We start from the raw sequence: 54,900 nt of genomic DNA, 5'->3' as shown, positions 1-54,900 counted from the left end.
TTGAGCGGATCTTTGAAAATGTATATCGTTGGCAGAAGAAATTATTTAGACCAATGATCAAAAACTTCATTGATGACTTTATTCTCGATAAAAATCATCTGCTACCACAGAGAATCTATAAATAATACTGCGTAAGTCCTATTGTATGTAATTTAACTTTTTAGTATGTTGGAGATATGACCACAACAGGGAAAATAACATGTTGGTTCTAGAAGAAATGTATAGGAGTAAAAAAATGAACATTCTACGCCTTTTAATTTACGTATCCAGCGCAGTTTAAGCTGGTTTAAAAAAGCCCTGATACTTCATGATGATCTTGACCTACAGTTTATTACGGTATGGGTGGCATTTAATGCATTGTATACACAGGAGCAAGCTGCCGATCAGGAACAGTACACCTTAAGACATTTCCTCAGCTCGATGTGCCATAAAGATGTTGATCAAAAAATATTTCACATTCTCTGGGAAAAAAAGCATTCAAGCATTCGATTACTCCTGAGTAATCCATATCTTTATCAAAGTTTTTGGGACTGGCGTAATCAGAAAATCAGTGAGGCAACATGGCGCTCAGCTTTTGCCACAGAACAGCAACAGCTCCAGCACATCTTGCAAAACCATGATTCAGTCAGCCTGTTGGTATCCCTGTTTAGTCGCTTGACGACTTTATATCAACAGTTAAGTCGAGGCGGAGCGACCTACAATAGTGCTATTAACCGGAAACAATTAGCCAATGCTTGGAGTGTTTTATCTGTATTGGTGCTGAGCTTTATCCAAATTTTATTGGAAAATGTCGAAAATATAGAGTTCAATCAGCCATTTTATCCCGTGGTGCAAGTATCCTGAGGTGAATGATTTGAAATAGACAGCAAGATCAAAAACTGTTTCATTTGCAATTTTATTTTGAAAGAGGCACGCTGCGAGCGTGATAACGCATATCCAGAAATGCAAAAAAAGCAGCGCAGAGTACCAGACTCACTCCTGCAATACAGGTCATCTTCCAGCCGCCATGATGCCATGCATAGACTCCGAGTGCAGAACCACAGGCTCCACCAATAAAGTAAGAAGTCATATAAATAGAATTAATCTGCGATTTGGCATCTGGATGTAGACGGAAAATAATATTTTGATTACTGGTGTGCACAATGGTGAGCCCCAGACTGATTACGCCGTAGCCAATCATATAACTCAGCAAAGACTGCCCACCGAAATAAAGAAAAAACCAGCTCACAATCAGCGTTAACAGGCCGATCCAGGTCAGTGACAGGGTATGGCCCTGATCGGCAATTTTGCCAATTTTCGTTGTAGACAATGCACCAAACACTCCCGCCAGCGTTACAACACCCACCAATACATCGGAAAGATGAAACGGGGATGAGGTCAGTAAAATGGCAATCGTCGAAAACAGGGTACTCATGGCCGCAAATACAAAACCACCAATCAATGAACGAAATCCTAAACGCTGTTCTTGTTTCAGTAAAATCGCCATGGATTTAAAAATTTGCGTATAGCTCATTTTTAGTATGGTGATGTGGGGCAGTTTGGTTTTGAGGAGAAAGGCTAACATCAGCATCAATATGGCACTGAGCATATAGATCAGTTTCCAGTTGAACAGGTTAGACATTAAACCCGCAAGACTGGTGGATAGCAGTAGTCCGACTAGAAGTCCACTCATCAGGAAGCCCACCACTTCACCGGTTTTTTCAGGTTTGACGGCCATGGTGGCTAGGGGAATCAGGACCTGTGCTGCGACTGAAAATAGCCCTGTAATTATGGTTCCCAGCCAAAGCATGGGTAAGTTAACGGCAAAAGCACATAGAAATAAACCGATGGCAGTCATGACCATCAGTAAAGGAATAAATTTGGTTTTATTGACAATGTCACCCATTGGAACAATAAACAACAGGCCCAGTGCATATGATACCTGGGCAAATGTCACGGTTAAGGCGACTTGTGATTCAGGAACATGAAAATATTGCTGGATGGAATGGATTAAAGGCTGGCAATAATAGTTGGCTCCCGCACACAGACCACAGGCTATGGCCATGAGCCAGAGTAAAGATTTATCCTGGCTGATGTCGAGAGAAGTTTTCATAACCATCCTTGTTTTGTTTCAGGTAGGCAAAGTTTGCCGGTATTGTATGTACATGTAGAGTATAGAAGCCCTATCAGTCTGGACTTACCAATATAGGGGAAAAGCAATCTCTATTCGGTGTTCTGTGACTATTTTAAAAGCCGTATTTTTTAGCTTGCGGCAGACTTTGATTAGACCAGACAAAAATTAATGTGAGAATTTCTTTTTAGCCAGAGTAATCATCATGACGCCAATTATATTGAGCATACAGCCTAGCCATTGAATGGCATTTAAATGTTCACCTAAAAAAATAGTGGCCAAGATAATGGTCAGAATCGGGCCAATTGAAGCAATCATGGCAGACTGTGCAGCACCTAAGCGGACAATACTCTGTGCCATCAGTACCGTCGGTAAAACTGTGACCAGCAGGCCTAAGGCAATACCGTACCCAATTACACTGACAGGTAGCTGGGTGAATAAATGCAAAGGCTGCGGCGTGGCAATCATGTAATGGGTTAGGGTGCCGATACAGGCAATACTCAGTGCCAAACCGGTAAAATTCCATGAACCAAAACGTTGAATCAGTCGTGGAGTAAGCAATAAGTACCCGGCAAAACATACCGCACTGGCAAAGACCAGACTGCTTCCAAGCCAGAAATGACCTTCATGTGCGACGTTGCTTTGTTCCTGCAACATCACAATGACCGTACCGCCGTAACTTAAGGCGATGGCCAGCATGCTTTTCAGGCTAAGTTTCTGCTTATAAATGGCACTGGAAGCCAGAACCGTCAGTGTGGGATAGAGAAATAAAATAATCCGTTCCAGTGAGGCACTGATATACATCAGACCAACAAAATCCAGCCAGCTTGAAAAGTAGTAACCCATGAGCCCTGCAACAATCAACAAACCCCAGTCTTTCGCTGCCAGTTCTTTATTATGATGACGGTTGAACCAGCACAGCAGCAAAAAAAACGGTAAGGCACTGGCCATACGCAAAGCCATCAGTACCGTGCCATCGACCAAAGGCGACAAGGCATAGGTTTGCTTGATAAAAATGGCTTTGGTACTAAACAGGAAAGCAGCACCAATCGCAAATAATGAACCTAATTGTGTTTGGCTTAGAGTCGGTTTCATTTTACCTGCTTGATTAGGGCTTCTGATCCGAAAAAGATCGAGACAAAGTTGAATTATAAAGTTTTTAAGCCCCGAGGTTAAATGCAAAAAGATGCGAATTATAATTCCAATTAGGAATGATTGATGCTTAGAGTTATTTTTTAGAGGTTAATGACAACTGGCTTGGCTTCTCTGGAAAGTGAGTTTTGTTTTTGTCTAAATTTTATTCAAACACGTTTGTTTAGAAACGTTATATCGCTATGCCTACTCTTTTAAAAGTAATAAAAACAAAAAGATGAGTATCAAAAATAAATTTATGCACTAAATTTGTGCATAAAATGTTGAATTGAGACAAATTTAGCGTAAAACATCATCAAGCGAAATGGCTGTAAAATTTTTTTTAATTAATTTTTTGAATTACCTTAGACTTAGGGTGAATAAGCATTAAATAACAAAAAAACATAAAAATAAGCAAAATCAGCATTTTTTCTGATATGCAGCTCCAGACTTGATTTAGGCAAAACCAGATAGACAATCACTTATTTTTTAAGGGAACAAGTCCATTCAAGATGTCATTCTGGCCAATAAAGGGGGAGAAAATTATTTAAATTTAATTAGTCGATAAGTAAATCAAGCAACTTTCTGGGTATTTATTTAAATTCTGATTAAAGGAAGAATGTCAGAAAGATCAATTTTGTGGGACAAGCCGGCTGGAAATGGTGAGCGGGAAGGTCAAGATAAAGATTCATGGCTTTTTCAGGCTGGCATTTAAAGTCATGAAGACGAGCTAAAATTAAAGTAAAACCGACGAATCCTATATGAAACTATTATTTTTATGAATCATCAGTTCAAAATATGGGTATTTATTAAATAAATATTGGGTAGTAATTTAAAAAAGTTCAATTAGAATCCAAAAATTCAACAAAAACGCATCCTGGGGGAAACATTGCTCACCGCGATGTTTACTGAAGAAAAATTAGCTTGAGGAACGCTCATGCAGATTGGAATCCCAACCGAAACTGTGGTCGGTGAAAATCGTGTGGCTGCAACGCCAGAAACAGTAAAGAAGTTGATCAGTGCTGGTCATACTGTAGTCATTGAACGTAGAGCAGGGGTAAAAGCTGCTTATATTGACAGTGCCTATGAACAGGTCGGCGCCAAAATTACCGATGATGCCTATACCGGCAGTCAGATTATTTTGAAAGTTCGTGCCCCTCAAGGTGATGAAATTCAAAAACTTGCAGCAAACACCGCAGTGATTGCAATGTTTGACCCGTATCGCAACACTGAACTTGATCAGTTTGCAGCAAAGCAGGTTTCTGCATTTGCACTGGAACTTTTACCACGTACGTTGTCCCGTGCACAAAACATGGACGTGCTGTCTTCTCAAGCCAACTTGGCCGGTTATAAATCGGTACTTTTGGCGGCAGCAGAATATCAACGCATGTTCCCAATGCTCATGACGGCTGCGGGTACGGTAAAACCGGCCCGTGTGGTCATCATGGGGGTTGGGGTTGCCGGTCTGCAGGCCATTGCGACTGCTAAACGTTTAGGTGCTGTGGTTGAAGCCACCGATTTACGTCCAACTGCACGTGATCAGGTCGAATCACTTGGCGGTAAATGGCTAGATGTACCAATGTCGGATGAAGAAAAGCAAAAAGCTGCGGACGCTGCTAAAAATGGTTATGGCTGGATGCCAGGTGAGCAATATATCAAAGACCAGGCGGCCATTGTCGATAAAGCTGTTTCTAATGCCGATATCGTGATTACCACTGCACTGTTACCCGGCCGTGATGCACCGCGTTTAATTCGTGCTGAAACGGTGGCCAAAATGAAACCGGGTTCAATCATTCTGGATATGGCGGTTGAATCAGGCGGTAACGTGGAAGGTTCCAAGTGCGGCGAAAATGTCGTGACGGATAATGGCGTGACCATTTTGGGTATTCCGAATATCCCATCTACAGTTGCGACCGAAGCCTCAGCACTGTATGCACGTAATGTCTTTAATTTCCTCGATACCCTTTTTGATGCAGAGAAAAAATTTGCCATCAATCCGGAAGAAGAAATTCAAAAAGCCCTGCTAGTAACTCATGGCGGTCAAGTGCTGCTGAAGCGTGGTTAAGGAGAGTCATCATGGTTGAAACGATTACAATTTTCGTCCTTGCCATTTTCGTAGGTTACTACGTGGTTTGGGGCGTTACACCTGCATTACATACGCCATTGATGGCGGTAACCAACGCCTTGTCATCGATTATTGTGGTGGGTGCGATGTTGCAGACGGTTGGCATTCCGGGTTTGGTTGAAGCCAATGTGCAATTCCAGAGCATCAACGTGGTCAGTATTTTGGGTGCAGTCGCAGTATTTCTGGCAAGTATCAACATTTTTGGTGGCTTCGCCGTAACTGCACGTATGCTTGAAATGTTCAAGCCAAAGCAAAAGAAAAAAGAGGGCTAAAACATGGAATTCATTCGAGACTATGCGGATTGGTTCTACCTGGTGGGTGCCGTTCTTTTTATCTTAACTTTACGTGGTTTGTCTGGTCCTAAAACAGCAATTGCCGGTAACCGTTACGGTATGATTGCAATGGCCATTGCCGTGATCACCACCTTCTTTGTTGCTGATCATCCTGTGGTCTGGATGATTGGCGGCGCAATGGTGTTAGGTGCAATCGTAGGTATTGCTCGTGCACGTACCGTTCCGATGACGCAAATGCCGGAAACCGTTGCATTGATGCACTCATTAGTCGGTTTGGCTGCAGTGCTGATTGCTATTGCTGCGATTCTGCATAACAACCAGTTAACGGCACTATTTGCACAAAATGAAGCGGCGTTAACAGCTGCGGGTGTTGAACATGCCCACATGAGCAAAGTTCATCTTTTTGAATTATTTGTAGGTTGTTTCGTTGGTGCGATTACCTTTACCGCTTCAGTATTTGCTTACGGTAAACTGGCTGCGAAAAAATGGGCGAAAACCATTTCGGGTGGCTGGGTTAAACCGCTACAGGCGATTATTTTCCTTGCGATGTTAACATGTGGCTTCATCTTCTTCTCAACAGGTAACATGCAGGCTTTCTGGGCGATGACAGCTCTGGCACTTGCCTTCGGTTGGGTATGGATTGCACCGGTCGGTGGCGGCGATATGCCAGTGGTGGTGTCGCTGTTGAACTCATTCTCTGGCTGGGCTGCGGCAGGTATTGGTTTCACTTTAGAAAACAATATGTTGATTGTTGCGGGTTCACTGGTGGGTTCTTCAGGTGCAATTCTGTCTTACATCATGTGTAAAGCCATGAACCGTTCAATCATCAACGTCTTGTTTGGTGGTGCGATGGGCGGTGCAGCAGTTGCATCAGCAGATAAAGGTGAGCAAGTTCAACGTAACCACCGTTCTGGTTCTGCTGATGATGCAGGCTTCCTGATGTCAAATGCGGATAGCGTGGTGATTGTACCGGGTTATGGTATGGCGCAAGGTCGTGCGCAAAATGCCGTGAAAGAATTGTGTGAGATTTTGAAAGAGCAGGGCGTAAAAGTTCGCTTCGCGATTCACCCAGTTGCTGGTCGTATGCCAGGTCACATGAACGTATTGCTTGCGGAAGCTGATGTAGCGTATGAAGACATTCTGGAAATGGATGAAATCAACTCGGACTTCCCGGCAACTGATGTAGTACTCGTGATTGGTGCAAACGACGTCGTCAACCCGGCAGCGAAAGATGATCCAAGTTCACCAATTTACGGCATGCCGATTCTGGAAGCGCATAAAGCACGTACTATTATGGTGATCAAGCGTTCGATGGCAACCGGTTATGCGGGTCTGGACAACGACTTGTTCTATAATGAAAAAACCATGATGATTTTCGGCGATGCCAAGAAAGTCGTAGAAGACATGACTAAAGCCATTAACGGTGGCGGTCACTAAATCCACGCTTCAAAAGTCCCTCTTTCATAAAGAGGGATTTAGGGAGATTAAACCACCTTTGGGTGGTTTTTTTAATTCTGGAATATATGACTTTTCAATAATTAAATTGAAGAATAGTGCAGAGCACACTTTTATCAGGCTATGGTTTCTTGTTTTATTTGGTGCTGCCTGATCAAGCGATATTGCAAAAATGCTTTATAAAATGGCAATTAACTGTTTATTTCTAAATAGGTATTGCCGATGAGGGATATTTTTAGAAATTAAGTTGTGTTAAGACCGGCATTTGCCGGCCTTTTTAAATAAAAAGATAAATCTCGATAATCTGGCATTTCTTTTGCATTTTTGTGATTCAGTTTTAGGGGGACTGTTCATGAAAATAATAAAGTATCTAGCATTGCTGTTATGTGTATGTTCACTACCTGCATTTGCAAGTGAAGCTGCGACAAACGCAGCGAATATTCAGGAAATACGTTTATCGCTCGACAGTGTCTGGGTGGTGATGGGCGGTATATTGGTGTTCTTTATGCAGGCCGGGTTTGCACTGGTGGAAAGTGGCTCTGTACGTAGTAAAAATACCGTCAATGTACTCATGAAAAATTATATGGATGCTTGTCTGGGGGGATTGGTCTTCTGGTTAGTCGGTTTTGGTTTAATGTTTGGGGTCAACGCTTCAGGTTGGATGGGCACCAGTCATTTTGCGCCCAATGACTTGGATGACTGGCATTGGAATCTGTTGTTCTTTCAAATGATGTTTGCCGCTACTGCAACCACAATTGCCAGTGGTGCCATGGCAGAGCGTATTCACTTTGTTGCTTATATTGTAGGGGCTGCTGTGGTCAGTGGCCTTATTTATCCTGTCTTTGGAAGTTGGGCGTGGGGCAGTATTTTTGAGGGTTCAGGCTGGTTAAAAGCAATGGGTTTTATTGACTTTGCCGGTTCAACCGTGGTGCATTCAATCGGTGGTTGGGTCGCTCTGGCCGGTATTATTGTATTAGGTCCGCGCTTGGGACGTTTCGGGCGTAATGGACAAACTCACCATCTGGCAGGGCATAACCTGCCTTTGGTGGCTTTGGGTGGTTTTATTCTCTGGCTGGCATGGTTTGGTTTTAATGCTGCATCAACCGTGAATGCCAGTGTCAGTATCGGTCGTATTGCTTTAAATACCCATCTGGCGGCCTGTGCTGCTGCAGTGGCTTATATGCTGTATGCCTTAATTCGTGGTAAGGCAATTCTAATGCAGACCACAATTAATGCTTCATTGGGCGGTTTAGTGGGGATTACGGCGGGTTGTGCCACCATGTCGCCTTTATTTGCCGTGATTACTGGACTCATTGCCGGGCTCATTGTCAGCGTCATGCCAAGCGTCATGGAAAAATTAAAACTGGATGATGTGGTGGATGCCGTTACTGTTCATGGTTTTTGTGGGGCGTGGGGAACCGTGGCTGCAGGCCTGTTTTTTGAAGCCGATATGTTTAACTCACAAATTGTGTCTATTCAGGTTTTAGGTGTGCTGGCAGCATTTGCTTGGGGATTCGGAATCGCGCTGATTACTTTTAAGCTGCTGGAGAAAATATTGGGTGGCTTGCGTGTCAGCACGCAACATGAACAACGCGGTTTGGATTATACCGAACATGCCGAGCTGTCTTATCCTGAATTTCAGCGTGATGTGACTTTTGAAACAGATGATATTACCAAACGCCACTAAACCAAGAAGGGGAGTTTCGCTATGCCAAATGAATTACTCACTGTGATGCAAAAGAAACAGGCGATTGAACGCGGTTTAAGTCATTATTTGCAAGGAACTGTACTGGAACGGGTATTGAGTTACTGGGAACAGGAGTATGGCGACAAACCTTCATTTGTACTCAATCGTTTTATGAATGACATTTGCAATACCGATGAATTGCGTATTCATCGCAAAGAAATGTTGAAACAGGTGTTATGTGAGATGTCGGCGGTTGAAAAACAGGTACTACTGGATACCCAGCCGAAAGTGCAAACGGAGGTGCCAATTTCAGCCGATTTTGCCGATGCTTTTTTTGATTTAATTAATGGCGTGCTACAGACAGTAGCCAGAGCTGATCTGAATGATTTTAATGCGGAAGTTAAAAATCATGTCCAAGCCTTGGGCATTGCGATTGAGAAATCTGCAAATCTGAATGACGCTGCTTTTGCAGAATGTTTACCGCTCACCAGTTATGCTCAGGTGATTACTGCATCATATGAATGCTATTGCGAATTTTATGGCCCAAGTAAAGCCGATCAGGTCTATGCGCGGGTGAAAATGGATATCAAGAACAAATATCCGTCCGTGGATTTACATCATTTATTATAGTTGGCAGCAATCTTGATTGAATGCATGTTCAGTCTTAAGTTTAGGCTGGGCATCCTAAAAACAGCAGCACTAAAAAAGCGACCTGAAGGTCGCTTTTTTAGTTTATTTAGGCTACTGATTCTGGAGTTGCGCGCCATAAGCTTTCCAGATCGTAAAATTTACGTGCTGTTGGAAGCATGACATGAACTACAACAAACCCAAGATCGATCAGGATCCATTCGGCATCACGTTCACCTTCAACGCCGAGAGGGCGGAAACCCGCTTTACGTGCTTCTTCAGCAACATTGTCTGCAAGGGCTTTAATATGACGGGTTGATGTGCCGCTGGCAATGACCATGGCATCTGCCACATTGCTGATTGAGCTGACATCAAGTTCTAGAATATCTTTTGCTTTTACATCTAATAGGGCTTCATGTACAACTTTTAAGCAAGCTTGTACATCGTTAGCATGAGCATTCATTGCGTGTTCGAGAGAATTAGAAGCGCTGGGCGATGGTTCTAAATTCATAAAAGGTTTAATTTCCGGACAATATCTCACTGTGTAATATAGCGGTTTTGGGGCTGAATTTCAAATCTGTTCATAATTTAACTTTGTGGATGTTTTGCAAAATATTTATCTTTCCAGGCAAAAGAATGGCTGGAATGCGCTTGTGGCTTGTATTCTGCTGCAGTGAAACCTGTATAGGTACTTTGGTTTAACCACTGAAAAATTTCTGCATAGGGAATTTGTGCAGTATCAGGCTGATGACGTCCCGGACAGTCTGCAAACTGGATGTGTCCAATATCCTGAATATTTTCCTTTAAGCCCTGTAGTACATCTTCACCCATCATCGCCATATGATAGCAGTCATATTGCATTTTTAGCGCCGGGTGTCGTACTGCTTCCAGCATTTCTTGGGCTTGGGCAATATTTTGTACCAGAAAGCGGGGCATGTCGGTGCCATTAATCATTTCAAACACCGGCTGAATGTTGTGTACAGCAAACATGGAACACGCCAGTTTTAAATTTTTTGCCAGCGTATTGAGGCAAGGCAACAAATCGGAATCAAGCGGTTGCTTACCGGCCAAAATATTCACACTGGATACATTCAGTGCTGTGGCGTATTGAATTGCCTTTTCCAGGGCACGATGGAATGCAATTTCTTGACCCGGTATGCCAGCCAGACCATTACCGCCTTGCATCAGGTCGCCTGCAGGGACATTAATCAGGCATAAGCTCAGGTCGTGCAGAGTGAGTTGGGTCTGAATCTGTTCGATGCTGAGTTCATAGGGAAACTGGATTTCTACATGCTGAAAACCATGAGCCTGCGCCAGAGCAAAGCGCTCAATCAGAGGCACTTCAGTAAAAATCATGGATAAATTGACCGCCAGCTTAATCATGCCTTTACTCCTTGCTCGTTAAAGAAAATGGTCTGCTCAAGATTCAACCAGTTGAATGACAGTCGCCAGATCTGTTTCAGCATAGCCTTTATCTTGATGGGTTTTCAATTGCGAAAGCGCCTGTTTTGCCACAGGAATATCTAAATTGAACTGCTTGGCCAGCTGCACGGCATTATTTAAGTCTTTGGACAGGGTTTGCACTTTCCATTGCACCGGCTCAAAAGTATGCGTTGCCATACGCGGAGCTAAAATCTGGAAAGGTTTCGAGTCAGCAAAACCACCGGCAAGAGCAGGAGCAAGCAAGGTGGTATCTACACCGGCTTGTCCAGCTAAGGCCACTGCTTCGGCAATCAAGGTGCTGTTGGCGGCCACAATAAGTTGGTTGCAAATTTTGGTCGCTTGTCCGGTACCTGTTTCGCCCATACGCGTCACGCGTTGTGAAAGCACATTATAAATCAGCGATAAATTTTGAATGGTGTTGATATCGCCACCGGCGAAAATCACTAAGGTGCCCTGTTCGGCACCTACCGTGCCACCCGAAACAGGCGAGTCAATCCATTGCACTTGACGGGTTTGTGCCTGCTGTGCCAGCGCTTTGGTTTTATCCACAGATAAACTGGAAAAATCCACAATCACTTGACCAGCAGTGAGTTGATTCTGGATTTGATCAAACACTGCCTGTACGGCAGCATCATCGGCCAGACAGGTCAGAATCACCGGATATTGCCCAATCTCTTGCAAGTCTAGGCCAGTAGCACCCATATCAATCAGCACGTCACAGGCGGATGCTGTTCTGTTCCATACAGCCACTTCAAAACCGGCTTGAATCAGCCGGGTCGCCATGCGGCTGCCCATCAGCCCCATGCCTAAGAATGCGATTTTTGTATTACGATCAAAACTCATGTGTTTTTCTCTAAACGATCCTGTTATTGCGCTATTTTACTTATATTGCCGTGGTAAAAACTGAACTTCCGGGTTTTTGTCTTTTTTACGCGCCAATTTACTGTTTTTACCCAACAGTAATTTCAGTTGCCAGATTTTCTCCAGGCGTAATGATTTTTTCGGTTCGTGTTCCATGGCATCAAGAACCCGTTTAGCGGCCGCCAATGCATCTGGAGAGCGTTGCAACATTTCTTCTGCAATCGCTTGTGCTTTGCTCATTGGGGATTCATCCAGATGTGTCACCAAACCAATCTGTTTGGCATAATTGGCATCAAAAATACGCCCGGTCAAGGTCAGTTCTTTGGCCAGATCAAGACCGATAATGCCTTTAAGGGAACGGGTGAGTCCCATGTCCGGCACCAATCCCCAGCGACTTTCCATAATCGACATTTTGGTGTCCGGATGGGCAATACGAATATCCGCAGCCAAAGCCAGTTGCATACCGGCACCCAGACAATAGCCTTCAATCGCAGCAATAACGGGAACAGGCAGTTCCTGCCAGATCAGAAATGCTTTCTGAAACAGGCTTTGTCCCGGTTTTAGCAGTTCCCAAGCGGCGTAAGCGGTATTTTTCGGCGCGTTTAAATCGGCCAGATCAATGCCGGCACTAAAGACATGTGCTTCGCCAGTTAAAATGACACAGCGGATGAAGCGGTCTTTTTTAATTTGTTTGGCAGCATTGACCAGTTCGCGTAATAAAGCAAAGCTCATGGCATTACGCTTTTCTGGACGGTTTAAGGAAACGGTTGCGATGCCATTATTTTTTTCTATGCGAAGTAACGCCATTGTAGAGACCTGTATTTTTCTATTGTTTTGAGCATAACATGGGTATTTCTCTGATACATGCCGCGATACATGACAGCACAGTCACATCTAAACATAGACGTGACTTTCAACATTCAGATAACTCCTGATCAGATCCCTGGTCTGTTTAAAATTTGTTGGGAGGCCTGTTCAACCTGCTGAATGACCGACTGTAATTCATCAAAGCGTTTCAAAGTTTCCTGAATAAAGGCTTCATCCGCCTTGCGGCGTTCTTTACGTAAAGCAGAAACAAACTGTTCGAATCCACCGGTGGCTTCCTGAAGGCGAGGAACACCCACATAACGGGTTGCCCCATATAAACGGTGCAACACATGTTCCAGTTGTGGAAAATCTTCCATCTCAATCAACTGCTGCATTTCATCCAATTCTGTCGGGAAACTGTCGATCAGCATTTTCAGTAAATCGATGGCCAGATCTTCTTTATTGGCTGCCAGTTGCAGGCTTTGTTGCCAATCCAGAATGTTGGGATCCAGCGCTTCAATCAGAATGGACTTCTCTATACTTTTAGCCTTTTTAAAGCTTTCCGAAGTCCAGTGGGTCAGAATCTGAATAATCTGTTCCATCTGAATCGGTTTGGTCACGTAATCATCCATACCGACCTGTAACAGTTTTTGTTTTTCATCGGCCAGTGCATGTGCAGTCAGGGCAATAATCGGCAGGCGTTTGTGATTTTCCAAGGTCGACTCTAGCGAGCGAATGGCACGGGTGGTATCAATCCCGGACATTACCGGCATTTGAATATCCATAAACACCACATCAAATGCAGGTAATTCCTGTTCAATGCGCTGCTGAATAATTTCAATGGCTTCTTGGCCGCTTAAGGCTTTAGTGGTGGTGACATTTAGCTCTGCGAGCAGTGCTTCCAGAACAATCAGGTTCGGTAAATGGTCATCCACAGCCAGTACATGCAGACCCTGTCCATTAAACTCTTCATGTACATCCTGTTCGAAAACAGGCTGATTGCTGAGCAGCTGAATCAAGGCACTACGACTGAGTGGTTGATATAGTGGACGGGCCCGGTATTCATTCAGCATGCTTGGATCGAGCACCATCTGGTAGCCATACACGGCAATATTGCCATGGTAGCGTTGACGGATTTCTTTCAGCAGGGCTTCGCCATCGCCGCTATGGTCGACAATCAGCCAGGTATTTTCATCGTTATTCGAGAATTTATTCAGCTGGCTGAACAGGTCCAGAATCGAGCCGGTTTCGACATGATGCACACCATAATTTTCCAGATAATGGCGCAAAATGTTGGCGGTTGCAGGATGGGATAAATAGGAAACCACCTGCATTTGTTCAAAGTGCGGATGTACAATTTCAATCTCTTCATCCACCACAAACATGGCGGTAAACCAGAAGGTTGAGCCTTTTTCAGTCGGCGCGCGTTCCTGGTTGTCTTCAAAGCCAATTTGCCCCTGCATCAAATGCACCAGCTGTTTGGAAATGGCCAGGCCAAGTCCGGTGCCGCCAAATTGACGGGTCACCGAAGCATCACCTTGCGAGAATGATTCAAACAGTTTTTTCCGGTCCGTACCACTGAGGCCAATGCCGCTGTCCTGCACGCTAAAGTGTAATAAACATTGCCCGATATCATCATGTTCCATGCGGGCACGGACAATAATTTCGCCATCGGGAGTGAACTTGATGGCATTGGAGATCAGGTTGGTCAGAATCTGCTTGAAGCGTAAGGCATCGCCAATCACTTGTGTCGGCACATTATCAGCATAATAAAAGGCCATATCGATATGCTTCTGTGCTGCTAATGGCGAGAGCATATCCATCACGTCAAAAATCGCTTCTTCCAGATCAAAGGGGGCTGTTTCCAGTTCCAGTTTGCCGGCATCAATCTTGGAGAAATCCAACACATCATTAATCAGCGCCAACAAATGGGCAGATGATTTACGAATGGTTTGCAAATACAGGTTTTGTTCATTGCTCAGGTTGCCTTGACGCAGCAATAAATGAATAAAGCCATCAATACTGTTCAAGGGAGTACGCAGTTCATGACTGATATTGGCCAGAAACACCGACTTGGACTGGTTGGCAGAAATCGCCTGGTCGCGTGCCTGACGATAGGTAATGTTTTGCACTTCCAGGGTGTCTAGGGTACGGCGCAAATCATCTTCAGTCTGTTCGGTATGTTCTTTGAGTTCCAGGAAGCTGAAGTGCAGGCGTTTCACCACGTTGGCAATATCACGCTGCAATAAACGCAATTCACCAGTACTGTTAATCACCATGTGCTGATCAAGGGTGTCAGCATTCAGGCGCTGTAACTGCATCCGGATTTCGTACATCGGCGCAATCCAGCGCCGTGAATAGAAATTCAGGCACAGTAACAGTAGCAATAAAGTCAGCAGGCCGGTGGCAATCAGTACAATCATGACCCGGTAATGGGCAATTTCCAGGGGCTGGTTATCCAGCTCAATCACCAGTCTGGCCGGGTTATCGGTATGTTCATTAATTTTTAAGGCATAGATATGATTGTGATTATGCAGGATAGGACCAACAAAATCGGCTTTAGCGTCAATCTTGGGCCAGGCTTCCTGGTCTTGAAAACCAATACTTAAACGGTTTCTGCCTTGGGGATCAATAATTGCGGCACGAATGAGATGTTTTTCATCCAGCATCACCTGCAGGGTATTACGGGCCTGATCATATTGCCAGGGATAGCGGTTGAGCAGATCGAATGCAGCTTCGGCGGTAAGCTGATAGCGGGTCACAATCGCAATGGCCATCTGACGTTGCTGTGCACGTGAGGCATTGGATGTTTCGGATAAAACCAGCAATGCCCCCACACATGCCAAAACCATAATGGGGACAAAAATCATGGCGATGAGTTGTCCATAAGCATGATTTAAGTGTAGACGCTTAAATAACTTTTTATTGATATTTGACATGGTTAAAGCAGTTGATTCCCTATGCTTTGCATATTAGCACGCTTTGTAAAAAATCGGCTGTGCTTTAATCACTTTCAATAAAAAGCCTGCTAAATGGGTGCAGGAGGAAGCATTTTTTCATACAATAGGCGCACCTCGATATAGGTGCAAATAATGAGTAATACCACCCCTGATTTTCAAGCAGACGAATTTTTGTTAGACCACTATGTAGGTAAAACGCCTCTGGTGCGTTTACAGCGTCTGGCAAATCACACTCAAGCAACAGTATTGGCGAAACTTGAAGGAAACAATCCTGCAGGTTCGGTAAAAGACCGCCCAGCATATAATATGATTATGCAAGCTGAAAAACGTGGTCAAATCAAGCCAGGCGATACGTTGATTGAAGCGACCAGCGGAAATACAGGGATTGCCTTAGCCATGGTTGCTGCCATGCGTGGCTATAAAATGAAACTCATTATGCCTGCAGGTTCAAGTCAGGAACGCAAAGATGCCATGCGCGCTTACGGTGCTGAGCTGATCGAGTCTGAAAACATGGAACAGGCGCGTGATATGGCGCTGCAAATGGAAAAAGAAGGGCAAGGACTGGTCTTGAACCAGTTTGGTAACCCGGACAATGTGGACGCCCATTACCGGACGACTGGCCCGGAAATCTGGCAGCAAACCGGCGGTAAAATTACCCATTTCGTCAGTTCCATGGGAACCACCGGTACCATTATGGGAATTTCCAAATTCTTAAAAGAACAAAATCCGGATATTCAGATTGTCGGCTTGCAACCTTCTGAAGGTTCAAATATTGCCGGTATCCGTCGCTGGCCGCAAGAATATCTGCCAACCATTTTTGATCCGACACGCGTTGACCGGATTATGGATATTCCGCAAATTGAAGCGGAAAAAACTGTACGTCAATTGGCACGCAAAGAAGGCATTAGTGCCGGAACCTCATCAGGCGGTGCGGTTTGGGCATCCATCAAACTGGCGGAAGAAAATCCGGGGGCGGTAATTGTCTGTATCGTCTGTGACCGTGGTGACCGCTATCTGTCTACTGGCTTGTTCTCTGTAGTCGATCCTGAATAATTAAAAACTGTGAGATGAAATGCGCTTACCTGTCTTGATTTTTGATATCGAAACGCTGACTGATTTAAAGTCAGGTGCGCATTTATATCATCTGGATTTGCCCGAAGCAGATCTTGAGCAGGCGTTAATGAAATTGCGCCGTCAGGAATCAGGGACGGATTTCCAGCGTCTGCCGCTGCATGAAATTGTTTGTATTTCCGGTCTCTGGATTGATGAAAATGGTGTCATGACGCTGTTTTCATTTAGCCGCGAGCAATATACTGAAGCGGAAATTTTAAAAAAATTCCTGTCTATTTTTGACAAGCGCCATCCGACTCTAGTCAGTTGGAATGGTTCACAGTTTGATCTGCCGGTGATTCTGTTCCGTGCCATGTATCATGGCCTGTCGGCACCAAGTTTGTTCGATCAGGGCGAAATTGATCAGCAAAAGCGCTATAATAATTACCAGAACCGTTACCATCAGCGTCATGTCGACTTAATGGATGTCATGGCGATGTTCAATGGCCGTCATTTCCAGAAGCTGGATGATGTTGCGCATCTGCTCGGTTTTCCGGGCAAGCGCGGAGATGGTGCTTACCATGTTCCGGAATATGTCCGTGCACAGCAGTGGTTAAAATTGACCAGCTACTGTGAAGGCGATGTGCTGAATACCTGGCTGATCTATTTGCGCTGGCTATTGCTGAAAGGCCAATTGCTGGCTGAAGATCACCGTTACTGGGTTCAAGCCACCATCCAGTATTTACAGCATCAACCGCAACACGCAGATTTTCTTCAGGTATGGCGTGAAACTTCACAACATACCGAATTTACCGCTACAGATTTTATCTCTCCCACACCCTAGGTATTCATGAAACATAGAACCAAGCCACGTCCAGCTCAGCATCCGATTTATACGTTTCAGGTTGAGTCTCTTTCACATGAAGGACGGGGAATCGCGCACTATGGATCGCATCCCGATCATCCGAGTGACAAGCACGGTAAAAAAGTTTTTATTGCATATGCCTTGCCGGGGGAGACGGTTAGAGCACAAATTACCCATGTGGTGAAACGTTTAGAAGAAGCCGATTGCGTAGAGATCCTGAGCGAGCCTTCACATTTGCGTGTTCAGCCGCAATGCCCGCATTTTGGTGTTTGTGGTGGTTGTAATATGCAGCATATTCAGCAAGATGAACAAATTCGACTGAAACAGGATGTCTTGAAGTCGCATCTGGAACATTTTGCCGGCATCCAGCCTGAACAATGGTTGGCACCTTTACGCTCACAACGTGAAGACTACCGCCGTAAAGCACGTATCGGTGTGCGTTATATTCCAGCCAAAGAGCAGCTGGTGGTGGGCTTTCGTGAACGCCAAAGCAATAAGCTGACGCCGATTGACCGCTGTATGGTGCTGGATCGTGAATTTGGCTCCATGACCGAACTGAAACAACTACTCCAAAGTCTAAAGGGCAAAGCAGCGATTGGTCATGTAGAATTGGCCATGGGGGATCAGGATATTGCACTGCTGGTGCGCCATACTGAAAAATTGTCATCCGATGATGTCAACCAATTAAAACAGTTTGCGTTAAACAGACAGTGGCAACTGTATTTGCAGCCTGCAGGGGGCGACAGTTTGCATCGTGTCGATGATCCGGCCGCGGCGATGCGTTTGCATTATGCTTTGGACGAATTTGATGTGAAATTTGGCTTTAATCCGCTTGATTTTACTCAGGTCAACTCCACCATTAACCCGCAGATGGTGAAGCTGGCATGTGATTTGCTTCAATTGCAGCAAGGTGAGCGTGTACTCGACCTGTTTTGTGGTTTAGGAAACTTTTCTTTACCCTTGGCGCGTTGTGTCGGTGAAACCGGACAAGTGGTTGCTGTTGAAGGAAGTGAGGAAATGGTTCAACGTGGTGCAGAAAATGCCGAGAAAAACGGTATAAGTCACGTAAAATTTTATTCACAAGATTTAACAAAAGATTTTGCGCATCATTCTTGGGCAAATCAGGGATTTGATGCATTATTGATTGATCCTCCACGCTCAGGGGCGGAGGAAATAATGTATTATGTGCCCAAATTTGGTGCAAAAAGAATCGTTTATGTGTCATGTAATCCTGCCACACTGGCGCGAGATGCGGGAGTGCTGGTAAAACATGGTTATCGATTAAAAAAGGCTGGGGTAATGGATATGTTTACCCATACGGGACATGTGGAATCTATTGCCTTATTCGAAAAATACAACGAAATAAACGATTTATAATATGAAGTGTAAAAAAGTAGGAGTAGGGTATGGTCACAGTACGTGAGCAGCTTCCTGGACGTCTCAATGAGTTGTCGGAGGAAGCGACTGTAGAACATGCCGAACAAGCCCAACAAGATTTGGCTGAATGGTTAAATCGGGTTCGTGGCATATTAGATGATACGGCGCTAAAACAACTCGAAGATGTAGCGCATTTAACTTTGCAGAAAGAACTGCAAAGTACGGTCAACCATCGTTCCAATACCTTTTATACCGGCATTGAAATGGCCGATATTCTGGCGCATCTGCATGTCGATGAGGCGACCTTGTCTGCCGCAATGCTATATCGTAGCGTTCGTGAAGGCGTGATGACGCTGGAAGAAGTACAGCAACATTTTGGTGAGCAAGTCTATAGTCTGGTGCAAGGGACACTGGCGATGGGTAAGCTGTCCGAGCTGATTGAAAAGAACAAGCGTCTAGAAGATCATTTTAATAACAACCAGCGCGAACATTTAAGCGGCATTTATAAAATGCTGATTGCCGTGACCGAAGATGTTCGTGTGGTGCTGATCAAGCTGGCCGAACGTACCTATGCCTTGCGTGAACTGACTCAAGCTTCTCGAGAACGTCAGGAGCGGGTGGCACGTGAAATTCTGACCATTTACTCGCCTTTAGCACACCGTCTGGGAATTGCCCAGCTTAAATGGGAGCTGGAAGATCTCGCTTTCCGTTATCTGGCCCCGGAGCGCTATAAAGAAATTGCCTCATTGCTGAATGAGAAGCGCCTGGAGCGTGAGCAGTACATTCAGTTTGTGATTGATAAGCTGAAAACTGAACTGGCCAGCCATGGAATTGAAGCCGAAATTAGCGGACGGGTGAAGCACATTTATTCGATTTATCGAAAAATGAAAAGCAAGAACTTAAGCTTTGACCAGCTGTACGATATCCGTGCGGTGCGGGTTCTGGTTAAAACCGTACCCGAGTGTTATCACTCCTTGGGCATTGTGCATCAAATCTGGCGCCATATTCCGCATCAGTTTGATGATTACATTACCAATCCCAAAGCCAATGGCTACCGTTCATTGCATACTGCCGTGATTGCAGAGAACAAGTCGCTTGAAGTGCAAATCCGTACCAAGGATATGCATGAGGAAGCCGAGCTTGGGGTGTGTTCGCACTTCAACTATAAAGAAGGTGCCAAAAATACCGATCATTCCTTCAATCATCGTTTACATTCATTGCGTGCCGTACTGGAACATTATCAGGAACGCAATGATGCCAGTGCGCATAAAGTAGAGGATGAGCCAGAAAATTTTGAACAGATTCAAGACTTTGAAGGCTTTGAAAAAATTTATGTGTTTAGCCGCGATGGCGATATTAAAGAGTTGCCGCGTGGTTCGACTGTTTTGGACTTCGCTTATCACGTGCATACCGAAGTGGGGAACAAGTGCTATGCCGCACGGGTGAACCAGCGCTATGTGCCGCTGACCTATACCCTGAAAACCGGTGAGCAGGTTGAAATCTTAACCAAGAAAGATCGCGAGCCGAACCGGGACTGGTTGGTCAATTCACTAGGCTACATTAAAACCGCCCGGGCACGGGATAAGTTACGTCACTGGTTCAGGCAGCAAGACCGCAGTAAAAATCTGGAAGTAGGCCGTGAAATTCTCAATAAAGAGCTTTCACGTCTGGCGATTCACCCGAAAAGTATTGATTTAAGTGACTATTGCAATCACTTCAATGTTAAGTTGGGTGAAGACATTCTGATTGGTCTGGTGAATGGCGATATCAGCCTGCATTCCTTGATCAATCAGGTTAACCGTCATATGCATATCGGTCAGGACGAGCCTGAACTGGTACTCAAACCGACCTTGAATCCGCGTGCCAGTCATACCTTGTCGGCACACGGCATTTTAATTGATGGTTTGGACAATGTGGAACTGCATATTGCCCAATGTTGTCAGCCGGTGCATGGCGAATCGATTGGCGGTTATATTACCCTGAATCGTGGCGTCAGTATTCACAAGGTGGCCTGTCCGGATTATGTACGCATGATTTCTCAGGAACCTGAACGTGCCGTCGAAGCGGATTGGGAAATGCAGCCGACCCGTGGCCAGAGTGTACAGATTGTGGTGGAAGCCTATGACCGTCGCGGTCTGCTCAAGGATCTGACTCAAGTGATTTTCTCGGATCAGATCAATATTCGTCAGGTAAATACCATTTCTGAAGCGGATGGTATTGCCAATATGAAACTGTTGATTGAGGTTAAAGGTTTGGCCCAGTTATCACGTCTTTTGGCACGTTTGGAACAACAGCCAGGCATTATCAGTGCGCGCCGTTTGGTACAAGGAAATTAATTCAACATTGCACTGATGCAATAAAAACCAGCAACACCTGTTGCTGGTTTTTTTATGTTTGATCAATTTTTTAAGGGTTTTCAAATAAAATAAACAATGAAATCAAAAATATAAATTTAAATAATTGATCTTATACAAGATACGTTTTGTGTAATTTTTATTACAAATGCTATAATCCCGCCAATTAAAATAGCCTCGAGCTAAAATATTTTTGGGTATGGAAAATTAGGGCAATGCTTCAAATCAATGTGTCACAACTGTGCATAAGTCGTGCCGATGAAACCGTTGCCGCCTTAGAACAAATTCCAGCCATGCAGCGCAGACGTTTGTCAGGGATTGCCAAACTCGCTTTAAGCAGTGCCATTCAATCGCTGAATGCTGAACGGGCAGATTATATTGTTTGGGCTTCGCAATATGGCGATGAACATAAAACTTTAAACATTCTGGCCGATGTGCTGCAAGATCAGACGCCATCACCCACCCAGTTTTCCACTTCGGTGCATAATGCGATTGCCGGGTTGTATTCGATTTTGTGTCAGGATGCGACCCCGTCGACCAGTCTGGCGGCTTCGTGGAGTGAAGCGCTGATTGAAGCCTATGCCTGGTTAAAAACCACAACGCAACCCAATCCACGCGTTCTGGTGGTGTATTATGACGAGGCATTACCGGCACTTTATCAGGAAGCTGAGCCTTTTACAGCCTTTGCCATGTCGGCAATTGTTGGCCTTGACGTACCCAACCTGCAACTGGATATGCAAGCACTAGGCAATCATTGCCATAAATATAAAGATGCACACAATTTTCATGATTTCTGGCAGCAATCTGCACAGAATCAAGTTCCCCTGCATATTCAGGCGTGGCAAACATGTTAAAACCAGATCAACTTAAACAAAAAGCCAACTACCTGTGGCGTGTGGGCGCAACCGGGTTTAGTTTTGCCAGTTTTGGTATTGGCGGTGTGGCCATTGGCGGACTGGTTGCCCCTTTGGTCAATTTATCGACCCGCAATCCGGACTTGCGTCAGCAGCGTGCGCAAAAGGTGATTAAGCATAGTTTCAAGGGCTTTACCGAAATGATGGTCAAGCTGGGAATTATGACCTATGACATCGAGGGGCTGGAAAAATTACAGCACAGTCAGCAGGAACTGGTGATTGCCAATCATCCGACACTGGTGGATGTGGTGGTGCTGATCGGGCTGATGGAGCAGGCCAACTGTGTGGTCAAGCAAGCACTGTGGTCGAATCCCTTTACCAAAGGTCCGGTACAGAGTGCCGGTTATATTTTAAATGCCGGTTCTGAGCAATTTATTCATGACTGCGTGGAAAAGCTCCGGCAGGACCAGGCGGCATCGCTGCTGATTTTTCCGGAAGGAACACGGACCGCCAAAGGGGAGTTGCTGAATGAGTTTCAGCGTGGGGCGGCCAATATTGCCATTCGCGCCAATGTGCCGATTCGTCCGGTGCTGATTAGCTGTACCCCTTCAACCTTAACCAAGAATGAAAAGTGGTATCACATTCCTTCACAGCCCTTTCATATTCAGGTGAAGGTACTGGATGCCATTCAAGTCGATGATCTTTTGGAAGATGCCAGCGTAAATCCAAAAAATGTGCGTCAGCTCAATCATCAATTACACCAATTTTTTAACCAAGAGTTATCTAAAAAATGAGCAATCTTGCTGATGAATTAAAGCAAATGATTATTGATGTTCTAGCCCTTGAGGACATCAGCATAGAAGATATTGATACCGATGCCCCTTTATTTGGCGATGGTTTGGGTCTGGATTCTATTGATGCCCTGGAACTTGGCCTAGCTTTGAAAAAGCGTTACAACATTCATTTGAATGCTGAATCGGCCGAAACCAAACAACATTTTAAATCAATTCAGAGCCTGGTTGCTTTGGTTGAAGCACAGCAACAGGTATAAGAGGTAGTCATGCTAACTCAGGAACAAGTACTGGAAAAACTTAGAGAATGGATGGAAGATCTGTTTGAAATTAGCCCTGAAGATGTGCAGCTGGATGCAAATTTAGCCACCGATCTGGATGTCGACAGTATTGATGCGATTGATCTGGTGGTCAAAATCAAGGAACTGACCGGCAAGCAGGTCAATCCTGAAGATTTTAAAAATGTCCGTACGGTGCAGGATGTGGTAACCGTAATTCAGAACATGTCTGCTGCATGAAATGGCTCTTGAAAGGGATAGTGGCAATTGGCTTGCTTCTTTATCCCTTTTTAGTGGGCTATAGCCTGGCCCATGGACAATATGTCTGGGTCAGCAGCCTGCTGATTGTTTTGGGACTCTTGCGCCTGTTCAGTAAGGGCAATGCCTTGCTGTGGCCTTTAACCGGCTTTGCCATTTTGTGTGGTAGCTTGAGCCTGATTTTAAAAGATCATGCTTGGCTAAAACTGTATCCGGTGTTGATGAGTGTCGGGGCATGTATGATTTTTGCCTCGACCTTAATCCGTCCACCGTCCATGATTGAGCGTTTTGCCCGATTGGCTGAACCAGATTTACCCGAAGCGGGTGTGATCTGGACCCGTAAAGTCACCATGGTGTGGTGCGGTTTTTTTGTATTGAATGCCTTGATTGCCTTGGCGACAGTCTTGTTTGCTTCCATGCAGACTTGGGTGCTGTATAACGGCTTTATTTCCTATGTGTTGATGGGGCTACTATTACTGGGCGAATTTATCTTGCGTAAGCGGCAACAGCGCTTAAATCAAATTCAGGAATAAAAACAGAATATTATGTTGTGTCATTTTCAAAGTCATCTTCATTCACTACAACCACTGTGCATTCAGCCTGATTTAAGCCCAGTCCGCTTTCAGGATTTTTGGCAGGATGTGATACAACAAAGCCAGGCCATTGAGTTACTTGCACAGGACAGCTGGGCACTTTGGGAACCTGACAGTTACCAGTTTTTAGTACTGCTGTTTGCGGCACTGCTGGCCAAAAAACAGGTATTACTACCTCCGCACCGGGTCAGTGACTTAGAAAAAGAACTGGCTGAACAGAACATTTATTTTTTGCAGCGCCAGCCCGTCCTAGTTCCACAAAATCCAAATATTGAATTAAACCTGGATGATGCCTTTTTAAATCATGCACAAATCTATTTTTACACTTCCGGTTCAACTGGACAGCCGAAGAAAATTCCACGCAGCTTGCGCCAGTTGCTCAATGAAGTGCAGGGACTGGATGCCAGTTTTCAGTTGCCTGAACAAGCCATTGCCATTGCTACAGTGAGCCATCAGCATATTTATGGCCTACTGTTTAAGTTGCTCTGGCCACTGGCAAGCGGTCGCTGTTTTTATCAGGCACAGTTGGCCTTTCCGGAAGATGTGGCCGACATCCAGAAAAAACTCAGTATTTTCAAGCTCGATAACTACGTGATTTCCAGTCCGGCCCTGTTAAAGCGCTGGACCCGTGATGTTGTATTGCAAGATTGCCTGACCGTTTATTCATCCGGCGGGAAACTGGAATCCGGCGTACGGCCGTATCTGAACCAGCCGATTACTGAAGTGTTTGGCAGTTCGGAAACCGGCGGCATTGCCCATCGCCAGCAAGATGATGCCTTGTGGATGCCTTTTGCCAATGTCGATATTCAGGCCAGCGAACAGCAGGAACTTCAGGTCAGAACCAATCATGCCTTTAGTGCAGACTGGATTTTTACTGGCGATCAGGTCGAAGTCATTGAGCCGGGCAATTTGAAAAGTCCATTTCATTTATTGGGTCGCTTGGACCGGATTGTCAAACTGGAAGAAAAACGTTTAAGTCTGGATGCCATCGAGCAGAAAATTATCGAGCTGGATGACATCGTACAGTGTCATGTGCTGATTCTTGAACGGGAACATCGTCAGATTTTAGCCTGTGTTGCGGTATTGTCAGAGCAGGCCAGATTGCAGTTACAGCAAGGCTCCAAAGCACAATATGTGGCAGCCATCAAAGCACAGTTAAAGGCCAAGCTGGAAGGCATTGCCATTCCAAGACAGTGGCGTTTTTTGACACAATTACCGCAAAATGCCCAATCCAAGCTGAATAAACACTACATGAAATCCTTATTTCAGCCGATGTTGTTGCCTATAGTACTGGAACAGCACCATGAGTCAGAGCAGGTCAGCTATCGTTTGGAGTTTTCACCTGAGCTGGAATGTTTTAAAGGGCATTTCCCCGGCAAACCTATTTTTCCGGGTGTAGGACAAATCGGTTTTATCCAGCATTTTGCCCGTCAGAGCTGGGCAGAGCTGGAATGGTGTAACGGTTTTGAGCAATTAAAATTTCAGGACCTGATTCAACCGTATATGGTGTTGCAACTGAAATTGACCAGAAAATTGCACAAAGTCAGTTTTGAGCTTTGCCATGCAGAGCAGACCTTGGCCTCTGGTCGATTGCTGTTTCATATACCTACCGAACCTGCTTAAAAAGGACGATTTATGCAGCATTGTTTTGTCATTCCGGTATATAACCATCCTCATTATATTGAGGCGTTAGTGACTCATCTGGACCAGTTTCAAATGCCGATCATCTTGGTGAATGATGGCAGTGATGCCGCATGTACCCAGCTGTTACATGATATTGCAGCACAACATTCATTGGTTGATCTGGTTGAACACACGCATAATCAGGGCAAAGGACAGGCTGTCATCACTGGTTTGCGCCATGCCCACAAGCTCGGTTTCAGTCATGCTTTGCAGCTCGATGCTGACGGTCAGCATGACTGGCAGGATGTGGCAAAATTCCTGCAAATTTCCCAGCAACACCCGGATGCGATGGTTATCGGTCAGCCAGTTTTTGATGCATCGGTGCCGAAAAAACGCCTTTATGGCCGTTATGCTACGCATATCTGGGTCTGGATTAACAGCTTGTCTTTGGATATCAAGGATAGCATGTGTGGTTTCCGGGTCTATCCCTTAGCACCTACCATTCAGGTGCTGGATTCGGCAAAGTTTCAGCCGCGTATGGGCTTTGATAGCGAGATTCTGGTGCGTCTGAAATGGGCCAATGTATCTTTTATCAATGTGCCGACCAAAGTCATTTATCCGGAAGATGGCATTTCCCATTTCAACGCCTGGCGTGACAACTGGGGAATGAGTCAGACCCATGCCAAATTGCTGGGTGGGATGCTCATTCGTTTGCCGCAATTATTGCGACAAAAAATGCAAGGTTGATGCTGTGGCTGATCTGAACCCGACCCAATGGAATGACATCAAAGAACGTGGTGGTATGTTACCTTTGACTTTGATGTTGGCTTTCTATCGCGTAGGCGGGCGATGGCTGTGTCGCATATTGCTGTATTTTATTATTTTGTGGTATTGGCTGTTTGCGATCGCAGCACGTCAGGCTTCAATGCAATATTTGACCCGATTGCACCATTTTGCCGGTCAAAACTCTCCATTTCCGCATACGCCGAGTCTGACCCATAGTTATCAGCATTTTATGCAGTTTGGCGAATGTATTCTGGATAAAATTGAAGGCTGGCTGGGCAATATTCCCGAGCAGCAATTACAGTTGCATGGTCATGAGCATTTTCGTGCCCGCTATCAAAAGGGGGCTGTCATTGTGGTGTCGCATTTTGGCAATATCGAGTTGCTGCGGGCGATCAAGTCGGAATATCCACAAAAAATTAATGTGCTGGTCTATCAAAAACATGCTACCAAATTTAACCAGTTCCTGAAAAAACTCAATCATCATGCCGATGTCAATTTGATCTCGGTGGATGAACTGGGTATTGAAACTGCCCTGATTTTGCAGGAAAAACTTGATCAGGGTGAATGGGTGATTGTGGCAGCAGACCGCGTACCGGTGCAGTCAGACCGGGTTCAATCCGTTTCATTTTTAGCTGAACAGGCGAACTGGCCGCAAGGGGCCTGGATTTTGGCCAGTTTGCTGAAAGTGCCAGTGCTGGCCGTGTTCTGTTATCGGGTCGGTACTCATTTTGAAGTACATATCCATTCGATTGCTGAACAACTGAATTTTCCGCGTAACAACCGTCTGCAAGCCATGCAAACGACCATCCGTGAATATGTATCACTCCTTGAGCAGCACTGTATTCGTGCGCCGTATCAATGGTTTAATTTTTATAATTTTTGGAACAAAGATTAATGCAAGTTTTAGTTATTGGGGAACATCCACTTTCAATTGAAGATGTGGTGGCAGTCGCACGTCAGGAAAAACGCGTGGCTTTACCGGACTCGAATGAGTGGCACAATTTGATTCAGCGCGGTGCTGATTTTCTGGATCAACTGTTGCAGGATGAAGGCGTGATTTATGGCGTGACCACCGGTTATGGCGATTCCTGCCTGGTGGAAATTCCTGCGCATCAGGTCAATGAACTGCCTTTGCATTTATCGCGTTTCCATGGCTGTGGTCTGGGACAAAATCTGGATTTAATTAGCGCACGTGCAGTAGTGGTGACACGCCTGTGCTCGCTGGCACGTGGCTATTCCGGGGTTTCGCATGCGCTGCTGGAACGTCTGGTGTGGATGTTAAATGAAAACGTGATTCCGGTGATTCCTTCTGAAGGTTCGGTGGGGGCCAGTGGCGATTTAACCCCATTGTCCTATATTGCCGGCGCATTGGTCGGTGAGCGCGATGTGTATGATCAGGGACAGATTGTTCCGGTCAGTCAGGTCTATGCAGAAAAAGGCCTAGAACCCCTAGTGATGCGTCCCAAAGAAGGCTTGGCGCTGATGAACGGTACAGCAGTGATGACCGCAATTGCCTGCCTGAACTATAAAAAAGCCGAACAGATCAGCTTGGCCAGTACCTGTATTACCGCGCTGAATGTATTGGCTTTAGAAGGTAATCCGAGCCATTTTGATGAAGTACTTTTTGCGCAAAAACCGCATCCGGGCCAGCAAAATATTGCCGCACAGCTGCGTGACTGGCTGAACAGTGAAGTACAGACTGAACATCAAAGTTCACGCCTGCAGGACCGTTATTCGCTACGCTGCGCACCGCATATTATTGGCGTATTTGAAGATTCTAAAGTATGGCTGCGCCAGTTTATTGAAAATGAACTGAATTCCAGCAATGACAATCCGCTGATTGATCCGGTGAACTTGCGTGTGTTGCACGGCGGGCATTTCTATGGCGGTCACATTGCCCAGGCCATGGACAGCCTGAAAATCATGATCGCCAATATTGCCGACCTCATGGACCGTCAATTGGCGCAACTGGTGGACTATAAAATGAATAACGGTTTGCCGCGTAATCTGACTGGGGCAACCGATGAGCGCCTACCGCTGAATCATGGCTTTAAGGCGGTGCAGATTGGCGTGTCGGCGTGGACCGCAGAAGCCTTGAAACAAACTCTTTCTGCTTCGATTTTCTCGCGCTCGACCGAATGTCATAACCAAGACAAGGTCAGTATGGGTACCATTGCCGCACGTGATGCCAGCCGTGTGATTGTATTGACCGAACAGGTGATTGCAGCATTGTGCTGTGCCAGTGTACAGGCCATTCATTTAAAAACTCTGGATGGAAAATTGTCTGAAGTCCTCGCCACATTTAAGGCCTGGGTATTAAAGACTTTTGATTATGTGGTGGAAGACCGGCCATTGCAGCAGGAGTTGCAGCAACTGGTCGACCGACTGGAAAATCTGCAATTATTGAACTGTGGACTTGTTCGCTAAACGTGATGGGAAACAGACGATGCATGCTGATGTAATGATTGAAGTGCCCTTTCATGATGTGGATACCATGGACGTGGTCTGGCATGGGCATTATTTAAAGTATTTTGAAATTGCCCGCTGCAAGTTGCTGGACCAGTTTCAGTATAACTATAAGCAGATGCGTGATTCCGGCTATGCTTGGCCGGTGATTGAAAGTCATGTGCGTTATGCGCATGGCATCCTGTTTGAGCAGAAAATTCGGGTGCGCGCCATTTTAAAAGAATGGGAAAACCGTCTGAAAATCGAATACCAGATTTTTGATGCCGAAAGTGGAAAAAGGCTTACCAAAGGCTATACCACGCAAGTGGCGGTCCATATAGAAAGCCGCGAAATGTGTTTCCAGTCGCCGCAAGTTTTATTGCAGCGTTTAAATGCCTGGTCTGAGTTTAAGCCGGAGTAAATAAAGCAAGATGATATCTTTCAATCTACCACGTGCAGCAGGATTATTCCTGGCAGGACTGCTGTCGCTGATCATGTTGCTGTCACAAGCAGTACATGCACAAAATCCGCAGCTCAGACAGATCTTTGCTCAACTTTCCGAAACACCAACGGTGCGGGCCAATTTTGAACAGCAAAAAAAACTGGCGAGCATGAACAAAACCTTTGTCTCCAAAGGCACGGTGTTATTTTCCAAATCGCAGGGCGTGATCTGGAAAATCCAAAGTCCGGTCAAGGCCGACCTGATTGTGACCCCACGGAAACTGGTGCAAAAAACCCAGCGGACCTATAGCCAGATTGAAATTGATAAATCTCCTTATGGTTCGGTCGCGACTATGTTCCTGCAGCTGATGTCGGGGAATGAAGCGGCTTTGGCCAAAAACTTCAATATTGTTTCGGCCAGTTATAGTCCGGCACAGTGGAATGTGGCCTTAACCCCGAAAAGCAGTTTATTTAAAAAACTGTTTGTCCGGGTCGATGCACAAGGGCAGCGTTATGTGGACCGTATTGTGATTCGCGAGAAAGCCAATAACAGCACCAGCATTCGCTTTAGCCAGCAAACCACCCAACCCCAAACCTTAACGGCTGAGGAAAATGCACTTTTCCAACTGGCAAAATAAATTTACCGCACTGTGGCTACTTGTACTCTGCGTGATTGCCATTGCGCTGGGTAGCGCATGGCTGAAAAAAGACATTCATATTCAAACCAATATCTTTGCCTTATTGCCGGAAGCCCACCATGACCCGCGGCTGGAACGGGCGCAGCAATATGTCAGTCAGCAGCTGAATGACAAAGTCTTTGTTGTGCTGAATGCTAAAGATGATGCCTCTTTAGACAAAGCCACAGCGACTTTTAAACAAAGCGTGGCGGCAACGGATTTATGGCAACCGTTACATGCACAGCTGGACAGTGACAAGTTTGCCCAAGTGTTGTATCAGCATCGTGCCGGTTTGCTGTCATCCACAGATCAAAAGCTGCTGGAGCAACAGGATTATACCGCGCTGAACGAACAGGGCCTGTTGCAGATCATGAGCCCGGGTATGCCGGTCACAGCAGAGCTGTTACAACAAGATCCGCTCTTATTATTTCCACGTTATGCTGTCAGCTTATCCGGTTTACAGGCGAACCCGGATATTACCCTGGAAGATGGTTTTGCCACCATTCGTGATGAGCAGGGCATTTCCCGCCTTATCGTTTTGCAGCTCAAAAATAGCCCTTACAATATTGATTATCAGGAAAAAACTGCCGCATGGATTGCGCAGTTAAATTTAAAACTGAAACAGATGCAGGTTGAGCCGCACTGGACCGGCACCTTGCTGTTTGCCCAGTTCGGTACCACCTCGGCAGAAAAAGAGATTTCCACCATTGGGGTGGGTTCGACCATCGGGATTTTCTTCCTGGTGCTGTTTGGTTTCCGCTCGGTTCGTCCGATGCTCACGGAAATGATTGCCGTAGGCACCGGCTGTCTGGTGGCCTTTGCCATCACCCATGCGGTGTTTGGGGAAATTCACCTGATGACCCTGGTGTTTGGTGCCAGTCTGGTCGGGGTCTGTGTCGACTTTTCCTTTTACTTTATGGCCATGCAGTCGCAGCATCGGCATATTGACGGTTTTGCCGTACTTAAACCGCTGTTGCCCAGCCTGTTTATGGGCCTGATGACCACCTTGGTGGCGTATATTTTCCTCAGCTTTACCCCATTTCCAGGCTTTAGGCAGATTGCTGTTTTCTCAATGGTGGGGCTGGCTGCGGCCTGGATCACCAGCATTTTATTGTTGCCAAGACTGCCGGCATTAAATGCTGAACCGGCGATTCGCCGCCTAAGTTTTATTGGCCAAGCTCGAACCTTTATTCAGGCCAGAAAGGGGCTGCGTTATGGCCTGATCGCTGTGATTACGGTCGTCACCGGCAGCAGTTTGATGTTGCTGCAAAGCAATGATGATATCCGTAACTTGCAAAGTATGGATCAACAGCTGAAACAGGAAGACCAGTATGTGCGTGAACGCTTTATGCAGCAGCAAAGCAGCGAATACTTTGTGGTGCATGGCGATACGGTGCAGCAGCTGGAACAGAATGAACAGCAATTGCTGCAAAAACTGCAAGTGTTACAGGCGCAAAACAAGCTGGAAGGTGTTCAGGCTTTAGGTCAATGGCTACCCTCTAAAGCGCAGCAGCAACACAATATCCAGTTACTGCAAGCCATTCCAGCCAGCGCCTTAAATGAATACGCTGCTGCATTGCAGCTCAATCCGGTAGAAGTACTGGCTTGGCAAAAACAGTTGGCCCGGCAGCCTCTACTCAGTCCTGCTGAAATGAGCCAGCATCCTTTGGCTTTTTTACAAATGAGCCCAACCGAGCGTCTGGTGCTGCTGCAAAATGTGCATGATGTGGCTGCCTTGCAACAGCTGAATAGTCCGCAGGCACAGCTATTGCGTCCGGTGAACCAGTTGTCTGAACTGTTCCAGCAACACCGTATTCAGGCACAGTGGTTGCTGCTTTCTGCCTTAGTCTGCCTGATGATTGGTTTGGGCATCCTATATGGGCTGAAGTCGATTTTGCCTTTGGTGTTACCGGTCAGTCTGGCTTTAATGACCACCTTCGCCATTCAGGCCTGGCTCGGAGTGGAAATCAATCTGTTCAGCATTATGGGCACTTTCCTGATTATCGGGATTGGGGTGGACTATGCCATTTTTTACCGCCATGGACATGATCATCCACAAGTAGTTGGCATGGCCTTATTCCTATGTATGATGTCGACCTTATTAGGTTTCGGGTTATTATCCTTTAGCCAGACTTATGCCATTCACTGCTTTGGTTTGACGGTTTTATTTGGGGTTATTTTTTCATTTATCTATGCAACATTGTTTACATCATCCGATGCCAAACATGTTGTGCTTCAACAGTATCAGCCAAAGAGCTGAAAAAATAAGGTACAGTGCAATGAGCACCATGCAACACACAGATGTATTGATTATTGGCGCAGGGCCATCGGGGAGTTCGGCAGCAGCATTACTGCGCCAGAAAGGCTATCAGGTCACGATCATCGAAAAACAGCATTTTCCACGCTTTTCCATTGGCGAATCATTACTGCCGCAATCGATGGTTTTTTTAGAGGAAGCCGGATTGCTGGATACGGTGCGTGAGCATGTCGAACAGTTTGCCTTCCAGTTTAAAAATGGCGCGGCTTTTTTAAAGGGGCAGCAGCGCAGTTTTTATGATTTCCGAGAGAAATTTAGCGACGGTCCCGGTACCACCTGGCAGGTGCGCCGTGCCAATTTTGACCATTTGCTGGCACAACAGGCAGAAAACTATGGTGCCGAAATTCGCTTTGGCCATGAAGTCATAGATGTCAATGTTCAGCCCGAACATCCGATTTTAACGGTTAAAGACGAACAGCAGCAGGTCTATCAGATTCAAGGCAAATTTTTACTCGATGCCAGCGGTTTTGGCCGCATCCTGCCGAAATTTCTCGATCTGGAAAGCCCGTCCGATTTTCCGGTACGTCGTGCCGTGTTTACTCATATTGAAGATGGCATTCTGGATGACCCGGAATTTGACCGGGAAAAAATCCTGATTACGGTACATGCCAAAGACCCACGTGCCTGGTACTGGCTGATTCCATTTGCTGATGGTCGTTGCTCTTTCGGGGTCGTAGCCGAGCAGGATTTCTTTGAACGCTATGGCTTTGATGGCAGTGCCGATTATGATCTGGATGCCTTGTTGCCGCGGATTCTGGCAGATGAAGAAAGCCTATCGCATGTGCTGCGCAAGGTCAAATTTGATACGCCGGTGCGTACCCTGGTGGGCTACTCTGCCGATGTCAAACATCTGGCCCAGCGTAACTATGCTTTATTGGGTAATGCCGGTGAATTCCTCGACCCGGTATTTTCTTCTGGTGTGACCATTGCCCTGAAATCTGCCAGTCTGGCCATTCCGCTGGTTGATCAGCAGCTGCAAGGACAGCCGGTCGACTGGACGGAGCAATATGAAAAACCGCTACGTGCCGGTATTCAGGTGTTCCGTGCCTATGTCGAGTCGTGGTATAGCGGTGAATTTCAGGATGTGGTGTTCTCGAAAAATCAGGATGATAAAATCCGCCGCATGGTCTCTTCCTTACTGGCCGGCTATGCCTGGGACAGCAGCAATCCAATTTATAAAAATGCCAAAAAGCGTTTAAGCACGCTGGCAGAATATTGCCGTGATCCGCAGTTACAACACGTTGAGATGAACGGTGCCTAGAATGAAACTGAAATGGACGGGGATTTTGCTCGCTGCAGTCCTGCTATGTAGTGGCTGCCAGTCCATGCTGCCTCAAGCACCAGGTCTGACAACTGCTGCCTGGACTGCACAAAACTACCAGCGTCAGGATCAGTTAGAAATTCAATGGAAAGAACACAGTTTCAGCTTTTTACTGTATCAGCAACAAAAAGGTCAAAAGCTGGAAATGCTGGCTTTGACCCTGACCGGGCAGCAGTTATTCAAGCTCAGTTTTGATGGCCGCAAGGTTGATGTCGAACAGCGCATTGCACCAATGAAGCTATTGCCATTTGAGTTTGTGGTGCGCGATATTTTATATGCCACCTATCCGGATTTTGCCCGCTTGCAGCAGAATGTCCGTATTGAAACTTCGGCTCAGACCCAGAAAGTATGGATCAATCAGCAGTATGTGCTGAATATTCAACAGCAGGACGGGGCCATTGAGCTGAACAATCTGCAGGTGCCGTACCAGATGGTCATCAGTCCTATCAGCGAAGGCCTGACCAGCACAGAGGGGGAAAACTCAGATGTGCAAAGCACTGAATAAGGGGGATGAGCATGGGCGATAAAATCACACAATATCCTGCAGTCGGCATTCAGTTGAGTGCCGGTCTATCTGCACTCGGAAATACCGCTGAACAGATCAGACAGGCGCTGACCACGCAGCAAAATACCTTGAGCCTTCGTTCAGGATTTATTCCAGAAAAACAGGTCTGGGTAGGCGCCTATCAGCAGCCTTTAATCGAAACTGTTCCCGCATTTCTGCAGGATGTCGATTCGCGTAATCTACGTTTTGCCTTAACGGCGTTAAGTTTAATCGAAAGCGAAATCCGAGATTATACTGCGCAGTTTGATCGCAAACGTCTGGCAATTATTCTCGGCACATCGACCTCCGGCATTGCTGACAATGAAATATTGCTGAAACAGTATTTTAACCATCACAGAAAAATTGAAATTAATCACTATAAACAGGAAATGGGTAGTCTGGCCAAAGGTCTACAGATGTATCTGGGCTGGGAAGGTCCGGCATACACCATTTCCACGGCCTGTTCTTCCAGTGCCAAAGCCATGGCGGCAGGACAGCGATTGATTAATGCCGGTCTGGCAGATGCGGTGCTGGTCGGTGGTGTTGATACCTTGTGCCGGTTGACTCTGAATGGTTTTCACAGTCTGGAAAGCCTGTCCAATGGTCTGTGTCAGCCCTGTGGTGCACAGCGCGATGGTATCAATATTGGCGAAGCGGCGGGACTGTTTTTATTGTCCAAAGAAACCGCCCCTGTGATGCTGATGTCAGCCGGGGAATCGATGGATGCCTGGCATATTTCTGCACCGCATCCGGAAGGCAAAGGGGCTGCCGAAGCCATGCAAAAGGCGCTGGATATGGCGGGTATTAGCGCCAGTGAGATTGGCTATTTAAATATGCACGGAACGGCAACGCCGCAAAATGATGCCATGGAAATCAAAGCCGTGCAGACGGTATTCCAGCAATATGAAGTACCGATCAGCAGCAGCAAACATAAAACCGGGCACTGTCTGGGAGCCGCTGGAGCTATTGAAGCTGTAATTTGCCAGCAGGTGTTAGCCGATCAGTCCTGGTTGCCGCTGCATCATTCAGGCAGTATTGATCCGGAACTGGATGAAGCCAACTATGTGCTGAATGCGCAGTTGCAACAACCGATAGAATATGTCATGAGTAATTCTTTTGCCTTTGGCGGCAGCAATATCAGCCTAATTTTTGGAACAAAATTGAAATGATGGATGCAATACAGTTTATCCCGCATGAACAGCCGATGGTGTTTGTCGATCATCTGATTGAAGCCAGTGACAATTTTGCCATTGCCGAACTGGTGATTCGTCCCGAATTGATGTTTTGTGAAGCGGAAGGCTTGCCGACCTGGAGCAGTATTGAACTGATGGCACAGACCATTAGTGTTTATGCAGGACATAAAGGGAAAATGTCAGGTTTGCAGCCTAAAATTGGTTTTTTATTGGGTACGCGTAAAATGCAGTTGCCTGTGCCTTATTTTGCTTTAGGTGAAACCGTCAGGATTAAAGCGGAACAAGGTTATTTACATGAGGGGCTGGGGCAGTTTCAATGTGAAATTGAATACCGGGAACATCGCTTTAGTGCCATGTTGAGTGTATTTGAGCCGCCAGAAATGAAAGAAGAACTTAAGGATACAGTGTGAGTAGACGAATTTTAGTAACAGGCTCAAGCCGTGGAATTGGTAAAGCCATTGCCTTGCAACTGGCACAGGCTGGATTTGATGTCACCGTCCATGCGCGCTCCAGACAACAAGAAGCCGAACAGGTGGTTGAAGAAATCCGTGCTTTAGGTCAAGCCAGCCATGCACTGTTATTTGATGTAAATGAACGTGAAAAAGTGCTGCAATTGCTGGAACAGGATGTTGCCGAGCATGGCGCATTTTATGGTGTGGTATTGAACGCAGGCTTAACCCGTGACGCGGCATTTCCGGCCTTAACCGATAGCGACTGGGATGAGGTGGTTTCGACCTCACTGGACGGTTTTTACAATGTACTTAAACCTTTGGTGATGCCGATGATTCGGCTGAAACAGGGCGGCCGCATTGTGACTTTATCTTCGGTTTCAGGTTTGATGGGTAATCGGGGACAGGTCAATTACAGTGCAGCAAAAGCGGGACTGATTGGTGCCACCAAAGCTTTGGCACTGGAACTGGCAAAACGCAAAATTACCGTGAACTGTGTAGCACCGGGCTTGATTGAAACCGAAATGGTCACTGAAGAAGTGAAAGAACATGCCCTGAAAATGATTCCCTTACAACGTATGGGGCAGGTTGATGAAGTCGCCAAAGTGGTGAAATTTTTATGCAGTGATGATGCCAGCTATATCACCCGACAGGTGATTTCGGTCAATGGGGGCTTGATTTGATGAAACGTGTGGTAGTGACGGGCATGGCCGGAATCACCTCTTTAGGTGAAACGGCAGATCAGGTATTTGCACAATTTGAACAGGGCAAAAGTGGCATTCGTTACATGCCGGACTGGGAAGTGTATACCGACTTGCGCAGCAAACTGGGTGGTCCGGTCGAATCCTATACCATTCCCAAGCATTTTAACCGTAAAGTGACCCGCGGCATGGGTCGGGTGGCCCTGATGTCAACGGTCTGTGCTGAAAAAGCCTTGGAAGATGCCGGTCTGTTAAATGACCCGATTTTAAACAGTGGTCAAACTGGTGTGGCCTTCGGTTCATCTGCCGGCAGTGTCGATGCAATTGGCGAGTTTGGCAGCATGTTGATTGATAACAACATGAACAAGCTGAATGCGACCACGTATATCCGCATGATGTCGCATACCAGTGCCGTCAACATGACCGTTTATTTTGGCTTGAAAGGTTTAACTTTACCGACATCCAGTGCCTGTACTTCAGGTTCTATGGCGATCGGTCAGGCCTATGAAGCCATTAAATATGGCAAGCAGACTGTGATGCTGGCAGGGGGTGCCGAGGAACTCAGTGCCGCAGGTTCTGCGGTGTTTGATGTGCTGATGGCGACCAGTAGCCAAAATGAACATCCGGAAAAAACACCGCGTCCATTCGATAGCAAACGTGATGGCCTGGTGGTGGGTGAAGGCGCAGGCTGTTTAATTCTGGAAGAATATCAACATGCCCAAGCACGCGGTGCCAAAATTTATGCAGAAATCATCGGTTACGGCAGCAACACCGATGGTCAGCATGTCACTCGTCCAGATGCTGAAATGATGGGACGCTGTATCCAGCTGGCTCTGTCAGATGCGCAAATTGCAGCAGACCGGATTGACTATGTGAATGCGCATGGGACATCCACCGATCAAGGGGATATTGCGGAAACTCAGGCTACAGCACGTGTACTAGGTAAAAAACCGATCAGCTCTTTAAAAAGCTATTTTGGCCATACTTTGGGAGCTTGTGGAGCAATTGAAGCCTGGCTCAGTATTGAAATGATGCAGCGTAGCCAGTTTATACCGACATTAAATCTGGATGAAATTGATGCGGCCTGTGGCGATCTGGATTACATTGTTAAACAGTCAAGAAATATGCATGCCGACATAGTTATGAGTAACAATTTTGCTTTTGGAGGAATTAATACCTCCCTGATTTTTAAACGTGTCTAACAACAACTAGAGGGTACATCATGTTGATGAAGAAATTAACACTTACAGCTGCATTGTGTTTGGGTGGAGTGGTTTCAGCTCAAGCTGCAGACCAAATGCATGACTTCAACTTTCAGGAAGCGGTGAGTCGTGCCGTTGCTGACGGTACGCTGGACGGTTCGGTTAAGTTTTACTTGGCGGGTACACGTGCAGGTGGAAAAGTCATTCAAAAAGGTTTAGTGAGCAATAAAAAAACCAATGGTTTTGCCAAGTCTGCTGAAAGCTCATGCGATCATGTTTTACGTTCCGCTTTAATCCAGTTCCAGAACACTGCCAAGGCAAAGGGTGCCAATGCTGTCACCAATATTGTGAGCTACTATAAAGCAAACGAAACCCGCAGTACCACCACTTACCAATGTGCCAAAGGAACTGCGGTTGCCGGTGTAGCCTTAAAAGGTGATCTTGCAAAACTATAAGCTTGTGCATTTACACTGATAAAATTTCAGATCTCGTACAGCATTTTATATTTTTGACCTGCATAAAAAAGCCCATCAGATGATGGGCTTTTTTATCGAATTTAAAGAAAGCACAGAAATTACTTTGGAATTTCCTGTTCCTCATCAAATTCAGGTTTCACCTGTACAATAAAGTCCTGACGGTTCAGGCCACGCCATAAGGCAAATGCAGTACCAATATAAATTGAAGAATAGGTACCGACAAATACACCAATAAACATCGCAATCGAGAACCAGTGCAGACCTTCACCGCCCAGGAACATCATCGCGACAACGACCAGCAATAAGGTCATGGAGGTGTGGATGGTCCGACGTAAGGTTTCAGTCAACGCGATATTGACGATTTCAACTGGCGAGGCACCGCGAATCTTGCGGAAATTTTCACGGATACGGTCGGATACCACAATGTTATCGTTTAACGAGAAACCTAACAGCGCAAGAATAGCTGCCAGTACGGTTAAATCAAACGGCCATTGCATCATGGCAAAAATACCAATGGTGACAATGATGTCATGGAATAACGAAAGCACCGCACCTACCGCCAGCTTGAATTCAAAACGAATGGTCACGTAAACCAGCATGAGCAGTAACGCCAAGGCTACGGCACCTGCCGAACGAATATACAGCTCGTTACCGACCTGTCCACCGACAGAATCCACTTTGTGGACCTCAGCAGGGTTATTCGGTAATTGTGCCGCTTTGGTGATGGCGTTATTCAGATCTTCTACTTCAATGTCCTGAACAGGCATACGAACCAAGAGGTCTTTGTTACTGCCGAGGGTTTGTACCACAGCATCTTTAAAACCGGCCTGGTTCAAAGCTTGAATAACTTCGACCTGATTGGCCGGTTGTTTATAGTTCAGCTCGGCAGAAACACCGCCAGTAAAGTCCAGACCGAGGTTTAGACCTTTGGTGGCAATAAAGAAAATACTGGCCAGGGTTAAAAGAATAGAGATGATTGCCGCAGGTTTGGCAATCTTCATAAAGTCAATGATGCGCTCATCATCCGGGCGACCGTATTTCTTTTTCGGTTGAGTCATATCAGTCATCTTCGATCTCCTAAATGCTCAACTTTTTCAAGTTACGTTTTTTGCCATAAATAAGCTGTACGATGGCACGTGTTACAGTAATGGCTGTAAACATCGAGCAGACAATACCGATCATTAATGTCACAGCGAAGCCCTTGATCGGACCTGTACCGATGGCAAACAGAATGAACGCAACCAGGAAGGTAGTTAAGTTCGAGTCAAAAATGGTGTTATAGGCCCGATCATAACCGGCGACAATCGCCTGTTTGGGCGAGGCCCCCCATTTCATTTCTTCCCGTATTCGCTCACAGATCAGTACGTTGGCATCGACCGCCATACCAATGGTGATTACGATACCGGCAATACCCGGAAGGGTGAGGGAAGCACCAATCCATGACATGACGGTCAGGATCATAGCCAGGTTAAATACCAGTGCAAAGTTGGCAATCACACCGAACAGACGGAAGAACACCACCATCCAGATCGCAACCAGAAGGAAGCCGATTTGAGTCGATAACACACCTTTGTCAATATTTTCCTGACCCAGGCTCGGACCAACCACACGTTCTTCAACGAAATACATCGGCGCAGCCAGTGCACCGGCACGAAGCATCAAGGCAAGTTCAGCCGCTTCCTGTGGTGAATCCAGACCGGTAATACGAAACTGGGAACCCAATACCGCCTGAATGGTTGCAGCATTGATAATCACAGATTCAGCATAAGGGGTACGAACTTCGGTTTGCGCACCCGTCACCGGATCAGGCACATAGCTGATCTTCTGCTTGTTCTCGATGAACAATACCGCCATGCGTTTACCAACCGCATTACGGGTGGCATCTGCCATCAGCTTACCGCCAGCGCTGTCCAAAGTAATGTTTACTTCAGCACCGCCAGTATCTTGGCTAAAGCCACTTGATGCATTTTGTACACGTTCACCGGTCAGAATGCGGTTACGGTTCAGTAATAATTCACGACCGCTATCCAACGATTCATAAGCAAAAGCTTCAGTACCCGGAGGTAGGGCCTGAGCTGTAGACTTGCCGGTATACGGATCGATGTACTGGTCATTCAAATCGGAAACAAGACGGAATTCCAGGTTGGCTGTACGGCCCAAGACGCGTTTCGCTTCAGCAGTATCCTGAACACCCGGAAGTTCAACCACAATACGGTTGCTGCCTTGAGTTTGAACCAATGCTTCCGCTACACCTAACTCGTTAATACGGTTACGTAAAGTGGTTAAGTTCTGGTTAACGGCATAAGACTGAATTTCCTGCTTGCGCACGTCGGTATAGTTCAGACGTAAAGTTGAACCGGACTCAGAGGCAATTGCCTGCTGGTTGAATTCATTGCCATTACGACGCAAGAAATCCATCACGGCTTCACGGTCACCGTTATTGGCAAACTGAACGGTAATGGTATTGTTATTTAGTGACAGGCTGTTGAATTTCAGCTTGTTGTCACGCAATTGACGACGCAGATCAGTCGCCGATGTTTCCATACGCTGACTGATGGCCTTGTCCATATCCACTTCAAGCAGAAAGTGCACACCACCACGTAAATCCAGACCCAGTTTCATTGGCTTGGCACCAATTTTTTGCAGCCATTCAGGTGTGGTTGGGGCAAGGTTCAAGGCAACAACATAATTATCACCCAATCCGCGACGCAATACTTCTTTGGCTTTTAACTGTGCTTCAGAGGAGTCGAGGCGTAAAAGGGCAGCATTATTGCTAAAGCTGTTGTCATGGCTTGAAATTTTTTCACTTTGTAATAATTGCTCTGCTTTTTGTACGATGCTCTGGTCAATTTGGGTGCCGGCTTTGGCACCGGAAATTTGAACAGCAGGTTCATCGGGGTACAAACTAGGCAGCGCGTATAATGTGCTGATCACCAAAACCACAAGGATCAGCAGATATTTCCATGCTGGGTAACGCATCTGTTTTCTTCTTAAAATGAAAAAGTCGTGCTAGGGCACGACTAATTTTGATTAGAGATTATTTAATGTGCCTTCAGGAAGAACTGAAATCACACTTGCGCGCTGAATTTTTACTTCTACGCCACGGCTGAGTTCAACCACTGCAAAATCGCCCTCAATTTTAGTGATTTTGCCCATCAGGCCGCCTGCAAAAACTACTTCGCTACCTACACCCAGACTTTCAACCAGGGTACGGTGTTCTTTCGCGCGTTTCGCTTGAGGACGCCAGATCAGGAAATAGAAAATTGCGACAAATACCGCAATCATCAAAAGGTTGGTTACCAAACTTGGTTGTTGTGCAGCTTCACCTGCTGCGTGAGCAGTAGAAATAAAAAGGCTCATTTCAATTTCCTAAACTAAAAAATGTATATCAACAATATGATGATAAATAAGATAACTTGTTCAGCAATTTACCTTGTCTTTTTCTTCAGCGCAAATACTGAAAGATTAATCTTCAGGACAAGGTGGGACTTCTAGACCACGACGCGCATAAAAATCCTGTACATATTCATCAAAAGTACCATTATCTAACGCATCACGGATGTCTTGTGTAAACCTTTGGTAATAACGCAGGTTATGAATAGTACCCAGCATGGAACCCAGCATTTCACCGCATTTTTCCAGATGGAACAGATAAGCGCGGGTGAAGTTTTGGCAGGTATAGCAGTCACAGCCTGGATCGAGTGGACTTTGGTCATGACGATATTTGGCATTACGAATCCGCACCAGACCGTCTGTCACAAAATAATGACCGTTACGTGCATTACGGGTTGGCATGACACAGTCAAACATATCCACGCCACGGCGGATGCCTTCCACGATATCTTCAGGCTTGCCGACACCCATCAGGTAACGTGGCTTGTCTTCTGGCATTTTTGGTGGAAGATGATCCAGAATCTTGATCATTTCTTCTTTCGGTTCACCGACAGAAAGACCGCCAATGGCAAAGCCATCAAAGTCGATTTCTTTTAAGCCTGCCAGCGATTCATCACGCAGGTCTTCATACATACCGCCCTGAATGATACCGAACAGGGCATTTTTATTTTTTAATACATCATGGTGATGGGTTTTACAGCGTTTTGCCCAGCGCAGTGAAAGCTGCAAAGATTTCTGTGCTTCTTCACGCGTAGCCGGGTAAGGCGTACATTCGTCAAAAATCATCACGATGTCTGAATTCAAGGTATGTTGAATATCCATTGAAATTTCAGGTGATAAAAAGACTTTTGAACCATCAATTGGCGAACGGAAGGTTACACCTTCTTCTTTGATTTTACGCATGGCACCGAGGCTGAACACCTGAAAGCCGCCTGAATCGGTTAGAATCGGTTTGTTCCATTTCATGAACTCGTGCAGGCCGCCATGTTCACGAATCACGTCCAGGCCGGGACGCAAATAGAGATGGAAGGTGTTACCTAAAATAATCTGGGCTTTAATATCTTCTACATCACGTGGGAGCATGCCTTTGACTGTACCGTAGGTACCGACAGGCATAAACACTGGGGTTTCCACCACGCCGTGTTCCAGCGTTAAACGACCACGACGAGCACGGCCCGACTGACCTAATTTTTCAAACTTCATAAAATATCCTGGACGAGAGCAAAGCACTGCTTTGGTTGCAGTGCAAGAGCGAAAAAACAGTTCGCCGCCAAAAGTCCGCTATTTTCCTTGATTACGCACATAAACGCCAGTGTTGTCGAATTTTAACGCGATTCTTTTTTGCTGAAGAAAATAAGCTACAAGTGAGGCTGTGCTTGCCTTGCGGATGGGCATGTAGAAATGATGCTTTTCTGCATGCCGATGTTTTCATTTATTCTAATATTAACGACTTAAAAATTCGGTCGATAGTCAAAACTCTGTGTAGCTGCCAGATCGCGGAAGGGGCGAATGGCTTTTTTACCGAGTGACAGGGTATTGACGATGTTATTGGGAAAAATCTGAATATTGTTATTAAACAGTTCAACATTGCGGTTAAAAATGGTAATCGCTGCCCCGACATTTTCATTCTGTTCTTCAATTTCATTCATCATTTTTAGATAAATTTCATTGGCTTTCAGCTCAGGATAGTTCTCTACCACGACATTCAGACTCTGCATCAATTCCTTATTCAGGCTTTCAACGCGTTGCAACTGGGCAACATCGGCATTGTTTAAATTGAGATTTAAAATATTCTGCCGCAGTTCGGTCACTTTTTCCAAAGTGCCTTGTTCAAAATTGGAATATTGTTCAACCAAAGGTTGCAAGCCATCCAGAACTTTAATCTTCTGACGCTCATAAGTTGCCACATCTGACCAAGAACGAATAGAAGCATTGTGATGACGCACAATATTATTGCGAATCATGATACAGGCTACAATCACGGCAATAATCAACAATAAAAAAATCAATAACCCCATTTATTTGTCCCCAAATATTTACAAGATTGTTATTTTAAAAACTGCGTTAAATCACGCTGTAAACTTTCCAGATACGGTAGTTTAAAAGTACGCAAGTGTCCACGTAATGCAGAAATATCGTGAATATTTTTTGCCCGGCTTGAAATATGAAATAAATCGGCCGGTCCTAAAAAACATAAGATATGGCTATCAGGATGGAAAATTAAATCGCCTTGACGCTGGGCAAAAAATTCATCGAGCCTCAACACAAATGCAGGCGTGAGCAGTTTTGCCATCTGCATTTCATCGCTACCAAAAATATTCAGTTTCTGGTTGACTTGAATATCACTGGTATGCCACGGAAAACTGTAAGGATAATAAAACTCCTTGTTGGCCGTAGTGACTGCCACACCGTGTACTTCCACATCAAAAACAAATACACCCCATAAATCTTTGTGTACTTCACTCACCTGTACTTCATTGCCGTCTTTATTACGAATCCGGATTTCATTGACATAATGGTATTGAAACACCATCACCTGATGCTGTTTGCCTTCATCATCGGTCCATTGGGTGCTGGCGTAATAAGGAAAGTCATTGGCAATGCTGCCCTGATTAAAGACCGGAAATAAACGCTTTAAATGGGCAATAAATAAAACCGGTTGCAGGGGAACAGAAAAATGTTGCGGCTGTTGCTGGAAGGCAAGATTGTATTTTTTAGCAATACTTTGCTGTTCCAGATATTCGATGACTTCATCAATGGGCTTGCTTTCTTCATAACTAATATAAGCCCAGAAAATCATAAAAAAACCGCTGATCAGACTGATCTGAATCCAGATATTACCGGGGTGGATAAAAATCAGCAGGATAAAAAACAGTCCTGCTGCTGCCAGAAGTAGCGGGAGGACATTTTCAAACTTGAGCACGATCGGGGCATTCCAGGGATGCAGGGCATCTAAAATATCCTGATGCGTCTGAGCCTGGCGGGCAATCTCCCAAAGCCGCGCAATATTATTAAAAACCCGTTCATTTTTTTTACGTCGAATATGAATCGAATATTTAACAGCATCGAGCGGCATGGCGTACTTCTTATTATCAACAATAATTAAGGTATGATTTTATCAACCAGCATGGCATCGCCATAACTGAAGAAACGGTATTTGGCTTCTACCGCATGATGATAGGCAGCTAAAATATTATCACGATTCGACAATGCCGAAACCAGCATCAATAACGTTGATTCAGGAAGATGGAAGTTGGTAATCAGACGATCAACCACTTTAAACTGGTAACCCGGGTAAATGAAGATTTGGGTATCACCCGTCCAGCCTTTTAACTCACCGCCATTGGCCTGTGCAGCGCTTTCAGTGGCACGGGTTGCAGTTGTACCGACAGCAATGACTTTATTGCCACGCGCTTTGGTGGCTTTGATCAGTGCCATAGATTCATCAGACACATCACACCATTCACTGTGCATGATATGGTTTTCAATATCGTTAGTGCGTACCGGAAGGAAGGTTCCTGCACCGACATGCAAGGTCACAAAGGTTTTCTGGATGCCTTTTTCTTCCAGTTTTTTCAACAAAGCTTCGTCAAAATGCAGACTGGCAGTCGGGGCCGCAACACTGGCCAGTTTAGTTGGGTCATTAAAAACGGTCTGATAACGCTCGGTATCAATTGATTCTGCTTCACGGTTGAAATAAGGCGGAATTGGCAAAGCACCATATAAATCTAGAACATTTAAAATGGGCTGAGAAAACTCGACAATAAACAGGTTTTCATGACGACCTTTGACTGTGACTTTTACTTCATCTGGACCAATGAACAATTCTGCGCCTTCTTTTGGCGAGTTACTGGCTTTAATATGGCAATGCGCAATGAACTTGTCCAACATGCGTTCCACCAAAACTTCAACCGCACCCCCAGTGGCACGTTTACCTTTCAGACGTGCTTTCATGACCTTGGTATCATTCAAAACCAGCAAATCACCTTCATTCAGTAAATTTAGAATATCTGTAAATTGATGGTCATGATATTGACCTTGAGCATCAAGATGCAAAAGGCGTGAAGCACTACGGGTTTCAAGCGGGTAACGGGCGATCAGCTCGTCAGGGAGATCAAAGTTAAAGTCAGAAAGTTGCATCTTCAATGTATTGAAATAAGAAAAACATCAGCATTATAGGCTGGAAAAGCACAAAACTGATGATATGTGATGTTTTTTAAAACAAAGTTTTTGATTTTGATTTAAAATTGAGCGATCGGATAAATTAGATAATTGACAATTTCAAGTTTGAGAGTAATATAGCCACCACAAGCTGATCAGCTTGCAACACCTTTCCCGAGGTGGTGAAATTGGTAGACGCGGCGGACTCAAAATCCGCTGTCAGAGATGACGTGTCGGTTCGAGTCCGACCCTCGGGACCAAGATTTTGAAGAACCCCAAGCATATTAAGTCTTGGGGTTTTTTATTGCCTGATGATTAATAAAAATTAATATAATATATTTTTAGAAATATCTATTGGTATTCTTTTTATAACTTAAATTAAAAACTATTCTTTAGGATATATTATGGGGTTGAACGGTATTCAGAAAATTGTATTTATTATTGTTGCTCTTGTCGTATTAATTATTGCCTGGTGTATTTTTCCTTTGTTATTCAAGTGGGTTATGGGGGAAATCGGGGCTAAAGAAACTGAATTAAAGGATTTTGGAGCTTTAGGAGATATATATGGAAGTTTAAATACACTTTTCACGTCAGTTACATTGCTTATTGTTATGTATTCAGCTTATTTGCAGCGTAAAGCAAATAAAGAATCAAAAGATTTGACTAGAAAGCAATTAGAATAGAGTGAATTCTCTTTAATTCAACAGTTAGAGATGATTCAATCAAATCATAAAGAACAGATGGAAGAGTTAAAAAAATCTAATTTCGATTCTAGATTTTATTCATTAGTTTATTATAAAAATGATTTGTTAAATGCCATAAAAGTCAAAGATCATCAAAGTGTTGAAACATCGGGGTTACAAGTTTTTGATGACATAAGTTCATTTTTTATAACTGAATTATCAAAATTCGATAAAGAGATAGATCTTAATATTTTAAAAACTCACTATCATGAATATCTTGTGAAAATTAATAATAAGAAAGCAGTGCTTTCAATATATTCATATTTTAAAATTTATAAAAGTATTTATCTCCTTGTAGATAATGCGGGTCTCACAGATAAAGAAAAAAATTTATACATGAACGTCTTGAAAGGATTGATATCAACATCTGAGCAAATGCTACTTTTTTTATAGCTCCATTGTATCCCGATCTTTTAGAAGATTTTAGAGGGAGAGAAATATTTAACAATTTTAAAATTAATAATGTATCGCAGTATATTGATCAGTTTTATGATGCATCATACTTTAATTTAGAGTCTTAAAGTTTTTGATGACAATAAAAAACCGGCGCCTAAACGCCGGTTTTTTACATCACTAACTTTCGTCAGTTCTGGAAAAGCTTAGATTGAAGCAAGTGCAGCATTAAAGGTAGCACTTGGACGCATTACTGCATTTACTTTCTCTTGATCAAGAGCGAAGTAACCACCGATATCTACAGCCTTACCTTGTACTTCTGCAAGTTCAGCAACGATTTTCTCTTCGTTTTCGGCAAGTGCTTTCGCAAGAGGAGCAAACTTCGCTTTAAGCTCAGCATCTTCGTCTTGTGTAGCAAGCTCTTCAGCCCAGAATTTAGCCAGGTAGAAGTGACTACCACGGTTATCTAGCTCGCCAGTACGACGTGATGGAGACTTGTCATTGTCAAGCAATTTACCAGTCGCAGCATCAAGTGTCTTCGCAAGAAGTTTCGCACGAGCGTTGTCTTCTTTAATGCCCATTTCTTCTAATGACACTGCAAGTGCCAAGAACTCACCTAAAGAATCCCAACGCAAGTGGTTTTCTTCTACAAGTTGTTGTACGTGTTTAGGTGCAGAACCACCAGCACCAGTTTCGTACATGCCACCACCGGCCATTAACGGTACGATAGACAACATTTTTGCAGAAGTACCCAGTTCCATGATTGGGAACAAGTCTGTGAGGTAGTCACGAAGAATGTTACCTGTTACAGAAATGGTATCCAGACCGCGAGCAACACGTTCAAGCGTATAACGCATTGCACGAACTTGAGACATGATGTGAATGTCTAAACCAGTTGTGTCGTGATCTTTCAAGTATTTTTGTACTTTCTTGATCAGTTCATTTTCATGTGGACGGTACGGGTCAAGCCAGAAGATTGCAGGCATGCCAGAGTTACGTGCACGAGTTACTGCAAGTTTCACCCAGTCACGGATCGGAGCATCTTTCACCTGACACATACGCCAGATATCGCCTTCTTCCACGTTTTGTGACATCAACACTTCACCTGTTTCAAGGTCAGTGATGTTCGCAATACCTGCTTCAGGAATTTCGAATGTCTTGTCGTGTGAACCGTATTCTTCAGCTTTTTGTGCCATCAAACCAACGTTTGGCACAGTACCCATGGTACGTGGGTCGAAGTTACCATTCCATTTACAGAAATTGATCATTTCCTGGTAAATACGTGCGAATGTAGATTCAGGCATGACTGCTTTAGCATCATACTGTTTACCATCAGCACCCCACATTTTACCACCGGCACGGATCATTGCAGGCATAGAAGCATCTACAATGATGTCGTTAGGAGAATGGAAGTTGGTGATGCCTTTAGCTGAGTCAACCATCGCCAGTGCTGGGCGGTGTTCTTGACACGCGTGCAGGTCACGGATGATTTCGTCACGCTGTGACTCTGGTAAGGTTGCAATCTTTTCGTAAAGATTAGCCATACCGTTGTTTACGTTAATGCCTAATTCGTCGAACAGTTTACCGTGTTTTTCAAATGCATCTTTGTAGTAAATTTTCACACAGTGACCGAATACAATCGGGTGTGAAACTTTCATCATGGTTGCTTTAACGTGTAAAGAGAACAAAATGCCTGCTTCACGGCAATCTTCAAGTTCTTTTTCATAGAAATCGCAAAGCGCTTTCTTGCTCATGAACATTGAGTCAATGATTTCACCATCAAGCAAAGCAAGTTTCGGCTTGAGAACAATGCTTTCACCAGACTTGGTGATGAGTTCCATTTTTACATTGCGTGCACGGTCAAGTGTCATTGATTTTTCACCGTGGTAGAAGTCGCCTTCATCCATGTGTGAAACGTGAGTTTGTGACCATTGTTTCCACTCGCTCATTGAGTGCGGGTGTTTTTTCGCATAATTTTTTACAGCAGTCGGCGCGCGACGGTCAGAGTTACCTTCACGCAGAACCGGGTTTACAGCAGAACCGAGGCATTTGCTGTAACGTGTTTTAATTGCTTTTTCTTCCTCAGTCACCGGGTTTTCCGGATAGTCAGGAAGAGCGTAGCCTTTCGATTGAAGTTCCTTGATACAAGCTATCAACTGGCCAACTGACGCACTAATATTTGGGAGTTTAATGATATTAGTGTCTGGGTCTTGTGTGAGATTGCCAAGCTCTGCCAGGGTATTCGGTACTTTTTGCTCATCGCTGAGGAAGTCCGTAAATTCTGCAAGCACACGTACGGCTACAGAGATGTCTTTTTTAACAATCTCTACACCAGCTGGCTTGGTAAAGGTTTCAATGATCGGCAGCAGGGAGTAGGTCGCCAATAGTGGCGCCTCGTCGGTCAATGTGTAAATGATTTTTGACTTTCCACCAGCCATATATAGCCCCTTGCTTTAGATTGAGTTTGTCAGTACCGAGCTTTTGGCTCAGTTCTGCGAACCGGTTTGCTTAAATAAAACATTAAAAGTATTGGCGCTTATTTGCACCTCAGCCGAACAGCAATATCTTGCATATTGGTCTTTGGCTGAAAATTTGTATACATCAGTGTTGTTCACCAATCCCCCTATTCTACGTGAAATTTAGTTATTTTTCGAATCGGGGTGAGGCTTCCGGTCTCTCATGTGGCAACTCCCCGTATTTGGTCATATAAGTAGAGAATCTTGCTTAATAAGTTATATAATTTATTATTATCAATAACTTATTTGTATGAATACCTCCTGCATAAAAAAAAACCGGCGAGCGATTTTTTGCCGATTTATAAACTAATTACTTAGGACATGTTGGGTATCATGGAAATAAATTATCTAGCGGGGAAGAAGAGGTAAATTTTTCTTAGATTGATTGGACAATTATTTGGGGGAGATAAGCATTTATTATTGTTATTCATGACTGCGCTGAAAAGTGTGCTGGCAACAATCATAATCATTACTGTCATCGAAAATGGGTTGCAGATCTGATGTAAAAGAAGAAGTTAAATAAATGAATAGCTGTTCTGAGCAGCAGTATTTGAACAGGACAGTCCTAGAGAAACAGGAAATGCGTTAAGAGGGAGACTCAAAAAAACAGCAAGGCTAAAAAAGATGATTTTTCAATTTTTGCGCAAGAAATATGGCAATTTGCTCTACGATGATTTCTGTAACATAGAGTATGCCTGAACAATTGAATGATGAGCTGATCAATTGTGCCGTGTTTAAATAAATGGATGATGAGCTAAACACTTAATCATCTGACTGTCCCGATGAAAACTGGAAACCATGCTATTGTAGTCAAATGTTGACTAAGGATAGCTTTAGATTTTCGCTTCGAGTCCGACCCTCGGGATATATATTCAAACCATATCAGTGATTAATAATAGATTGGTTTTTTATTGTTTGAATAGAATTGTGATCTGCTTTTGATGCCAAGGTGAAAACTAGAGTCAATATTGGGTATAAATTGTCACTGTTTGTCTTTATTCATTGTCTTCAATATGAAACTTTGTTAATAAGATGAAACATGATAATTATTTCTTTAAAACAACAAATAATAGTGATTGGATGAATCAAATATGAAAATGCAGTTGCTTGAAATAGGCTCGGAAACTGAGCAGCTTAGTGCATGTAAAATCTCACTATTATTAGGCGTTTTTACAGCAACGAATCAGCTTGAGCGTTTTTTAAGGTTTTCCCGCAACATGCTTGGTGCTGAACAGGCGGTACTGGCTTTTCATCATGAGCCTTATATCTGGTATTCCTCCAATCATGGTTTTAAGGCTTTTTGCTCGCCTGATGAAACCGGTTTAAGTTCTTATTTTGAAGAGCATCCTTTTATTGATCACCAGCACAGTCAATATCCGAATCTGGTGCAGCATGTGAGCCAATTCGGCGTAGAAGCCAAGCGTTATCTGGCTTTTGATTTGCGTTTAAGTAACGGTACTTCAATTGGTCAGGCGCTTTTTTTTGATCAGCAGAAAAAACCGTTTCATCCTGAAAGTATTACAAATGTCAGTGACTTGACCAACAGTCTGATCCATATGATTGAACTGAAGGCAGATCATGCTGAACTGAAGGAAATGTACGAGCAGCAAGCGGCGCTCAATTTCAGTAAAACCAAGTTTTTCCAGATTATTGCCCATGACCTGAGAGCCCCATTTCATGGTTTGCTCGGCTTTTCAGAAGTGCTGGCGCAAGAGCGTGAAACACTGGATGAATCCAGCATACAGAATATTGCTGAATATTTGTATGATACGGCACAATCGACTTATAACCTGCTGGAAAGCCTGCTGAACTGGGCAATGGCTGAAGGCGGACGTTTCATTTATCATCCCATTAATTTTGAATTAAAACAGTCAAGCAAGATTGTTTGTGACGTATTACATAGTTTGGCGGTAAAGAAAAATATTCAGTTAATTGACCAGATTGAAGAAGGCATCAAGGTCTATGCCGATATCAACATGATTACTTCAGTGATACAGAACCTGGTTTCCAATGCTTTGAAATTCACCCCGACCGATGGTACGGGGCGCGTCATCATTCATGCAAATGAGTCCGAAGTAGGGGTGCATATTTCTGTACGGGATACCGGTCTGGGGATGAGTCGGGCACAAATGGATCAGCTGTTCCAGCAGTCGGTTACGGTCAGTATTAAAGGGACTGCAGGAGAAAAAGGTACTGGTCTGGGCCTGGTCTTGTGTAAGCGTTTTATTGATTTGAACCATGGGCAAATTTTTGTAGATTCTACAGAAGGTGAAGGCACGACATTTAATGTGATTTTACCGGCAGCCACCAGTGCCCATCAGGCTTTAGCCCAGGAACAGCCTAAAATTGAAAAAGTAAAAGTATAGAAAATCAATTTTTCTTTTCCACTATTTCTTTTCAGCTGCTATAACTAGAAAAAAAATCAGGCTGAAGGTTTTAAGATGAATGCGGAACAATTGCACAACACATTGCGTGCGAGCCAATATGCAGAACAGGTGTTGGGAAAACACAGCGCTCTATTAGAACAAGATTATGCAATTGATCAATTTCTCCTTCCTTTAACCACCATTCAAATCCAGAACATTGTTCATGACACGCTAGAGCAGATTACAGATGAAAGCACCTGGATGCATGCCATTCGTGTGCTTCGCGCGCGCTTGATGTTCCGCTGGATTTGGCAGGACGCTAACCGGTTGACGGATGTGATAACCCTGACACGCGAGCTTTCCGATTTTGCCGATGCTGCTATTTGCGCGGCTAAAGATTTTGCCCGTGCTCCATTGGTGGCCAAGCACGGTGAGCCTATCGGCTACGGTGGTGAGGTGCAGGATTTAATCGTGGTCGCCATGGGCAAGCTCGGGGCACAAGAGCTTAACCTTTCAAGTGATATTGATCTTATTTTCGGTTTTGATGAACAGGGCGAAACCAATGGTCGCAAATGTATTGATGTACAGCAGTTTTGTATTTTGTGGGGGCAAAAGCTGATTTATCTGCTTGATCATATTACCGCAGACGGATTTGTATTCCGTGTTGATATGCGCCTGCGTCCTTGGGGCGATGGTTCAGCTTTGGCGATTAGCCATGTTGCCCTGGAAAAATATTTAAGCCAGCATGGCCGTGAATGGGAGCGCTATGCATGGATTAAGGCACGTATTGTGACTGGTGGTAAAGAAGGTGCAGAACTGCTGGAGATGACCCGTCCATTCGTATTTCGTAAATATGTTGATTACACCGCCTTTGAAGCCATGCGTGAAATGAAGGCGATGATTGAACGCGAAGTACAACGCCGTAATATCGAAGATGATATCAAGCTTGGAGCAGGGGGGATTCGTGAAGTCGAATTCATCGTTCAAGTCTTTCAATTGATTTATGGTGGCTCAAAACTTGAATTACAGGATCGCCAGTGTCTGGTCAGCCTGCATCATTTGGGTGAAGTGGGGCTTCTTGAACAAAATGCCGTACTTGAACTGGAAGATGCCTATCTGTTTTTGCGCCGGATTGAACATGCCATTCAGGCACTCAATGACCAGCAGACCCAATCCTTGCCCAATGAACCTGATTTAAGAAATCGCATGATTGAAACGCTGGGTTTTGATAGTTGGGAGCAATTTTTAGAAGTGCTAAATCAAAAACGTGCCAAGGTCATCTATCAGTTTGAGCATTTGATTAAAGAAAAAGAACCTGATCCGTTAATTGAAAGCTTTACTCAATTAGAGAAACAGCTAAATGAAGTGCTGGATGAAGATGCCAAAAATCTGGTGCATGAATTCTGGAATGGGCATGCGCTGAAAAAATTGCCAGCCAAAGCCGTACAGCGTTTAAAGACGTTTTGGCCACACCTGATTGAAGCGATTTTGCAGTCTGATAAACCGCAAGTGGCACTGTTACGTTTGATGCCTTTGGTCGAATCGGTCCTGCGCCGTACCGTGTATCTGGTAATGTTGATTGAAAGTAAGGGTGCGCTGCAGCGTCTGGTGAAAATGGCCACGGTGAGTCCATGGATTTGTGAGGAACTGACCCATTATCCGGTACTGCTGGACGAATTTTTATCAATGGATTTTGAATTGCCGAAACGCAAGGATCTGGAAGATTCACTGCGCCAGCAACTGTTGCGCATTGAGATTGATCAGGTTGAAGATCAGATGCGCGTGCTGCGTTTATTCAAGAAATCTAATGTATTGGCTGTGGCAGCCAGTGATGTGCTGGCGGAAAGTCCATTGATGAAAGTCTCCGATGCATTAACCGATATCGCAGAAGTATCCGTTAATGCGACATTAAATCTGGCTTATCAAATTACTGCTAAAAAGCATGGCTATCCTTTAGATGTAGAGGGGCAGCGCTGTTCACTCGATCATATGGCATTCGCGGTCGCAGGCTATGGCAAACTAGGTGGCATTGAACTGGGTTATGGCTCGGATTTGGATCTGGTATTTATTCATTATATGAGTGAACAGGGTGATACCGATGGTATTAAACCTATTAGCGGTTTTGAGTTTGCTATACGCGTGGCACAGAAATTCATGTCGCTGATGACCACACAAACCTTAGATGGGCGGGTCTATGAAATTGATACCCGTTTACGTCCATCGGGTGAGGCGGGACTGTTGGTGACCAGCCTCAAAGCCTTTGAACAATATCAATTAAAAAGTGCCTGGGTGTGGGAGCATCAGGCGCTGGTTCGTGCCCGATCCATTGCCGGTGAAGCTTCCCTGCGAGAAAAGTTTGAAGATTTACGCTGCCGCATTTTGACCCAGCCACGGGATGAGGCGAATGTTCGAGCAGAAGTGCTGAAAATGCGTCAAAAAATGAAAGACCATTTGGGCTCTTCCAAAGAGCAGCAAAAAGATGGGATTTTTCACTTAAAACAGGATGCAGGTGGTATCGTTGATATCGAATTTATGGCACAGTATGCGGTATTAGCATGGAGTGGGTCGAATCCTGATCTCGCCCATTACTCCGACAACGTACGAATCCTTGAGGATGCCGCAAAAACGGATCGCTTATCCAGCGCCGATGCGACAGCATTGATTCAAGCTTATCTCCGTGAACGAGCCGAGAGCCACCGTTTAGCCCTTGCAAATCAATCCATGCAAGTTGCAGCTGACGACTGGTACGATACCCGAGAGGTCGTTTGCAAGTTATGGCAAAGATTAATTGATCCAACTGCAGCTTTTGCGTTGGATAGAAATGACTGTGTATAAAAATTTGGAGTGTGTGCCATGAATTTGGCTGATCGTGATGGTTTTATCTGGCAAGATGGACAAATGGTTGACTGGCGTGAGGCGAAAATCCACGTCCTAACTCATACATTACACTACAGTATGGGTGTCTTTGAGGGTGTCCGTGCTTATGAAACACCAAATGGTACCGCGATTTTCCGTCTCCAAGATCATACCAAGCGTTTGCTTAACTCTGCAAAAATCTATCAAATGAAGGTTCCATTTGATCATGCAGCACTTGAGCAGGCTCAAATTGATGTAGTACGTGAAAATAAATTAGCTTCATGCTATTTGCGTCCAATTATCTTTATCGGTTCGGAAAAACTCGGTATTGCTGCAACGGATAATACTATTCATGCCACTGTGGCAGCATGGGGCTGG

The 54,900-nt window shown here is 44.9% G+C and carries 49 protein-coding genes, 1 tRNA gene and 1 pseudogene (1 of these 51 cut by a window edge); 36 read left to right on the top strand and 15 right to left on the bottom strand.

Annotation, left to right across the window (positions count from 1 at the left end; genetic code table 11):
- Both FTT87_RS03955 and FTT87_RS03950 read left to right on the top strand, forming a co-directional pair.
- Positions 1 to 125 (top strand): annotated as a pseudogene (locus tag FTT87_RS03955) (IS701 family transposase); the annotation flags it as partial.
- 217 nt (positions 126 to 342) lie between these two features.
- Entirely contained in the window at positions 343 to 843 is a 501-nt protein-coding gene (locus FTT87_RS03950; RefSeq protein ID WP_373423494.1) for a hypothetical protein, read from the top strand.
- 52 nt (positions 844 to 895) lie between these two features.
- Here the strand turns inward: FTT87_RS03950 and FTT87_RS03945 are convergent, their stop codons facing one another.
- Positions 896 to 2,092 carry an MFS transporter gene (locus FTT87_RS03945; protein WP_180174438.1) on the bottom strand — a complete coding sequence of 399 codons (1,197 nt, stop codon included), beginning with the start codon at positions 2,090 to 2,092 and terminating at the stop codon, positions 896 to 898.
- Positions 2,093 to 2,278: 186 nt separating this feature from the next.
- Entirely contained in the window at positions 2,279 to 3,205 is a 927-nt protein-coding gene (locus tag FTT87_RS03940; protein WP_086195871.1) for a DMT family transporter, read from the bottom strand.
- 973 nt (positions 3,206 to 4,178) lie between these two features.
- Here FTT87_RS03940 and FTT87_RS03935 point away from each other — a divergent pair.
- The 5 genes from FTT87_RS03935 to FTT87_RS03915 all read left to right on the top strand — a co-directional run bounded on the left by FTT87_RS03935 (position 4,179) and on the right by FTT87_RS03915 (position 9,431).
- A complete protein-coding gene (locus FTT87_RS03935) occupies positions 4,179 to 5,306 on the top strand; it encodes a Re/Si-specific NAD(P)(+) transhydrogenase subunit alpha (protein ID WP_086195870.1) in 1,128 nt (375 codons plus the stop codon).
- 11 nt (positions 5,307 to 5,317) lie between these two features.
- Positions 5,318 to 5,638, top strand: coding sequence for a proton-translocating transhydrogenase family protein (locus FTT87_RS03930; RefSeq protein ID WP_086195869.1), 321 nt, complete (start codon positions 5,318 to 5,320; stop codon positions 5,636 to 5,638).
- Positions 5,639 to 5,641: 3 nt separating this feature from the next.
- Entirely contained in the window at positions 5,642 to 7,096 is a 1,455-nt protein-coding gene (locus FTT87_RS03925; RefSeq protein ID WP_180174437.1) for an NAD(P)(+) transhydrogenase (Re/Si-specific) subunit beta, read from the top strand.
- A gap of 370 nt (positions 7,097 to 7,466) precedes the next feature.
- A complete protein-coding gene (locus tag FTT87_RS03920; RefSeq protein ID WP_166171393.1) occupies positions 7,467 to 8,801 on the top strand; it encodes an ammonium transporter in 1,335 nt (444 codons plus the stop codon).
- Positions 8,802 to 8,822: 21 nt separating this feature from the next.
- A complete protein-coding gene (locus tag FTT87_RS03915) occupies positions 8,823 to 9,431 on the top strand; it encodes a hypothetical protein (protein WP_180174436.1) in 609 nt (202 codons plus the stop codon).
- Between the two features lie 106 nt (positions 9,432 to 9,537).
- On the opposite strand, the gene rsfS is transcribed toward FTT87_RS03915, so the two are convergent.
- From rsfS to FTT87_RS03890, 5 genes are all read right to left on the bottom strand, one after another.
- Positions 9,538 to 9,939, bottom strand: a complete 402-nt coding sequence (gene rsfS / locus FTT87_RS03910) for a ribosome silencing factor (RefSeq protein ID WP_166171389.1) — start codon at positions 9,937 to 9,939, stop codon at positions 9,538 to 9,540.
- A 77-nt stretch (positions 9,940 to 10,016) separates the two neighbouring features.
- Positions 10,017 to 10,811: a hydroxypyruvate isomerase family protein gene (locus tag FTT87_RS03905; protein WP_180174435.1), complete on the bottom strand. Its 795-nt coding sequence runs from the start codon at positions 10,809 to 10,811 to the stop codon at positions 10,017 to 10,019.
- 36 nt (positions 10,812 to 10,847) lie between these two features.
- Positions 10,848 to 11,714 (bottom strand): NAD(P)-dependent oxidoreductase, encoded by an 867-nt coding sequence (locus FTT87_RS03900; protein ID WP_166171385.1) that lies wholly within the window; start codon positions 11,712 to 11,714, stop codon positions 10,848 to 10,850.
- Between the two features lie 36 nt (positions 11,715 to 11,750).
- Complete coding sequence (locus FTT87_RS03895) at positions 11,751 to 12,539, bottom strand: crotonase/enoyl-CoA hydratase family protein (protein WP_180174434.1); 789 nt, start codon at positions 12,537 to 12,539, stop codon at positions 11,751 to 11,753.
- A gap of 128 nt (positions 12,540 to 12,667) precedes the next feature.
- On the bottom strand, positions 12,668 to 15,478 hold the full coding sequence (locus tag FTT87_RS03890) for an ATP-binding protein (protein ID WP_180174433.1): 2,811 nt from the start codon (positions 15,476 to 15,478) through the stop codon (positions 12,668 to 12,670).
- 153 nt (positions 15,479 to 15,631) lie between these two features.
- Between FTT87_RS03890 and cysM the strand changes: the two genes are divergently transcribed.
- The 23 genes from cysM to FTT87_RS03775 all read left to right on the top strand — a co-directional run bounded on the left by cysM (position 15,632) and on the right by FTT87_RS03775 (position 38,073).
- Positions 15,632 to 16,552, top strand: a complete 921-nt coding sequence (cysM, locus tag FTT87_RS03885; RefSeq protein ID WP_180174432.1) for a cysteine synthase CysM — start codon at positions 15,632 to 15,634, stop codon at positions 16,550 to 16,552.
- A gap of 19 nt (positions 16,553 to 16,571) precedes the next feature.
- Entirely contained in the window at positions 16,572 to 17,393 is an 822-nt protein-coding gene (locus FTT87_RS03880; protein WP_180174431.1) for a 3'-5' exonuclease, read from the top strand.
- Positions 17,394 to 17,399: 6 nt separating this feature from the next.
- Positions 17,400 to 18,791 (top strand): 23S rRNA (uracil(1939)-C(5))-methyltransferase RlmD, encoded by a 1,392-nt coding sequence (gene rlmD / locus FTT87_RS03875; protein ID WP_180174430.1) that lies wholly within the window; start codon positions 17,400 to 17,402, stop codon positions 18,789 to 18,791.
- 29 nt (positions 18,792 to 18,820) lie between these two features.
- The gene (locus tag FTT87_RS03870; RefSeq protein ID WP_180174429.1) at positions 18,821 to 21,127 is read left to right on the top strand and encodes a bifunctional (p)ppGpp synthetase/guanosine-3',5'-bis(diphosphate) 3'-pyrophosphohydrolase; all 2,307 of its coding nucleotides are present in this window, start codon (positions 18,821 to 18,823) and stop codon (positions 21,125 to 21,127) included.
- Positions 21,128 to 21,360: 233 nt separating this feature from the next.
- Positions 21,361 to 21,999 carry a beta-ketoacyl synthase chain length factor gene (locus FTT87_RS03865; RefSeq protein ID WP_180080714.1) on the top strand — a complete coding sequence of 213 codons (639 nt, stop codon included), beginning with the start codon at positions 21,361 to 21,363 and terminating at the stop codon, positions 21,997 to 21,999.
- Positions 21,984 to 22,793 (top strand): lysophospholipid acyltransferase family protein, encoded by an 810-nt coding sequence (locus FTT87_RS03860; RefSeq protein ID WP_373423493.1) that lies wholly within the window; start codon positions 21,984 to 21,986, stop codon positions 22,791 to 22,793. The genes FTT87_RS03865 and FTT87_RS03860 overlap by 16 nt, the downstream gene beginning before the upstream one ends.
- Positions 22,790 to 23,050 (top strand): phosphopantetheine-binding protein, encoded by a 261-nt coding sequence (locus tag FTT87_RS03855; RefSeq protein ID WP_086195854.1) that lies wholly within the window; start codon positions 22,790 to 22,792, stop codon positions 23,048 to 23,050. Before FTT87_RS03860 ends, FTT87_RS03855 begins: the two co-directional genes overlap by 4 nt.
- 9 nt (positions 23,051 to 23,059) lie before the next feature.
- Positions 23,060 to 23,308 (top strand): acyl carrier protein, encoded by a 249-nt coding sequence (locus tag FTT87_RS03850; RefSeq protein ID WP_166171369.1) that lies wholly within the window; start codon positions 23,060 to 23,062, stop codon positions 23,306 to 23,308.
- Entirely contained in the window at positions 23,305 to 23,859 is a 555-nt protein-coding gene (locus tag FTT87_RS03845) for a septation protein IspZ (protein WP_180174428.1), read from the top strand. The genes FTT87_RS03850 and FTT87_RS03845 overlap by 4 nt, the downstream gene beginning before the upstream one ends.
- Before the next feature lie 12 nt (positions 23,860 to 23,871).
- Entirely contained in the window at positions 23,872 to 25,542 is a 1,671-nt protein-coding gene (locus tag FTT87_RS03840; protein ID WP_180174427.1) for an AMP-binding protein, read from the top strand.
- Between the two features lie 12 nt (positions 25,543 to 25,554).
- Complete coding sequence (locus tag FTT87_RS03835) at positions 25,555 to 26,289, top strand: glycosyltransferase family 2 protein (RefSeq protein ID WP_180042766.1); 735 nt, start codon at positions 25,555 to 25,557, stop codon at positions 26,287 to 26,289.
- 55 nt (positions 26,290 to 26,344) lie between these two features.
- A complete protein-coding gene (locus tag FTT87_RS03830; RefSeq protein ID WP_227609617.1) occupies positions 26,345 to 27,223 on the top strand; it encodes an acyltransferase in 879 nt (292 codons plus the stop codon).
- The gene (hutH, locus tag FTT87_RS03825) at positions 27,223 to 28,755 is read left to right on the top strand and encodes a histidine ammonia-lyase (RefSeq protein WP_180042764.1); all 1,533 of its coding nucleotides are present in this window, start codon (positions 27,223 to 27,225) and stop codon (positions 28,753 to 28,755) included. The genes FTT87_RS03830 and hutH overlap by 1 nt, the downstream gene beginning before the upstream one ends.
- 19 nt (positions 28,756 to 28,774) lie before the next feature.
- Complete coding sequence (locus FTT87_RS03820; protein ID WP_180174426.1) at positions 28,775 to 29,194, top strand: thioesterase family protein; 420 nt, start codon at positions 28,775 to 28,777, stop codon at positions 29,192 to 29,194.
- 73 nt (positions 29,195 to 29,267) lie between these two features.
- On the top strand, positions 29,268 to 29,852 hold the full coding sequence (locus tag FTT87_RS03815; protein ID WP_373423496.1) for an outer membrane lipoprotein carrier protein LolA: 585 nt from the start codon (positions 29,268 to 29,270) through the stop codon (positions 29,850 to 29,852).
- Positions 29,827 to 32,151, top strand: coding sequence for an MMPL family transporter (locus FTT87_RS03810; protein ID WP_180174424.1), 2,325 nt, complete (start codon positions 29,827 to 29,829; stop codon positions 32,149 to 32,151). The genes FTT87_RS03815 and FTT87_RS03810 overlap by 26 nt, the downstream gene beginning before the upstream one ends.
- Before the next feature lie 19 nt (positions 32,152 to 32,170).
- On the top strand, positions 32,171 to 33,469 hold the full coding sequence (locus FTT87_RS03805; protein ID WP_180174423.1) for an NAD(P)/FAD-dependent oxidoreductase: 1,299 nt from the start codon (positions 32,171 to 32,173) through the stop codon (positions 33,467 to 33,469).
- A 1-nt stretch (position 33,470) separates the two neighbouring features.
- A complete protein-coding gene (locus FTT87_RS03800) occupies positions 33,471 to 34,034 on the top strand; it encodes a DUF3261 domain-containing protein (RefSeq protein ID WP_180174422.1) in 564 nt (187 codons plus the stop codon).
- 11 nt (positions 34,035 to 34,045) lie between these two features.
- Complete coding sequence (locus FTT87_RS03795; RefSeq protein ID WP_180174421.1) at positions 34,046 to 35,242, top strand: beta-ketoacyl-[acyl-carrier-protein] synthase family protein; 1,197 nt, start codon at positions 34,046 to 34,048, stop codon at positions 35,240 to 35,242.
- The gene (locus FTT87_RS03790) at positions 35,239 to 35,676 is read left to right on the top strand and encodes a 3-hydroxylacyl-ACP dehydratase (protein WP_180174420.1); all 438 of its coding nucleotides are present in this window, start codon (positions 35,239 to 35,241) and stop codon (positions 35,674 to 35,676) included. The genes FTT87_RS03795 and FTT87_RS03790 overlap by 4 nt, the downstream gene beginning before the upstream one ends.
- Positions 35,673 to 36,398, top strand: a complete 726-nt coding sequence (locus FTT87_RS03785; protein ID WP_086195841.1) for a 3-ketoacyl-ACP reductase FabG2 — start codon at positions 35,673 to 35,675, stop codon at positions 36,396 to 36,398. Before FTT87_RS03790 ends, FTT87_RS03785 begins: the two co-directional genes overlap by 4 nt.
- Positions 36,398 to 37,618: a beta-ketoacyl-ACP synthase gene (locus FTT87_RS03780; RefSeq protein WP_180174419.1), complete on the top strand. Its 1,221-nt coding sequence runs from the start codon at positions 36,398 to 36,400 to the stop codon at positions 37,616 to 37,618. Before FTT87_RS03785 ends, FTT87_RS03780 begins: the two co-directional genes overlap by 1 nt.
- Positions 37,619 to 37,638: 20 nt before the next feature.
- Complete coding sequence (locus tag FTT87_RS03775; RefSeq protein WP_180174418.1) at positions 37,639 to 38,073, top strand: excinuclease; 435 nt, start codon at positions 37,639 to 37,641, stop codon at positions 38,071 to 38,073.
- Between the two features lie 119 nt (positions 38,074 to 38,192).
- Here FTT87_RS03775 and secF read toward each other — a convergent pair whose 3' ends face one another.
- From secF to queA, 7 genes are all read right to left on the bottom strand, one after another.
- On the bottom strand, positions 38,193 to 39,161 hold the full coding sequence (secF, locus tag FTT87_RS03770; protein ID WP_180174417.1) for a protein translocase subunit SecF: 969 nt from the start codon (positions 39,159 to 39,161) through the stop codon (positions 38,193 to 38,195).
- A 10-nt stretch (positions 39,162 to 39,171) separates the two neighbouring features.
- Positions 39,172 to 41,073 carry a protein translocase subunit SecD gene (gene secD / locus FTT87_RS03765; protein WP_166171341.1) on the bottom strand — a complete coding sequence of 634 codons (1,902 nt, stop codon included), beginning with the start codon at positions 41,071 to 41,073 and terminating at the stop codon, positions 39,172 to 39,174.
- 51 nt (positions 41,074 to 41,124) lie between these two features.
- On the bottom strand, positions 41,125 to 41,454 hold the full coding sequence (yajC, locus tag FTT87_RS03760; protein WP_086195837.1) for a preprotein translocase subunit YajC: 330 nt from the start codon (positions 41,452 to 41,454) through the stop codon (positions 41,125 to 41,127).
- A gap of 105 nt (positions 41,455 to 41,559) precedes the next feature.
- Complete coding sequence (tgt, locus tag FTT87_RS03755; RefSeq protein ID WP_180174416.1) at positions 41,560 to 42,690, bottom strand: tRNA guanosine(34) transglycosylase Tgt; 1,131 nt, start codon at positions 42,688 to 42,690, stop codon at positions 41,560 to 41,562.
- A gap of 248 nt (positions 42,691 to 42,938) precedes the next feature.
- On the bottom strand, positions 42,939 to 43,505 hold the full coding sequence (locus FTT87_RS03750; protein WP_086195835.1) for a LemA family protein: 567 nt from the start codon (positions 43,503 to 43,505) through the stop codon (positions 42,939 to 42,941).
- A gap of 29 nt (positions 43,506 to 43,534) precedes the next feature.
- Positions 43,535 to 44,563, bottom strand: a complete 1,029-nt coding sequence (locus tag FTT87_RS03745; RefSeq protein WP_180174415.1) for a hypothetical protein — start codon at positions 44,561 to 44,563, stop codon at positions 43,535 to 43,537.
- 26 nt (positions 44,564 to 44,589) lie between these two features.
- Positions 44,590 to 45,627, bottom strand: a complete 1,038-nt coding sequence (queA, locus tag FTT87_RS03740; protein ID WP_180174414.1) for a tRNA preQ1(34) S-adenosylmethionine ribosyltransferase-isomerase QueA — start codon at positions 45,625 to 45,627, stop codon at positions 44,590 to 44,592.
- A 194-nt stretch (positions 45,628 to 45,821) separates the two neighbouring features.
- On the opposite strand from queA, the gene FTT87_RS03735 reads away from it, so the two are divergent.
- The 3 genes from FTT87_RS03735 (at position 45,822) to FTT87_RS03725 (ending at position 46,784) form a co-directional block, all read left to right on the top strand.
- Positions 45,822 to 45,908, top strand: a tRNA-Leu gene (locus tag FTT87_RS03735).
- A gap of 144 nt (positions 45,909 to 46,052) precedes the next feature.
- Entirely contained in the window at positions 46,053 to 46,331 is a 279-nt protein-coding gene (locus FTT87_RS03730; RefSeq protein ID WP_180174413.1) for a hypothetical protein, read from the top strand.
- Between the two features lie 30 nt (positions 46,332 to 46,361).
- The gene (locus tag FTT87_RS03725) at positions 46,362 to 46,784 is read left to right on the top strand and encodes a hypothetical protein (protein WP_180174412.1); all 423 of its coding nucleotides are present in this window, start codon (positions 46,362 to 46,364) and stop codon (positions 46,782 to 46,784) included.
- A gap of 206 nt (positions 46,785 to 46,990) precedes the next feature.
- Here the strand turns inward: FTT87_RS03725 and FTT87_RS03720 are convergent, their stop codons facing one another.
- Positions 46,991 to 49,222: an NADP-dependent isocitrate dehydrogenase gene (locus FTT87_RS03720; RefSeq protein ID WP_180082751.1), complete on the bottom strand. Its 2,232-nt coding sequence runs from the start codon at positions 49,220 to 49,222 to the stop codon at positions 46,991 to 46,993.
- 1,169 nt (positions 49,223 to 50,391) lie between these two features.
- Between FTT87_RS03720 and FTT87_RS03715 the strand changes: the two genes are divergently transcribed.
- The 3 genes from FTT87_RS03715 to FTT87_RS03705 all read left to right on the top strand — a co-directional run.
- Positions 50,392 to 51,666 (top strand): sensor histidine kinase KdpD, encoded by a 1,275-nt coding sequence (locus FTT87_RS03715; RefSeq protein WP_180174411.1) that lies wholly within the window; start codon positions 50,392 to 50,394, stop codon positions 51,664 to 51,666.
- A 75-nt stretch (positions 51,667 to 51,741) separates the two neighbouring features.
- Positions 51,742 to 54,501, top strand: a complete 2,760-nt coding sequence (glnE, locus tag FTT87_RS03710; protein ID WP_180174410.1) for a bifunctional [glutamate--ammonia ligase]-adenylyl-L-tyrosine phosphorylase/[glutamate--ammonia-ligase] adenylyltransferase — start codon at positions 51,742 to 51,744, stop codon at positions 54,499 to 54,501.
- An 18-nt stretch (positions 54,502 to 54,519) separates the two neighbouring features.
- Positions 54,520 to 54,900: the start of a branched-chain amino acid transaminase gene (locus FTT87_RS03705; protein WP_180174409.1), read on the top strand. Its footprint extends 546 nt past the window's final position; 381 of the gene's 927 nt are visible here — the first part of the coding sequence; it begins with the start codon at positions 54,520 to 54,522; its stop codon lies beyond the right edge, outside the window.

Source organism: Acinetobacter sp. YH01022 (genome assembly GCF_013420235.1).
Lineage (GTDB): Bacteria > Pseudomonadota > Gammaproteobacteria > Pseudomonadales > Moraxellaceae > Acinetobacter.
This window is presented reverse-complemented; position numbering and strand designations above follow the sequence as displayed.

Bases quoted from the DNA above. Each gene is read 5' to 3' on its own strand.
- FTT87_RS03900 (WP_166171385.1), bottom strand. From the start codon at position 11,714: ATGAGTTTTGATCGTAATACAAAAATCGCATTCTTAGGCATGGGGCTG.
- FTT87_RS03805 (WP_180174423.1), top strand. From the start codon at position 32,171: ATGAGCACCATGCAACACACAGATGTATTGATTATTGGCGCAGGGCCA.
- FTT87_RS03720 (WP_180082751.1), bottom strand. From the start codon at position 49,222: ATGGCTGGTGGAAAGTCAAAAATCATTTACACATTGACCGACGAGGCG.
- tgt (WP_180174416.1), bottom strand. From the start codon at position 42,690: ATGAAGTTTGAAAAATTAGGTCAGTCGGGCCGTGCTCGTCGTGGTCGT.
- FTT87_RS03865 (WP_180080714.1), top strand. From the start codon at position 21,361: ATGCTTCAAATCAATGTGTCACAACTGTGCATAAGTCGTGCCGATGAA.
- FTT87_RS03715 (WP_180174411.1), top strand. From the start codon at position 50,392: ATGAAAATGCAGTTGCTTGAAATAGGCTCGGAAACTGAGCAGCTTAGT.
- FTT87_RS03890 (WP_180174433.1), bottom strand. From the start codon at position 15,478: ATGTCAAATATCAATAAAAAGTTATTTAAGCGTCTACACTTAAATCAT.
- secF (WP_180174417.1), bottom strand. From the start codon at position 39,161: ATGACTGATATGACTCAACCGAAAAAGAAATACGGTCGCCCGGATGAT.
- FTT87_RS03820 (WP_180174426.1), top strand. From the start codon at position 28,775: ATGCATGCTGATGTAATGATTGAAGTGCCCTTTCATGATGTGGATACC.
- FTT87_RS03745 (WP_180174415.1), bottom strand. From the start codon at position 44,563: ATGCCGCTCGATGCTGTTAAATATTCGATTCATATTCGACGTAAAAAA.
- FTT87_RS03835 (WP_180042766.1), top strand. From the start codon at position 25,555: ATGCAGCATTGTTTTGTCATTCCGGTATATAACCATCCTCATTATATT.
- secD (WP_166171341.1), bottom strand. From the start codon at position 41,073: ATGCGTTACCCAGCATGGAAATATCTGCTGATCCTTGTGGTTTTGGTG.
- FTT87_RS03855 (WP_086195854.1), top strand. From the start codon at position 22,790: ATGAGCAATCTTGCTGATGAATTAAAGCAAATGATTATTGATGTTCTA.
- rsfS (WP_166171389.1), bottom strand. From the start codon at position 9,939: ATGAATTTAGAACCATCGCCCAGCGCTTCTAATTCTCTCGAACACGCA.
- FTT87_RS03905 (WP_180174435.1), bottom strand. From the start codon at position 10,811: ATGATTAAGCTGGCGGTCAATTTATCCATGATTTTTACTGAAGTGCCT.
- FTT87_RS03935 (WP_086195870.1), top strand. From the start codon at position 4,179: ATGCAGATTGGAATCCCAACCGAAACTGTGGTCGGTGAAAATCGTGTG.
- cysM (WP_180174432.1), top strand. From the start codon at position 15,632: ATGAGTAATACCACCCCTGATTTTCAAGCAGACGAATTTTTGTTAGAC.
- FTT87_RS03945 (WP_180174438.1), bottom strand. From the start codon at position 2,092: ATGAAAACTTCTCTCGACATCAGCCAGGATAAATCTTTACTCTGGCTC.
- FTT87_RS03915 (WP_180174436.1), top strand. From the start codon at position 8,823: ATGCCAAATGAATTACTCACTGTGATGCAAAAGAAACAGGCGATTGAA.
- FTT87_RS03795 (WP_180174421.1), top strand. From the start codon at position 34,046: ATGGGCGATAAAATCACACAATATCCTGCAGTCGGCATTCAGTTGAGT.
- rlmD (WP_180174430.1), top strand. From the start codon at position 17,400: ATGAAACATAGAACCAAGCCACGTCCAGCTCAGCATCCGATTTATACG.
- queA (WP_180174414.1), bottom strand. From the start codon at position 45,627: ATGCAACTTTCTGACTTTAACTTTGATCTCCCTGACGAGCTGATCGCC.
- FTT87_RS03730 (WP_180174413.1), top strand. From the start codon at position 46,053: ATGGGGTTGAACGGTATTCAGAAAATTGTATTTATTATTGTTGCTCTT.
- FTT87_RS03895 (WP_180174434.1), bottom strand. From the start codon at position 12,539: ATGGCGTTACTTCGCATAGAAAAAAATAATGGCATCGCAACCGTTTCC.
- hutH (WP_180042764.1), top strand. From the start codon at position 27,223: ATGCAAGTTTTAGTTATTGGGGAACATCCACTTTCAATTGAAGATGTG.
- FTT87_RS03940 (WP_086195871.1), bottom strand. From the start codon at position 3,205: ATGAAACCGACTCTAAGCCAAACACAATTAGGTTCATTATTTGCGATT.
- FTT87_RS03800 (WP_180174422.1), top strand. From the start codon at position 33,471: ATGAAACTGAAATGGACGGGGATTTTGCTCGCTGCAGTCCTGCTATGT.
- FTT87_RS03780 (WP_180174419.1), top strand. From the start codon at position 36,398: ATGAAACGTGTGGTAGTGACGGGCATGGCCGGAATCACCTCTTTAGGT.
- FTT87_RS03815 (WP_373423496.1), top strand. From the start codon at position 29,268: ATGTTGCTGTCACAAGCAGTACATGCACAAAATCCGCAGCTCAGACAG.
- FTT87_RS03725 (WP_180174412.1), top strand. From the start codon at position 46,362: ATGATTCAATCAAATCATAAAGAACAGATGGAAGAGTTAAAAAAATCT.
- FTT87_RS03750 (WP_086195835.1), bottom strand. From the start codon at position 43,505: ATGGGGTTATTGATTTTTTTATTGTTGATTATTGCCGTGATTGTAGCC.
- FTT87_RS03790 (WP_180174420.1), top strand. From the start codon at position 35,239: ATGATGGATGCAATACAGTTTATCCCGCATGAACAGCCGATGGTGTTT.
- FTT87_RS03920 (WP_166171393.1), top strand. From the start codon at position 7,467: ATGAAAATAATAAAGTATCTAGCATTGCTGTTATGTGTATGTTCACTA.
- FTT87_RS03845 (WP_180174428.1), top strand. From the start codon at position 23,305: ATGAAATGGCTCTTGAAAGGGATAGTGGCAATTGGCTTGCTTCTTTAT.
- yajC (WP_086195837.1), bottom strand. From the start codon at position 41,454: ATGAGCCTTTTTATTTCTACTGCTCACGCAGCAGGTGAAGCTGCACAA.
- FTT87_RS03840 (WP_180174427.1), top strand. From the start codon at position 23,872: ATGTTGTGTCATTTTCAAAGTCATCTTCATTCACTACAACCACTGTGC.
- FTT87_RS03850 (WP_166171369.1), top strand. From the start codon at position 23,060: ATGCTAACTCAGGAACAAGTACTGGAAAAACTTAGAGAATGGATGGAA.
- glnE (WP_180174410.1), top strand. From the start codon at position 51,742: ATGAATGCGGAACAATTGCACAACACATTGCGTGCGAGCCAATATGCA.
- FTT87_RS03925 (WP_180174437.1), top strand. From the start codon at position 5,642: ATGGAATTCATTCGAGACTATGCGGATTGGTTCTACCTGGTGGGTGCC.
- FTT87_RS03870 (WP_180174429.1), top strand. From the start codon at position 18,821: ATGGTCACAGTACGTGAGCAGCTTCCTGGACGTCTCAATGAGTTGTCG.
- FTT87_RS03775 (WP_180174418.1), top strand. From the start codon at position 37,639: ATGTTGATGAAGAAATTAACACTTACAGCTGCATTGTGTTTGGGTGGA.
- FTT87_RS03930 (WP_086195869.1), top strand. From the start codon at position 5,318: ATGGTTGAAACGATTACAATTTTCGTCCTTGCCATTTTCGTAGGTTAC.
- FTT87_RS03830 (WP_227609617.1), top strand. From the start codon at position 26,345: ATGTTACCTTTGACTTTGATGTTGGCTTTCTATCGCGTAGGCGGGCGA.
- FTT87_RS03810 (WP_180174424.1), top strand. From the start codon at position 29,827: ATGCACTTTTCCAACTGGCAAAATAAATTTACCGCACTGTGGCTACTT.
- FTT87_RS03880 (WP_180174431.1), top strand. From the start codon at position 16,572: ATGCGCTTACCTGTCTTGATTTTTGATATCGAAACGCTGACTGATTTA.